The 57,671-nt window shown below is 49.4% G+C and carries 50 protein-coding genes, 1 tRNA gene and 1 rRNA gene; 23 read left to right on the top strand and 29 right to left on the bottom strand.

Annotated elements, in window-relative coordinates:
• Nucleotides 1-2 precede the first annotated feature (2 nt).
• From G441_RS0111915 to G441_RS0111890, 6 genes are all read left to right on the top strand, one after another.
• Entirely contained in the window at nt 3-2,585 is a 2,583-nt protein-coding gene (locus tag G441_RS0111915) for a TonB-dependent receptor (RefSeq protein WP_051275570.1), read from the top strand.
• A gap of 71 nt (nt 2,586-2,656) precedes the next feature.
• Nucleotides 2,657-3,856, top strand: coding sequence for a CaiB/BaiF CoA transferase family protein (locus G441_RS0111910; protein WP_026376558.1), 1,200 nt, complete (start codon nt 2,657-2,659; stop codon nt 3,854-3,856).
• Nucleotides 3,853-4,791, top strand: a complete 939-nt coding sequence (locus G441_RS0111905; RefSeq protein ID WP_026376557.1) for a hydroxymethylglutaryl-CoA lyase — start codon at nt 3,853-3,855, stop codon at nt 4,789-4,791. Before G441_RS0111910 ends, G441_RS0111905 begins: the two co-directional genes overlap by 4 nt.
• On the top strand, nt 4,788-6,851 hold the full coding sequence (locus G441_RS0111900) for a hydantoinase/oxoprolinase family protein (protein WP_026376556.1): 2,064 nt from the start codon (nt 4,788-4,790) through the stop codon (nt 6,849-6,851). Before G441_RS0111905 ends, G441_RS0111900 begins: the two co-directional genes overlap by 4 nt.
• 9 nt (nt 6,852-6,860) lie before the next feature.
• A complete protein-coding gene (locus G441_RS0111895; protein ID WP_026376555.1) occupies nt 6,861-8,729 on the top strand; it encodes a hydantoinase B/oxoprolinase family protein in 1,869 nt (622 codons plus the stop codon).
• Between the two features lie 2 nt (nt 8,730-8,731).
• Complete coding sequence (locus G441_RS0111890) at nt 8,732-9,313, top strand: isochorismatase family protein (protein WP_026376554.1); 582 nt, start codon at nt 8,732-8,734, stop codon at nt 9,311-9,313.
• A gap of 2 nt (nt 9,314-9,315) precedes the next feature.
• Here G441_RS0111890 and G441_RS0111885 read toward each other — a convergent pair whose 3' ends face one another.
• From G441_RS0111885 to G441_RS0111865, 4 genes are all read right to left on the bottom strand, one after another.
• The gene (locus tag G441_RS0111885; protein ID WP_026376553.1) at nt 9,316-12,432 is read right to left on the bottom strand and encodes an efflux RND transporter permease subunit; all 3,117 of its coding nucleotides are present in this window, start codon (nt 12,430-12,432) and stop codon (nt 9,316-9,318) included.
• Nucleotides 12,429-13,484, bottom strand: coding sequence for an efflux RND transporter periplasmic adaptor subunit (locus G441_RS18590; RefSeq protein WP_034475028.1), 1,056 nt, complete (start codon nt 13,482-13,484; stop codon nt 12,429-12,431). The genes G441_RS0111885 and G441_RS18590 overlap by 4 nt, the downstream gene beginning before the upstream one ends.
• Before the next feature lie 144 nt (nt 13,485-13,628).
• Complete coding sequence (locus G441_RS0111875; RefSeq protein ID WP_051275569.1) at nt 13,629-14,975, bottom strand: MFS transporter; 1,347 nt, start codon at nt 14,973-14,975, stop codon at nt 13,629-13,631.
• Nucleotides 14,976-15,358: 383 nt separating this feature from the next.
• Nucleotides 15,359-16,138, bottom strand: coding sequence for an amidohydrolase (locus G441_RS0111865; RefSeq protein WP_026376550.1), 780 nt, complete (start codon nt 16,136-16,138; stop codon nt 15,359-15,361).
• Between the two features lie 126 nt (nt 16,139-16,264).
• Here G441_RS0111865 and G441_RS0111860 point away from each other — a divergent pair, with 126 nt between their 5' ends.
• A complete protein-coding gene (locus tag G441_RS0111860; RefSeq protein ID WP_026376549.1) occupies nt 16,265-18,139 on the top strand; it encodes a PAS domain-containing sensor histidine kinase in 1,875 nt (624 codons plus the stop codon).
• Nucleotides 18,136-18,483, top strand: a complete 348-nt coding sequence (locus G441_RS0111855; RefSeq protein ID WP_026376548.1) for a response regulator — start codon at nt 18,136-18,138, stop codon at nt 18,481-18,483. Before G441_RS0111860 ends, G441_RS0111855 begins: the two co-directional genes overlap by 4 nt.
• Here the strand turns inward: G441_RS0111855 and G441_RS0111850 are convergent.
• The 3 genes from G441_RS0111850 to G441_RS0111835 all read right to left on the bottom strand — a co-directional run bounded on the left by G441_RS0111850 (nt 18,480) and on the right by G441_RS0111835 (nt 22,462).
• Nucleotides 18,480-19,523, bottom strand: a complete 1,044-nt coding sequence (locus G441_RS0111850) for a cysteine synthase A (protein WP_026376547.1) — start codon at nt 19,521-19,523, stop codon at nt 18,480-18,482. The two genes, G441_RS0111855 and G441_RS0111850, sit on opposite strands and share 4 nt — an antisense overlap.
• Nucleotides 19,524-19,565: 42 nt before the next feature.
• On the bottom strand, nt 19,566-22,010 hold the full coding sequence (locus G441_RS0111845) for a CehA/McbA family metallohydrolase (protein ID WP_026376546.1): 2,445 nt from the start codon (nt 22,008-22,010) through the stop codon (nt 19,566-19,568).
• Between the two features lie 375 nt (nt 22,011-22,385).
• Nucleotides 22,386-22,462: transfer RNA gene (locus G441_RS0111835), tRNA-Arg, on the bottom strand.
• A gap of 386 nt (nt 22,463-22,848) precedes the next feature.
• On the opposite strand from G441_RS0111835, the gene G441_RS0111830 reads away from it, so the two are divergent.
• On the top strand, nt 22,849-23,247 hold the full coding sequence (locus tag G441_RS0111830) for a c-type cytochrome (RefSeq protein WP_420806152.1): 399 nt from the start codon (nt 22,849-22,851) through the stop codon (nt 23,245-23,247).
• Between the two features lie 101 nt (nt 23,248-23,348).
• Complete coding sequence (locus G441_RS0111825; RefSeq protein ID WP_026376544.1) at nt 23,349-25,961, top strand: bifunctional diguanylate cyclase/phosphodiesterase; 2,613 nt, start codon at nt 23,349-23,351, stop codon at nt 25,959-25,961.
• A 5-nt stretch (nt 25,962-25,966) separates the two neighbouring features.
• On the opposite strand, the gene rep is transcribed toward G441_RS0111825, so the two are convergent.
• On the bottom strand, nt 25,967-27,979 hold the full coding sequence (gene rep / locus G441_RS0111820) for a DNA helicase Rep (RefSeq protein WP_026376543.1): 2,013 nt from the start codon (nt 27,977-27,979) through the stop codon (nt 25,967-25,969).
• Nucleotides 27,980-28,131: 152 nt separating this feature from the next.
• Between rep and ubiK the strand changes: the two genes are divergently transcribed.
• Nucleotides 28,132-28,389: a ubiquinone biosynthesis accessory factor UbiK gene (gene ubiK / locus G441_RS0111815; RefSeq protein ID WP_026376542.1), complete on the top strand. Its 258-nt coding sequence runs from the start codon at nt 28,132-28,134 to the stop codon at nt 28,387-28,389.
• 10 nt (nt 28,390-28,399) lie between these two features.
• Here the strand turns inward: ubiK and ubiA are convergent, their stop codons facing one another.
• On the bottom strand, nt 28,400-29,227 hold the full coding sequence (gene ubiA, locus G441_RS0111810; protein ID WP_034475067.1) for a 4-hydroxybenzoate octaprenyltransferase: 828 nt from the start codon (nt 29,225-29,227) through the stop codon (nt 28,400-28,402).
• Nucleotides 29,228-29,259: 32 nt separating this feature from the next.
• Entirely contained in the window at nt 29,260-29,832 is a 573-nt protein-coding gene (locus G441_RS0111805) for a chorismate--pyruvate lyase family protein (protein WP_051275567.1), read from the bottom strand.
• A gap of 232 nt (nt 29,833-30,064) precedes the next feature.
• On the opposite strand from G441_RS0111805, the gene G441_RS0111800 reads away from it, so the two are divergent.
• Nucleotides 30,065-30,457, top strand: a complete 393-nt coding sequence (locus tag G441_RS0111800; protein WP_026376539.1) for a flagellar basal body-associated protein FliL — start codon at nt 30,065-30,067, stop codon at nt 30,455-30,457.
• Here the strand turns inward: G441_RS0111800 and glpG are convergent.
• The 5 genes from glpG to G441_RS0111775 form a co-directional block, all read right to left on the bottom strand.
• Nucleotides 30,448-31,302 (bottom strand): rhomboid family intramembrane serine protease GlpG, encoded by an 855-nt coding sequence (glpG, locus tag G441_RS0111795; protein WP_026376538.1) that lies wholly within the window; start codon nt 31,300-31,302, stop codon nt 30,448-30,450. The two genes, G441_RS0111800 and glpG, sit on opposite strands and share 10 nt — an antisense overlap.
• Nucleotides 31,303-31,617: a thiosulfate sulfurtransferase GlpE gene (gene glpE, locus G441_RS0111790; protein WP_026376537.1), complete on the bottom strand. Its 315-nt coding sequence runs from the start codon at nt 31,615-31,617 to the stop codon at nt 31,303-31,305.
• Between the two features lie 16 nt (nt 31,618-31,633).
• Nucleotides 31,634-32,656, bottom strand: coding sequence for an L-threonine 3-dehydrogenase (gene tdh, locus G441_RS0111785; protein WP_026376536.1), 1,023 nt, complete (start codon nt 32,654-32,656; stop codon nt 31,634-31,636).
• Entirely contained in the window at nt 32,653-33,849 is a 1,197-nt protein-coding gene (kbl, locus tag G441_RS0111780) for a glycine C-acetyltransferase (protein ID WP_026376535.1), read from the bottom strand. Before kbl ends, tdh begins: the two co-directional genes overlap by 4 nt.
• 101 nt (nt 33,850-33,950) lie before the next feature.
• On the bottom strand, nt 33,951-34,994 hold the full coding sequence (locus G441_RS0111775; protein WP_034475021.1) for a glycosyltransferase family 9 protein: 1,044 nt from the start codon (nt 34,992-34,994) through the stop codon (nt 33,951-33,953).
• A 94-nt stretch (nt 34,995-35,088) separates the two neighbouring features.
• On the opposite strand from G441_RS0111775, the gene G441_RS0111770 reads away from it, so the two are divergent.
• Complete coding sequence (locus tag G441_RS0111770) at nt 35,089-35,802, top strand: 3-deoxy-D-manno-octulosonic acid kinase (RefSeq protein WP_051275566.1); 714 nt, start codon at nt 35,089-35,091, stop codon at nt 35,800-35,802.
• Here the strand turns inward: G441_RS0111770 and G441_RS0111765 are convergent.
• Together G441_RS0111765 and G441_RS0111760 are read right to left on the bottom strand one after the other, a co-directional pair.
• Nucleotides 35,790-36,566: a glycosyltransferase family 25 protein gene (locus G441_RS0111765; protein ID WP_156896362.1), complete on the bottom strand. Its 777-nt coding sequence runs from the start codon at nt 36,564-36,566 to the stop codon at nt 35,790-35,792. The genes G441_RS0111770 and G441_RS0111765 overlap by 13 nt on opposite strands.
• Before the next feature lie 12 nt (nt 36,567-36,578).
• Entirely contained in the window at nt 36,579-38,045 is a 1,467-nt protein-coding gene (locus G441_RS0111760) for a capsule assembly Wzi family protein (RefSeq protein ID WP_240485129.1), read from the bottom strand.
• Nucleotides 38,046-38,212: 167 nt separating this feature from the next.
• Here G441_RS0111760 and coaD point away from each other — a divergent pair, with 167 nt between their 5' ends.
• Nucleotides 38,213-38,698, top strand: coding sequence for a pantetheine-phosphate adenylyltransferase (gene coaD, locus G441_RS0111755; RefSeq protein WP_026376530.1), 486 nt, complete (start codon nt 38,213-38,215; stop codon nt 38,696-38,698).
• A gap of 3 nt (nt 38,699-38,701) precedes the next feature.
• Here coaD and mutM read toward each other — a convergent pair whose 3' ends face one another.
• The 7 genes from mutM to radC form a co-directional block, all read right to left on the bottom strand.
• Nucleotides 38,702-39,514: a bifunctional DNA-formamidopyrimidine glycosylase/DNA-(apurinic or apyrimidinic site) lyase gene (gene mutM / locus G441_RS0111750; protein WP_026376529.1), complete on the bottom strand. Its 813-nt coding sequence runs from the start codon at nt 39,512-39,514 to the stop codon at nt 38,702-38,704.
• Nucleotides 39,507-39,962, bottom strand: a complete 456-nt coding sequence (locus G441_RS0111745) for a hypothetical protein (RefSeq protein WP_026376528.1) — start codon at nt 39,960-39,962, stop codon at nt 39,507-39,509. The genes mutM and G441_RS0111745 overlap by 8 nt, the downstream gene beginning before the upstream one ends.
• Nucleotides 39,963-40,066: 104 nt before the next feature.
• Nucleotides 40,067-40,222, bottom strand: coding sequence for a 50S ribosomal protein L33 (gene rpmG / locus G441_RS0111740; RefSeq protein ID WP_026376527.1), 156 nt, complete (start codon nt 40,220-40,222; stop codon nt 40,067-40,069).
• Nucleotides 40,223-40,234: 12 nt separating this feature from the next.
• Nucleotides 40,235-40,471 (bottom strand): 50S ribosomal protein L28, encoded by a 237-nt coding sequence (gene rpmB, locus G441_RS0111735; RefSeq protein WP_026376526.1) that lies wholly within the window; start codon nt 40,469-40,471, stop codon nt 40,235-40,237.
• A 125-nt stretch (nt 40,472-40,596) separates the two neighbouring features.
• Nucleotides 40,597-41,412 (bottom strand): glycosyltransferase family 2 protein, encoded by an 816-nt coding sequence (locus tag G441_RS0111730; protein WP_026376525.1) that lies wholly within the window; start codon nt 41,410-41,412, stop codon nt 40,597-40,599.
• Between the two features lie 21 nt (nt 41,413-41,433).
• Nucleotides 41,434-42,180 carry a glycosyltransferase family 25 protein gene (locus tag G441_RS18585; RefSeq protein WP_034475017.1) on the bottom strand — a complete coding sequence of 249 codons (747 nt, stop codon included), beginning with the start codon at nt 42,178-42,180 and terminating at the stop codon, nt 41,434-41,436.
• Between the two features lie 39 nt (nt 42,181-42,219).
• Nucleotides 42,220-42,894 carry a RadC family protein gene (gene radC / locus G441_RS0111720; RefSeq protein ID WP_026376524.1) on the bottom strand — a complete coding sequence of 225 codons (675 nt, stop codon included), beginning with the start codon at nt 42,892-42,894 and terminating at the stop codon, nt 42,220-42,222.
• A 127-nt stretch (nt 42,895-43,021) separates the two neighbouring features.
• On the opposite strand from radC, the gene coaBC reads away from it, so the two are divergent.
• Nucleotides 43,022-44,224 (top strand): bifunctional phosphopantothenoylcysteine decarboxylase/phosphopantothenate--cysteine ligase CoaBC, encoded by a 1,203-nt coding sequence (gene coaBC / locus G441_RS0111715; RefSeq protein WP_026376523.1) that lies wholly within the window; start codon nt 43,022-43,024, stop codon nt 44,222-44,224.
• A 36-nt stretch (nt 44,225-44,260) separates the two neighbouring features.
• Nucleotides 44,261-44,851 carry a nucleoid occlusion factor SlmA gene (slmA, locus tag G441_RS0111710; RefSeq protein WP_026376522.1) on the top strand — a complete coding sequence of 197 codons (591 nt, stop codon included), beginning with the start codon at nt 44,261-44,263 and terminating at the stop codon, nt 44,849-44,851.
• Between the two features lie 8 nt (nt 44,852-44,859).
• On the opposite strand, the gene G441_RS0111705 is transcribed toward slmA, so the two are convergent.
• Nucleotides 44,860-46,449 carry a M28 family metallopeptidase gene (locus G441_RS0111705; RefSeq protein ID WP_240485134.1) on the bottom strand — a complete coding sequence of 530 codons (1,590 nt, stop codon included), beginning with the start codon at nt 46,447-46,449 and terminating at the stop codon, nt 44,860-44,862.
• 118 nt (nt 46,450-46,567) lie between these two features.
• Between G441_RS0111705 and G441_RS0111700 the strand changes: the two genes are divergently transcribed.
• Both G441_RS0111700 and G441_RS0111695 read left to right on the top strand, forming a co-directional pair.
• On the top strand, nt 46,568-47,197 hold the full coding sequence (locus G441_RS0111700; RefSeq protein ID WP_240485128.1) for a TetR/AcrR family transcriptional regulator: 630 nt from the start codon (nt 46,568-46,570) through the stop codon (nt 47,195-47,197).
• Between the two features lie 65 nt (nt 47,198-47,262).
• Complete coding sequence (locus tag G441_RS0111695) at nt 47,263-47,586, top strand: DUF1820 family protein (protein WP_026376519.1); 324 nt, start codon at nt 47,263-47,265, stop codon at nt 47,584-47,586.
• Nucleotides 47,587-47,617: 31 nt separating this feature from the next.
• Here G441_RS0111695 and G441_RS0111690 read toward each other — a convergent pair whose 3' ends face one another.
• Nucleotides 47,618-49,384 carry a DUF885 domain-containing protein gene (locus G441_RS0111690; RefSeq protein ID WP_026376518.1) on the bottom strand — a complete coding sequence of 589 codons (1,767 nt, stop codon included), beginning with the start codon at nt 49,382-49,384 and terminating at the stop codon, nt 47,618-47,620.
• A 161-nt stretch (nt 49,385-49,545) separates the two neighbouring features.
• Here G441_RS0111690 and G441_RS0111685 point away from each other — a divergent pair, with 161 nt between their 5' ends.
• Nucleotides 49,546-50,061 carry a hypothetical protein gene (locus tag G441_RS0111685; RefSeq protein WP_026376517.1) on the top strand — a complete coding sequence of 172 codons (516 nt, stop codon included), beginning with the start codon at nt 49,546-49,548 and terminating at the stop codon, nt 50,059-50,061.
• Here G441_RS0111685 and G441_RS0111680 read toward each other — a convergent pair whose 3' ends face one another.
• Nucleotides 50,062-50,535: an EVE domain-containing protein gene (locus tag G441_RS0111680; protein ID WP_026376516.1), complete on the bottom strand. Its 474-nt coding sequence runs from the start codon at nt 50,533-50,535 to the stop codon at nt 50,062-50,064.
• A gap of 115 nt (nt 50,536-50,650) precedes the next feature.
• Between G441_RS0111680 and imuA the strand changes: the two genes are divergently transcribed.
• The 4 genes from imuA to G441_RS0111660 all read left to right on the top strand — a co-directional run bounded on the left by imuA (nt 50,651) and on the right by G441_RS0111660 (nt 56,315).
• Complete coding sequence (gene imuA / locus G441_RS0111675; RefSeq protein WP_026376515.1) at nt 50,651-51,334, top strand: translesion DNA synthesis-associated protein ImuA; 684 nt, start codon at nt 50,651-50,653, stop codon at nt 51,332-51,334.
• The gene (locus tag G441_RS0111670) at nt 51,334-52,755 is read left to right on the top strand and encodes a Y-family DNA polymerase (protein WP_026376514.1); all 1,422 of its coding nucleotides are present in this window, start codon (nt 51,334-51,336) and stop codon (nt 52,753-52,755) included. Before imuA ends, G441_RS0111670 begins: the two co-directional genes overlap by 1 nt.
• A gap of 4 nt (nt 52,756-52,759) precedes the next feature.
• Nucleotides 52,760-55,840, top strand: a complete 3,081-nt coding sequence (locus G441_RS0111665) for an error-prone DNA polymerase (protein ID WP_026376513.1) — start codon at nt 52,760-52,762, stop codon at nt 55,838-55,840.
• Nucleotides 55,841-55,904: 64 nt separating this feature from the next.
• Entirely contained in the window at nt 55,905-56,315 is a 411-nt protein-coding gene (locus G441_RS0111660) for a hypothetical protein (RefSeq protein ID WP_026376512.1), read from the top strand.
• On the opposite strand, the gene G441_RS18580 is transcribed toward G441_RS0111660, so the two are convergent.
• Both G441_RS18580 and rrf read right to left on the bottom strand, forming a co-directional pair.
• Nucleotides 56,307-57,026 (bottom strand): substrate-binding periplasmic protein, encoded by a 720-nt coding sequence (locus tag G441_RS18580; protein ID WP_051275561.1) that lies wholly within the window; start codon nt 57,024-57,026, stop codon nt 56,307-56,309. The two genes, G441_RS0111660 and G441_RS18580, sit on opposite strands and share 9 nt — an antisense overlap.
• Before the next feature lie 428 nt (nt 57,027-57,454).
• Nucleotides 57,455-57,570: ribosomal RNA gene (gene rrf, locus G441_RS0111645) — 5S ribosomal RNA — on the bottom strand.
• Nucleotides 57,571-57,671: the final 101 nt, after the last annotated feature.

The raw sequence follows: 57,671 nt of genomic DNA, 5'->3' as shown, positions 1-57,671 counted from the left end.
CAATGAAGAGATTCGCACACAACAAACTGGCCGCCTGCATGGCTATGGCAATGGCAACGTCAGGCATGACACTCAGCAACCTTGTAATGGCGCAGGAGGCGTCTGCTGAGTTAGATGAAAATATAGAAATAATCAGTATCTCCCGTAAACGTCCTGAAAGTCTGCAGGAAGTGCCTATTGCGGTCACAGCATTGGGTGAAAGCGACATCCAGTCGGCCGGTGTTGAGCGTCCCTCTGACTTTATAAGCCTGATCCCTAACGTCAGTATTGTGGATGCTGCAAACGTGGGTGATACCCAGGTAAGCATTCGCGGTATCGTGTCCACCCGCGACGCTGAATCCACCTTTGCCTATGTCGTAGATGGTGTACTTATCACCAACCCCAACGGCTTCAATGAGGAATTGCTCGACGTTGCCCAAATAGAAGTACTTAAAGGACCTCAGGGCGCATTATATGGGCGTAACGCAGTGTCCGGCGCTATTCTGGTCACCACTAAACGTCCGTCTGACGAGTTGGAAGGCAACGTAACCGTCGGCGTAGGTAATGTGGGTCAGATGCGCGCCAATGGTGTGGTAAGTGGCGCGTTTTCAGACAACGTGCGCGGTCGCCTGACAGCCAGCTATAAGACCACCGATGGCTTCTATGGAAACGTATTCACTGGACAGGACGATGTGGTCGATTATCTTGAAGACACCACACTCAAAGGACGTTTAATGTGGGATGTAAATGAAGAACTCACCGTCGACTTCCGCGCCGGGGTGAGTGACGTGTCTGGCGGAGCCATCAACTTTAATGCCGTATTTGCGCTGCCGTCATTCGCGAATTTGTTCGGTCAGCCTAATTATTTTCTGGACGTAAACGACCATGATTTCATCTTTGCGTTTAACGTACCAGGCGAGAATGAGCAGGAAACCACCGAGCTTTCTGTTAAAGCAGACTGGGACCTCGAAGGCGTGGATGTCACAGCCATTCTGGCCTACAATGATTTGGATGAGTATCTTCTGTCCGATGGCACTAGTGCATCATTTTATGGATATGAAATTACGCCACAGTGCCAAAGCGATCGCGCGACATTAAATAACTTCCCCACCGCACTGGGCGGGGCTGGCCGTACTGACCTGTATGGCGAATTCTTTAACCCGTTTGGCATCTTTCCGCCGGGCATAGACTTTCAGGGTGTCTATGGTCCCTACACACCAACCTCGTGTGATGGCTATCAGTATCAGGAGCGCAGTCAGTCTGACTTCAGTGGTGAATTGCGCTTCACCTCAGATAACACTGACGATCCTTTACGCTGGATCGCCGGTGTATACTTTGCAGAAATCGAACGTGACGTAGTGGTTGCCTATGGCGCTGATACGGGTCAGGGTTTTCTGCGTCAGCCCTATGTGTCCCCAACCGGTCCGAATCCTACTGACCTGCTATTCAATGATACCTTTGATACGTCAGTACTTTCTGCATTTGGGCAGATTGAGTATGACCTGACTGACCAGTGGGAGCTATCGATTGCACTGCGTTATGACTATGAAGACCGTGAAGTCAGTAATAACGTACCCAATGTTACGGCTTCAGGGTTGAACGTAAATACATACGTTAACGGCGTTGTAGGCCCAATCAATCCGGCGTTTAATGTCACGCCAAATGGCATTCCTGATCGTTCTCGTTCATTCACACAGTTCCAGCCCAAAGTGACCCTGAGCTACGCGTCAGAGCATGATATTAACTACTATGCCAGCTACGGCGTCGGTTTCAGAAGCGGCGGCTTTAACTCCATCGGTACCGAGGCGACGCTGAACTTCTGGTTCAATCGTACCGGTGCTGGCACGCCTGGCGATGCGGTTAATGCCCAGCTAATCGTGCCTGATGAGTACGAGAAAGAAGTCACCACCAACCTTGAGCTTGGCGCCAAAGGCAAGTTCATGGACAACCGCCTGCGAATCAATGCTGCCGTATTCCAGACCGAGGTTGAAGACAATCAGTTCTTCGAATTCTTTGCTGGCCCGTTCGGCTTACTCCGTGCAGTGACCACCATTGACGAGTTGGATATTCGCGGGCTGGAAGTTGATTTCAGCGCCGACGTGACTGACGACGTCAAGCTCGTTGGTGGCATTGGCCTGCTCGACAGCGAAATTAAGGAAAACCGCAATCGTCCGCTCACCGTTGGTAACAGTGCACCTCAGGCACCGGATGAAACCTTTACACTGGGTGTAATGTGGAACTATTCGCTAACCGAAGATGTGATCATGACCAGTCGTCTTGACTGGCAACACGTGGGTGAAACCTTCTTCCATACCTTACAAGGCGAGCAAACACCGACTATCTGGGACTTCTTCGGCACCCTGGGTGGTGGCGTTCCACCCGGTCCACACCCTCAGGACTTCAGCCGCGCCAGCCGTGACGCGTATAACACGGTTAACCTTCGCGTCACCTTTGATGCAGAGGACTGGGCGTTGTCATTGTGGGGCCGCAATATCTTTGATGAAGAATACCTGCAGGAAGTCATACCGGCACCGGAGTTTGGTGGTTCGTTCATTCATCCATCAGCCCGAGATGCCTATGGCATTGACTTCACCTATCGCTTCTAACGCGTAAGCAATTGACATTTAAGTTGTAACGGGAGCCGTGTGGCTCCCGTCATTAGCGGAGTAAACGTCTGATGAACAAGCCTCTGGCTGGTATCCGCGTGATTGATTTGACCCATATGTTGTCAGGACCGTATTGCGGCATGATTCTGGCAGATTTGGGTGCGGAAACAATTAAGGTTGAGCCTCTGCAGGGTGAAGGTACCCGCAAGCTGCTGGCAACAGACCCGGCTAATTCCCTAAATGGGTTTGGCGCCTACTTTATTACCTTAAACCGTAATAAAGAGAGCATCTGTATTGATCTCAAGAGCGAACATGGCCTTGAGGTTTTCTATGACCTGGTGAAACAGGCTGATGTTGTCGTTAACAACTTCGGTGCTGGCGTCCCGGCTCGCCTGAAAATCGATTACGAACATTTAAAAGCAGTAAATCCCAGAATCATTACCTGCTCAATCACAGGGTTTGGCAATGATGGTCCCAATTTCAAGCGTCCTGCCTTTGATCAGGTTGCACAGGCCACCGGCGGTGGGATGTCTATCACCGGTACGGATCCCGAACACCCGGTTCGGGCAGGCATTCCCATAGGGGATTTAGGTGGAGGGATGTTCGCCGTGATGGGCATACAGGCCGCCCTTCTGGAACGTGAAAAAAGTGGTCAAGGACAGGATGTGGACGTGTCCATGCTCGACTGTCAAATTTCATTACTTAACTACATGGCCACCATGTATTTCCTGAGCGGTCAGGACCCTTTCCCTATTGGCAACTCACACTTTGTGCATGTGCCCTATAACACCTTCAAAACGTCTGACGGGTTTATTGTTATTGCGGTCATCACGGATAATTTCTGGCAAAACCTCAAGCAGGTAGTCAACGAGCCTGAGTTTGAAAAAGAAAAGTATGATGGCCAACCAGGTCGCTGGGAAGACCGCGATTTTATCAACGCCAAACTTAACGAAATCCTGTCCACCAACACATCGGCATACTGGATAGCGCAGCTTGAAGCAAAGCGTATTCCCTGTGCACCGGTCAACAAATTTTCACAGGCTCTGTCTGATGAACAGGTTCTGCATCGTAATATGGTGGTGGATTTGCACCATCCTGACGGCAGCAAGACCAAAGGACCGGGTAACCCGATTAAGTTCTCTCGCTCTAATGAAGAGAGCTTTACCGCCGCACCTTTACTCGGCCAACACACGGAAAAAGTGCTGCATGGCACCTTGGGTTACAGCCGCGAGCAAATAGAACAGCTTCGTCAGCAGGGTGTGATCCGATGACACACCCTGACACCATTATCATCAATGATGTTGGCCCACGAGATGGTCTGCAAAACCAGCCGAAAATTCTGACCGTTGATGAACGGACTCAGTTGATACAGGCGCTTATCGAAGCAGGAGTACCCGCCATTGAAGTCGGTGCATTCGTTTCTCCTAAGGCGGTTCCTGCGATGGCGGGCGCCGCAGAACTTTTTGCCAATGTAAACAACTCCGACACCGACTTCTCTGCACTCATCCCAAATGCAAAAGGCTTTGAACTGGGTGTGGCCGCTGGTGTGCCTACTCTGTCACTGGTCGTGGCCACGTCCAATACCATGAACGAAAAGAACATTCGCATGACAAATGCACAGGCATTGGATGTGTGTAGAACAGTTATTGCAATGTCACAGGACACAGCCGCAACTGTGCAGGTCTACGTTGCCACGGCGTTTGAATGTCCCTTTGAAGGGATCATCGCCGCACAGCAAACCATTGACATGTGCAACACCCTGTTTGACATGGGGGCCAATGCAATTGTGGTGGCGGATACTATTGGTGCGGCAAACCCCAAACAGGTATCTGCACTGATGAGCGAGCTGGTGAGTCAGCACAGTACAGATAAACTCTCGTGTCATTTCCATGATACCCGTGCAATGGGTCTGGCCGACGTATACGCCGCTATCGAAGCCGGCATTCGCCGCTTTGACGCATCAATTGCCGGCTTAGGGGGCTGTCCTTTTGCACCCGGTGCCAGTGGCAATGTTGCCACTGAAGATGTGGTTATGCTGGCTGAACAAATGGGCTTTCACACTGGCATCGATATGCCTGCCCTGCTACGTGCGTCAGACCTGGCAATTCAACTCACCGGTAGCGCCCGCGGCGGCAATGCGCGAGCGTGGCTAGATAGAAAATTCCAACATAATAATCATTCGACGTCTCAGGGGAGCAAACCATGAGTTACCGATTAGGCGTGGACGTAGGCGGCACATTTACCGACCTGCTTCTTATCAACGAACAAACTGGCGAAACCTTTACCGCTAAAGTGCCCTCAACACCGGGCGACTCATCTGTTGGCGTGTTAAATGGTATCGCCAGAATATGCGAAGAATCCGGCGTAGACGCCGCGCACATCAACAGGGTGATGCACGGCACCACGGTGGCCACCAATGCAGTATTGACTGGCAAAGGGGCAAAAGTCGGTCTGGTGACCACCGCCGGATATCAACAGGTGCTGCAGGTTGCCCGCTCTTTCTGCCCCGGTGGTTTAGGTGGTTGGGTCAGCTATGTGAAAAAGCCGCTGCTAGCGCCGCTGGAGCTGACTATTGAGGCAGACGAAAGAATGGATGCCAAAGGTCAACCTGTTAAAGCGCTGGACGAAGACAAACTACGAGACGACCTTAAAGCGCTGCACGCCAAAGGCGAAGTGGAAGCGCTGACTATCTGCTTTATCAATGCTTACCTTAATGGTGAACATGAGGTACGTGCAAAGCAGATCGCACAGGAAATCTTTACCGATATGCCGATTTCCATTTCGAGCGAAGTGGTGCCTGAGATGCAGGAATATGAGCGCACAGAGACTACAGTCATCAACAGCTATGTGCGTCCTGAAGTGGCTCGCTACGTCAATAACCTGAATGCCGCGCTCGAAGAGAAGATGGGCGACAATCTACATCTTTCTATTCTTCGCTCTGATGGTGGCCTGGCCTCTGCGCGCTCCGCCGCTGACAATCCGGTGAACCTGTTAATGTCGGGACCTGCTGGCGGTGTAACCGGTGCAGTTCACTTCTGTTCGCGCGCCGGTTTTGACAATATTCTTACCTTTGATATGGGTGGTACGTCGACGGATGTCGCGCTTATTCAGAACGGTAAACCTCGGGTTAGACGGGAAACTCGGGTTGGGGATGTTACGGTTCGCGCGCCGTCCGTAGACGTTCGTACAGTTGGCGCTGGCGGCGGTTCGCTGGCTTTTGTACCGGAACTGACCAAAGCGCTCAGAGTTGGCCCTGAGTCGGCGGGCGCAGTGCCCGGCCCGGCCGCATACATGAAAGGCGGTGAAGAGCCTACTGTATGTGATGCCAATGTTGTACTCGGTTACCTGCCATCAGACGTGCAGCTCGGTGGCGCCATGGCCATCAATAAAGACGCCGCCGTAAAAGCCGTCAAGAAAGTTGCCGATGCAATGGGTCTCAGCGTAGAAGAAGCCGCCGAGGGCATTATCAAAATCGTTAATGAAGCCATGTTTGGAGCCCTGCGTCTGGTGTCAGTCGAACAGGGTTTTGACCCTCGTCAGTTCGCGCTGGTTGGTTTCGGCGGTGCCGGCCCACTGCATGCCAATGCGCTGGGTATACTCACTCAGTCATGGCCTACGATCATTCCACCTGGTCCGGGCGTATTGTGTGCCTATGGTGACGCAACGACATTGGTGCGTGACGAGGCCTCGTTGTCGTATGTGAAACTGGTTAAAAACACCAGTAAGGAAGAACTCAGCCAGGCACTTACCGAGCTTAAGGAGAAGGCCACAGCCACATTGAATGCCGACGGTATCAGTAAGGATATGCAGTCGGTGACCTACCAGGCTGACGTGCGTTATACCGGACAGGCGTTCCAGCTATCTATCGAGTTCACTGAACAGGAACTACAGGAACAGGGACTTGACCTGCTGGTGAAGCAGTTCGACGAAGAGCACACCCAATTGTTCACTTTTGCACTTGAGGAAGGACATGAGATTGTCATGATCCGTGCTGTAGCGCTCGCCCAGGCAGGCGAACTTGAAGTGACCGGTGTTGAACAACGAAGCCACTCACTGGATGAGTGCAAGATCCACGACACGCAGTTCTATTATGAAGGCTGCTATCACGATGCCATCATTTATGACCGCAATAAATTGCATGACAAGCTGGTAGTGCCCGGTCCTGCAATTGTATCTGAGATGGACTCGACAACCGTTGTATTACCTGGCTATGAAGCAACGGTCGATAGTGTAGGTAACCTGTTGATTAACCCGGCGGCGCAGTAGGAGAGCATCATGAGAGAAAAAATTATAGAAACCAATTCAGCCGCGTTCTCGCGCATTGATGTTGATACCGTCACTGTAGATATCATTGAAAATGCACTGCGCAACGCCCGTGAAGAAATGGATGCGGTGCTGTTTCGCACGGCGATGAGCCCCGGCATTCGTGAACAAGGTGACTGCTTTCCTATGATTGCTAACCGCGACGGCAAAATGGTCGTTGGCCAGTTTGGTTCATTTATTCACGGCTTTATGCAGGCTTATGAAGGCGAAGTTGAGGAAGGCGATATTCTGATGACCAACGACCCGTATATGTGTAATGCGGCGGTCTCTCACCTACCCGACTGGATTGTACTGGTACCTATCTTTAAAGATGGCAGGCATATAGCGTGGTCAGCCATGTTTGGGCATATGTCCGATAACGGAGGTATGGTGCCCGGTTCAATTCCTATTAAAGCCACCAGCATCTATCAGGAAGGGATCCGTATTCCGCCTACCAAGCTGTATAAGAAAGGCGAGCTGCAGTCAGATATTCTTGAGCTTATCCTGCACAATGTGCGCACTCCCCAATGGAACCGATTCGATTTAAACGCTCTGGTTGCAGCTTGCAATACTGCGGCTAAGCGTTGTAAAGAGATTGCTGAACGCTTCGGTGATGACATTTTTTACTCAACCATGGAAATCATGCTTGAGCGCAACAAGATTGCCATGTCTGCAATCATTAACATGCTGGTACCGGAAGAGCCGCGAAGCTTTGAAGATTATGTGTGCGATGACGGCATGGGCATGGGGCCATACAAAATAAAATGTAAGATGTGGCGAGAGGGTGAAAAAGCGATTTTTGATTTTGATGGCACAGACCCACAGGCACAAAGTTCGATCAATTTCTATCTCAATGAAGAAATGTTCAAAATGTTCTTCGGCTCGTTCACTATTAATCTGGTCGACCCACAGATCCTGTTCAATGATGGCTTCTATGATTTGGTTGAAGTACGCATTCCGAAAGGAAGCCTACTGAAGCCAAACTTCCCTGCCGCACTATCAGGACGTACCCACGCATTGGGACGTATTTTCGATGTTATGGGTGGTTTACTGGGTCAGGGCGCGCCGGAAGCGATGAACGCCGCGGGCTTCTCAGACTCTCCGCACCTGTTTTACTCCGGCTATGATGACAATGGCGAGTGGTTCCAGCTTTTCCAGATTGGTTTTGGTGGCATACCCGGTCGTCCTGTTGGTGACGGGCCCGATGGTCACTCTCTATGGCCTGGCTTTACCAATGTACCGAATGAGTTTATCGAAGCGTATTTTCCGCTTAGGGTTGAACAATATCGCACCATACCGGATTCCGGCGGCGCAGGTTTGCACCGCGGCGGTAATGGCCTGTCCGTGGCGTATCGGTTCTTATGTGATGGCCATATTGCTATCCACGATGAGCGCTGGCTGACCTACCCGTGGGGAGTGAACGGTGGCGAGCCAGGCAGACGTTCCACCAAACGTCTGGTTCGAACCGACGGCAGCGAACAGATTCTACCGGCCAAGTGTGATGATATTGAAGTCCGCGCTGGTGATCTGCTGTACTTTGATACCTGGGGTGGCGGCGGATGGGGCGACCCGTACCAGCGTGATCCTCAGTTAGTATTGGCAGATGTGCATCGTGATCTCGTTTCCATTGAAGGAGCGAAACGCTACGGTGTGGTCATCACAGAGGATTTGACTGTCGACGAGGCAGCTACTCAGGCATTACGCAAGACGTTGTCTGAACAACGTGGTGACACGCAATTGTTCAATAAGGGCGGCAGCATGGATGAAATCAAGGCCAGATGTCTTGAGGAAACAGGGCTTGAACCACCTGTTGCGCCTAAGTTCAGACAAGCCAGAGCCTGACGATGGACCTGAATACCGGTGATATCGGCCTGGGTCAGCGCCCCGCGTTGATCCTGGTCGATCTCAGTGTGGGTTTCACGTCCCCCTCCAGTCCTCTTGGAGGCGTATTCGACGAGACCGTCAGTGCCAACCAATCACTACTGAAGTGGTTCAGGAAACAGGGTTTTCCAGTATTTTTTACCACCGTGATATATGACAACCCACAGCAGGCTAGCGTATTCAGGCAGCGCCTGCCGGATCTCAATATTCTTGAAAGAGACAGTAAATGGGTCAATATCGATCGTCGTGTTGCCCCAATAGACGGTGAGCAGATCATTGAAAAATGCTGGGCCAGTGCATTCTTTGCCACGGACCTTGCTGACAAGCTCAAAGCATGTCAGGCAGATTCACTGGTCATTTCAGGGTTGACCACATCTGGATGTGTCAGAGCTACCGCTGTTGATGGCTTACAACACAATTATCCGGTTGTGGTTGTACGAGAAGCGTGTGGTGACCGTAACCTCATGGCACATCACGCCAACTTGCATGACATCAACGCCAAGTATGGCAAAGTGGTATCACTGGATAGCATAGTGGGCAGCTGACGTCAGTGTGACGTCAGCTCATTTTGTGCCTGTTCAAGCTCGTTTTCCAGACGTTTCGCTTCGTCTGCACGAGGCTTGGTGAAGCGCGCCAGGAAGTAATACAACACAGGCGTCAGAAACAGTGTAAAGACTACCGCGATGCCTAAGCCACCAAATACTACCCAGCCTATTGCATTACGCGCTTCAGCGCCGGCACCGGTTGAGAGTATCAGCGGCAGGCCACCTAAAATGGTAGACATCAGCGTCATCATGATGGGACGTAAGCGGACATGTCCCGCCTTTATAATGGCGTCACGTACGCTTTCACCCTGATCTCTGAGCTGGTCGGCAAATTCCACCAGAAGGATGGAGTTCTTCGCTAACAGACCGATCAACATGACCAATCCGATCTGTGAATACACATTCACCGACGTACCGGTCAGATATAGCGCGAAAATGGCAGCCGCAATACCGAAAGGCACGGTCAGCATAACTACCACTGCGCTGTTTACACTTTCAAACTGTGCCGCTAACACAAGAAGCACAATGACGAATGCCAGTATGTAAGTCAGGGCGACTTGTTTTGAGGTCTCTTCAAAGGTTTGCGCTTCGCCAAGGAATACCAGGCCGATACCGGCCGGCAGCGTTTCCTCTGCCAACGCACGCAACTGTTCTACCGCCGACTCAAGCGTGATAGTGTCTGGCAGCTCCATATCAATTTCGATAGCGCGACGCTGTGCGACGCGCTCAAGTTCGGCAGCCACCCCCTCTTCGGTCAGATAAGCAATAGATGACAGCGGCACCAGATTTCCACTACGTGACTGCACATACAAATTAGTCAGATCTGAAGGGTTACCGGTGTTACGGGTATTAGACTGCAAAATGATGGGAACCGCCTGATCGCCTACGTTGAGGTCAGCAATATCATCACCCTGAATTGCTGCTCTCAGAGTGCGGCTGATGTCGTCAAAGGGTACGCCCAGTTCTTCAGCCCGACGTCTGTCGATATTCACGCGTAGCTGTGGCTGCGTCGGTTGATAAGAAATACGCGGACGGCCCAATTCAGGGATGTTGTCTTCAACCGCCTGACTGAAGGCCAATGCCGCCTGATAGATGTCTTCATAGTTGGCACCGGTAAGTGCTATTTCCATACCGCCACCCTGGCCACGCAAATTCAGACTGTTTCCGCCAAATGCGCGCCCCGGTGCGCCCGGAATATCACTCAGCTCAGGACGTAGCTTGTCGATAATCTCCTGCTGACTGTATTCACGATCATCCCAATGTGTGAGCGGCACGCGAATAAACACGATATTCGGATCCCAGCGCCCTACGATGGTATAGATACTGTCGATGGTGCCATCTTCGACGTAAGGCATCAGCTTTGACTCCATCGCTTCGGCCTGACGATCCATAAACTCGATACCCACGCCATCAGGACCCCGCGCAAACACTCGTACAGAGCCGCGATCTTCAGGTGGTAATAATTCATTATCCAGATTCTGATACACACTAAATGCGGCAACGGCTGCACCAATACTGAGCGCTAATACCAGCCATGCATATTTCAATGACCACTTGAGCGCCTTATCGTATCCTGCAAGCATGGCCATACCAAAACGACCAAACGTGGCGCTAAACAGCCCGCCTTGTTTATTTTTGAGGGGCAGTCTAGCGGTGAGAGCAGGCACTAGTGACAGTGCCACAAACGATGAAATGATCACCGCTCCGGCCAGTACCCCGCCAAATTCTCGGAATAGACGACCGGCAGTAGATGGCAGAAAGGCAATGGGTACGAAGACAGCAACCAACACTGCGGTGGTAGCGACTACTGCAAAAAATACTTCACGTGTTCCGACAACCGCGGCAGCCCTTGCGCCCAGTCCCATAGCTCGACGACGCTGAATGTTTTCCGATACCACGATAGCATCGTCAACAATGAGTCCTGTCGCAAGCACCAATGCAAGCAGCGTCAGGATATTGATAGAAAATCCCAGCATCCATACCACGGCGAGTGCGCCTGTTAGCGATACTGGGATAGAAAACGCCGGTACGATCGTTGCGCGACCTGAGCCGATAAACAGCCATAATGTAGCGATGACCAGCAGAATAGTCAGTCCTAGCGAGACAACAACTTCTTGAACGGAATCGCGAATAAACTCAGCATCGTCAGAGGTGACCGTAATCTCCATATCTGTGAACCGCTTCTTGAGATTCTCCACCATAGCCAGAATCTGGTCAGATATTTCAATGGTGTTTGACTTAGCCTGGCGGATCACACCCAGACCTATAACCGGAACGCCATTTAGCCTAACATAACTATTAGCGTCATCCGGCCCAAAGTACACACTTGCCACGTCTCCGATACGAGTGTCACCGCGTATCACAATATCGGACACTTCTTCAGCTGTGACGGAGGTAGCATCAGCCCGCACAATAAGCTGCTGGTCGCTGGAACGTAGACTGCCCGCCGGGACGTCAAAAGGTGCAAGGCGCAGTGCATCCGCCACATCTGACATGGATAACCCGAAGCTGGTCAATCTTAGCGGATCGACGGTAACCCGAAGTACGCGCTGACGTTCACCATCAAGCCTGACATCAGCAACGCCAGGAATACTCAAAAACAGAGGCGCAAGGTCAGTTTCCACCCGCTCGGTAAGGGATTCTAAATCCAGCGTCGGACTGGATACAGCAAGATTGACCACAGACTGCGCGTCGTTATCCGCCTTAACGATGGATAGCCTTTCTACCTCATCAGGCAGCTGCCGCTGCACACGACTGACAGATTCTCGAGTATCATTGGCGGCATCTTCAAGATCGATGCCGGGACGAAATTCAACGCGAATACGAGAGTAACCTTCTTCGCTCTGCGCATTGATGGACTTCACTCCACTCACCCGTGCAACGGCGCCCTCAAGACGACTAGTCACTTCGGCATCAACGGTTTCAGGGGAACCGCCTGGATAGTTGGCAGACACGGTCACAATGGGCCGGTCGACATCTGGCAGTTCACGCACTTCTACGCCGTTAAGCGCAGCGAAACCGGCGATAACAATCAGCAGATTAAGGACAATAATCAGGACCGGACGCCGAATACTCAGCGACGGAAGGTCACTCAGGTGCAGCAGTTCGGTCGGCTTCATCCGGCGACTCCTTCAATCGCGTTAGCGCGAGCAACGCTAGTCTCTTGCGCTGATACCGCCTGTCCTTCGCGCAGACGTTGCACACCCTCGGAAATGAGTGATTCACCTTCTTGCAAATCGCCTGACACCAGAATTCGACCACGCAGACGCTGTTTAATTTCTACCGGAATGCGCACAGCTTTGCCGTCCTCGGCCTTCCATACGTAGGCGCCACCCGCTCCCCATGACATGGCTGCCTCGGGAATTGCTGCATAGCGATTGCCACGCACTTTTAAGCTGACCCTGAAACTCATACCCGGACGATAACGGTCGTCACTGTTGTCTAACACGGCACGGGCTCGCAGTGTACGGTCTTGTTCATTGATTCTTGAGTCGACTTCAGCAATCTTAGCGTCAAGCTCAAGAGTTCGATTTGACCATGGCTGTAGCGTCACGTCTGGGTTGTTCAACAGCACATTGAGGGCGGCTTCAGGCGCTCTGAAATTAACAAACAACTCGTCTCGTGCGTCGATTGTAGTGATGGCTGTTTGCAAGTTGATTCGGTCGCCTACTTCCACGTCGGTGAGCCCCATCACCCCCGAAAAGGGTGCGACAACCTGCCTGTCTTCAAGATCGGCGCGCGCTTCATCCAGCGCCACTTTGGCAAGATCTCTGACGGTTTTGGCATCGTCTAAGTCGCTTTGTGCTACCGCCCCTTGCTGCTGACTTTCCAGTAAACGGCGAACATTGCGCTCGGCATCCGCCAGACTGATTTCAGCACGTTCTACCGCCACTTTCTGACGTCTGGCATCCAACTCAACCAGCACGTCACCTTTCTCTACCATTTGACCTGGTTCAAAATTGACCGCCGTCACTCGATCAGCTGCTGCAGGGAATAATATGACCGAGCGTACGGCTTCCGCTGTACCGACGGCCTCGATATTATTTTCTTCGTACTCAAATACTATCGGTTCAACCAGCACCAGTGCAGGTCGGCTATTACCTCCCCAGGACTGCGCTAGCAGAGGCGTGGTAATGAGCAAAAATATAAGTGTGACGGCGTTCTTCCACATAAATACTCGCTGATATCCTTTAACTGTGGTGAGAATTGTACGTTGGCGACTCGTAGCTTGATCATAGTTATACCGTCACTGAACGCAAAAAATTTGCACTTCAGCGACTCCGATGGCTGCAAGAGAGCTGTCAGCAGACCTAAATTACTGATGACTGCCGCGAGACATCGACAGCAATGTCGCAATCACAACCATAACCAGTGATATCGTCAGAGCGACGGAGATAGTATGCATGATCTCAGCACTGTATTTCGCACTCAGGGCAGTATCGCCAAGATCAAGTTGCAATAGAAGGTTGATCAAACTTATACCAAACAGATTACCGATGGTGCGAGCGAGATTCATGCTGGCAGATGCTACGCCCATTTCCCGAGCGTCCACCGCACCCATGATGGCGCTGTTGTTAGGCGTTGAAAACAGACCAAAGCCTGTACCGACCAGGGCTAGTGTAAGGATGATAAACACCGTGGTTGACGTAACGTCAATAAAATTAAGTCCAATAAAGCCGCAAAGCACCGCAATACAACCTGCTGTCGCTACGATTCTTGATTGAAACCGATCTGCCAGATGACCGGCGAACGGTGCGATGACCGCCATACATAGGGCCTGCACCAGCAACACATTGCCTGCCTGTGAGGGACTAAAACCTTTTACATATTGCAGGTAGAGACTGAGTAAAAAGACAATGGCAAAATTACTCGCGTACATAAAAAACGCCGTTGCCAACGACAAACTGAACATCCGGTTTTCAGAGAATAGCTTAGTGCGGATCAAAGGCTGTTGCTGACGTTGCTGATGCATGACGAACAGCGACAACAGCCCAACTGCACCGACAAGACAAGCAATGCCAGTAGCATGTGGCAGGTTCGCCAGACCATAAACCAGACTGGCAGCAAACAAAACAAACAGTGCAGAGCCTGACCAGTCAAACGTGGTTTGCTGTTCGCTTTTCCATTCTCCTTTGAGCTTAACCAGCATGAATGCCAGTAACACCAGGACAAACGGAATTTGGAAATAAAATACGGCGCGCCAGCCAAACGCATCAGTGAGATACCCGCCTGCAGCCGGCGCTGCAGTAAGCCCGACATATACACAGGACGCGACCAGGCCTAATGCTTTGCCGCGTTTTTTGGCAGAGGTAACAGACGTCACAATGGCGATGCCGGTACCAAAAATCATCGCCCCGGCAACGCCCTGAACGAAGCGCCATACCAGAACGTGATTAATGTCATTGCTCAACCCACAAAACAGCGCGGCGACTGCATTTACCAATAATCCCAGCGCGTACATTCTTTTTCTGCCATACATATCGGCCAGCTTGCCCACCGGCAGCATAAACGCCACGCTGCCCAACATGTAAAGCGTAGGTAGCCAACCTACCTGACTGGCAGTGGCCTGCAGATCGTCAGCAAGCGCAGGTATGGCAACGTTCACTGCTGCCAGACCCAAAGGCGCAATTAGATAGCCGCTACATACCGCAATTAGCGCGATAAGAGAGGTTGTGTCGCGTTGAGAGATAGTGAAGCCTCCAGATTATGAGTGCGAGATAAATACTCATTCAACGTTGATAAAGATTGAATAACTGTGTGTGAAATTAAACGCCGCTCTTCAAGTTTCTCGTCTTTGGTACAGTATTTTGGCTCTAGCTAACTTGCTAACGTAGTCGCTTTTATCGGTATAAATATGAAACTACTCCTAATTAGCATGGCGATAACACTACTGCTACGTTACTTAACGTTCGCGTTTTTGGGTTTAGAATTCGCTAGCGCTTTTTCCGCAACTACATGGCCTGACAGGCTGTTCAACCTCTCGGTGTCGATCTGCATGTTCGGATGCGTTTATCTTACTATCAAGCAATTATTGAAACTCTTTGGTTAATCGATACCGGTAATTTTGAATTCATCCCGGTCTTTCAGATAAGGCAGTTTCTGACGCACATCCGCAACATCTGACAATCTCAATTCTGCGTAAATCAACTTATCCGGTTGATCACCAGCATTTGCTATCACCTCTCCCATTGGCGAAATGACCTGGCTATGTCCGACATATTCCCAATCGTTACCATCTTCACCAACCCGATTTACACCGATGACGTAGCTCTGGTTCTCAATCGCACGGGCTTTAAGTAACGTATCCCAGTGGTGAATGCGATACTTTGGCCAGCTTGCAACGTTTATTATAACGTCGTAATCGTCCTGGTTTCTGGCCAATACCGGAAAGCGCAGGTCATAACACACCTGCGGCAAAATACGCAGACCTCTTAGTGTAAAGATGCGTCGGGCTGAACCGGGTGTTAATGCTTGTTGCTCCTGACCGAACAAATGGACCTTATCGTAGTGGACAAGCTCCTGAGACGCGGACATGGCAATAAACCGATTCATAATCTTGCCATTGTCACTCACTTTTACCGAACCGCACACTACCGCTTTCTTGCTAGCCGCGAGACGCTGCATCCAGGCCTTGGCTTGATGGCCACCCTCGTCCGAATGGTCTGACGATGTATCAAAACCGGTAGTGAACATTTCAGGCAATACGATTAAATCGACAGTCGCAGAATCTTCTAATAGCGCTTCTATACGACGCATATTTGATTGTGGCTGCAGCCACTCTGGTGACATTTGCAGGCATGCCACACGAAGCATTGGTGATGTCATGTCACTTTATCGATTGAATTTTTGTGCAGCGCATTATGAGTGTCTATAGTCTAAAAGTCATATATAACTTATCGGCCACATTGGCTAACACCCACTCGCGGCACCGGTTAAGTAAGGGAGGTTGCTGTGAGTGAAAAGAAGTTGCAGGCGCTCGGCCTGCAGCCCATCGCGATTGATATACTACAGCGCTGCAATGATTTTTTTGGCGTTGCGACCTCTGAGGGGCAAGCTGTATTCGTCAATCACGCTGGCAGACGTATTTTCGGACTGGAAATTGGCGTCGACCTGTCACACCTCACAATGCTTGATTTTATATCCCGACAAGACCATGACACGTTTATAAAGGAAGTAGTAGAGCAATCTCACTATGTAGATAAAGTCCACAAACAGCTGCACGTCCGTAATTTTGCTAGCGATGAAATTTTTCTGATGGAATTCAGCTTTTTTATCCAACGGGATCAAAACGGCGAGCCGTTTTGCTACATGGCGTTCGGCAAAGATATGCACAGTAGCTATGAAGCCAGCGAGCTACTCAATAATATTCAGAATAATCTCAAGATAGGAGGCTGGCAGATTGATGTCATTACCGATGACGTTATCTGGTCTGAACAGGTTTATAAAATACATAAAGTGCCCTACGGCACTCCGGTCACAAAAGAACAAGGGCTGAAATTTTACATTCCTGATGACAGGCCGCGTATCGAGCATTTCATAAATCAGTGCCTAGTGTATGGAACCTCATGGGACGATGAATTTCAAATTGTGAATTCGGCGGATGAGTCGCTGTGGATTAGGGTTGCTGGTAACGCGGTATACAACGAACGCGGCGAGGTCGCCAAAATTCGTGGCACAGTGCAGGATATTACTGAGCAGAAGAGTCTGGAGTTAGTCACTCGTGAAACGAGTGTCGAGCTTGACATGTTTAAGGCTGTAATTGATAACTCGCAGGATTTTATTGGCATCGCCAACAACAATAATGAGCCGGTTTATCTGAACCCGGCTGGCCGAAAGATGATTGGCATGGCGCAGGATGCGGATATTACTCAAATCAGTATCCCTGATTGCTACCCTGAACATCTACGTGAGACCGTCGTACGTGACATTCTGTCGACGTTGGAGCGTGGTGAAACCTATGCAGGCGAAACAGTATTCAGAAACCTCCAGACTGAAGAAGAAGTCCCTGTGTTTGATACCCACTTTGTAGTACGTGATACATCGTCGGGAGAGAAAATCGGCATTGCCACCATCACCCGCGATATATCTGAACAAATCAGAATGCGACAAGACCTGAAACAACAAAACGATAAACTTATTCATGCGTCCAGAATGGCGTCTTTAGGCAAACTCTCTGCCAGCATCGCCCATGAAATCAATAATCCGCTTACGGTCATTGCCGGCAACGCTCAGATTATTGGCAAGCATCACCAAAACGATAAAAAGACCGTAAAACACGTTGAAAAGATTGAAAAATCCACAGCCAGAATCGCCACCATCGTGCGAGGACTGCGTAAGTTTTCAAGAAGCAACCATGGAATATCTACACGAAACATTAATGTAAATAGCCTCGTGCGTGAAAGCATTGAATTGGTCGAAAGTAACGCAAAACGCCACCAGCACGGGATTGACGTTATCACCTCTGAAGATCCTATCATGTGCAAATGTGATGAAATTCAGATCCAGCAGGTGCTGGTTAACCTGTTAGTCAATTCTATTGATGCCAACAAGCACAATTCCCAATCATGGACCAAGGTGTTTATCAGGAGTAACAATCTTAACTGCACAATTACGGTCCAGGATTCCGGCAAAGGGATCGAGCAGCATGTACTTGACAGTATTTTTGACCCATTCTTTACTACCAAGGAAGTGGGCGATGGCACGGGGCTGGGATTAAGTATTTCGGCCGGGATCATCGCTGAGCATAATGGCTCGCTCGTCTATACTTTGCTCGATGAGCATACTAGCTTTGTTCTGACGCTTCCTAAAAGGCAACGTAAATCATGACCTGTGATGTGGTATTTATTGATGACGAACCGGATCTGTGCGAACTGTACAGCGAGTTTTTTTCATCAGAAAACATCAATGTGCATACGTTCACCGAACCAATGGAAGCCTTGAACTTCCTATCCGATAGAGAGATAGCGTGCTGCTTCATTGACTATCGCATGCCCGGCATCAACGGTATTGATTTACGCGCGCGTATCGGCAATCACATTGACTGTTACCTAATTACCGGTGAATTGGACTTAGGCTGCCCCGAGCACTTTGCCGGCCTGCTGACTAAACCTATCAATTTTGTGCAGCTGCAACAGCTATTGGAAGATATTGCCAGCAAGCATCAAAGTTAGCCCAGCGTGAGATAGTCCGGGCCCTGTGACGATTGGTAGCGCTTGAAGAGCTGAACCATGGTTTGGGCTTTTTCATCGATACCACAATCGGCAAGAAATTCCGGATTATACAGCTTGGAATAAGAGCGTTCTCCCAGGTCACAGGAGAAAGTCACAATACGCTTACCAACGCCCATTTTGGCCGCCGCAAATACCGCTCCACATACGTTTAGTGCAGAGCTGCTGCCCAGCACAATACCGTCATTGTCGCGCACAAATCGGGACAGAGTGACCAAATCCTGGTCGGGCAAATTCACTGCATGATCAAGCTTTGCGCGTTTAAAATTTTCTACCAGACGCATAATGCCAATGCCCTCGGTGAATGAGCTTCCAGAAGACTTATATTCGCCACTTTTAAGATACTGGTAGATCCCTGAGCCATCAGGATCAACCAGCCAGTTTTTAATATCGGGATTCTGCTGTTTCAGATAAGCAGAATTACCTGCTACCGTTCCCCCGGTGCCGCAGACGGAGACAAACGCGTCAATTTTACCCTGAGTCTGCTGCCAGATTTCCGGACCTGTGCCTTCGAAATGGGCATAGAAATTACTTAGATTTTCAAATTGGTTGGCCCACCAGTAGCTTTCGTTCTCTTCGCCTAGTCTTCGTGCAGTGTGATAGAAATGATTGGGGTCTTTGAACGGACATGGCTTCACCAGTTTTAACGTGGCACCGTGCAACGTGATCATCTTTTCTTTTTCCGGTGTCTGACCGCTAGGCATGACCGTCAGCATGTCATACCCCAGCGCCTTGGCGACCAGCGCCAATCCAATACCGGTGTTACCCGCGGTACCCTCTACGATTGTCATACCCGGTGTTAAATGGCCTGCATCAATAGCATCCTGCACCATCCTCAATGCCGCACGATCTTTAATCGAGCCGCCCGGATTCTGATGCTCGCATTTAATAAAGATGTCGCAGCCGGTCAGCTCTGATAACGACGCAATGCGTAAAAGATCGGTATTGCCAATTTGCTGGGCCTGATTTTGGTATACACGCATAGGAGAGAAAGCCACCCGTCGATTCAACTTATGGACACAATTCTACATGAATTTGAGGCGTTCTCGAGCCTCGGCAAAGCGACCGTATAATGCCGGCATGTCTCGGTCGCCGTAGGCTGATTTTGCGCGTTGCTCAGCAGCATCAATCGCCATTAACAAGTCTTTTGCGGCGGCTTTTCTGGATGAAGGCTCGGTGCTGCCGATGTTTTCAATCCAGATTGGTGAGGTATGCACAAACGGCCTGGCATGCATGCTTGGCCAGCTATCAGCGCGCTGTTCGGCAGCGTACGCTCTGGCAGCAATCCAGCCGCCGGGAGGCAAAGAAATAGTGCCCGCGTAGTGTTTTGTAGTTGCTGCCTGGATACCGTCTAAACGCTGCACAACCTTGCCATTAACAATCAGTTCGACATATTCCAATGCAGCCGTCGAGCTTAGTGTTATTGCATAGTCATGCGTGCCACTCTCTATCACACCTCCAGGCGTCACGTTGTCAGCAACAGAGAGCTCCAGCATTGGGCCAGTAGTAAGCACACTTCGTCCAGCCAAGGCGGCCGATACCAATGCCTCATCAGTACGCTGCTCTGCGGGGACTCGCACATAGGTACGCCCCGTGCCCACTGCGGGCGTGCGATGAAAGTCAATCCAGGTATCCGTGCCAGACATGGCGACCACTGGCTGACCGATATTTAACAGACGATACCAAACTTCTGCCGTACCTAAAGGACTCGTCCAGGCGCAGACCAGTTCTATCCCCATGCGCTCTTCAAGCACGCCATCCGACACCAACTCAAGCGGAATGCCACTCACTGGTGACTGGGCGAACGGATCGCCATCACCTGCTACCGGGTGCACGTAGGTAGCAAACGCACCAACATTTTTTGCGTAGTCAAACACTCTGGCATTGGTCAGATTCGGATCGCCCAATACGGGATTAGTCGGCCCAAAAAACCATGGTGTAAAAGGTGTATTTACATTGATAAGGCCTACATGACCATGAAAATGTGAACGTACCTCTTGTCCTTGCATGACAGTAAATTCATTTTCACTGGTGTGCTGACCAATCAGCTTTTCGTCAATGCGTCTCTCCCAGCGGTTCCAGGATTGCGGCGCCAACAGGTTCAAATCTTCACCTCGCATTTGCAACAGGGCATCTTGGTGGGTCGCTCTGTGATGACCATCACCGTTGAGATGAACATGAAAATCGGCGGACATGTACCCTGCTGTCTTTGCGTCCCAAATTGGCGTAAAAGTCAAAGACAGCGAACTGCTTTGCGATTCCTTTACTGTGACTTGTCTAGACATTACTGGCGTGAACGGTCCTTGCACTGCCTCAATAAAATACTGACCCACAGGCAGGGTTAAAGTAGCCTCACCGTCCACGTAAAAATATGTGCGTCCGGTTTGCGGATCGACAAAAGTCGCACCAACGGGGTTTGCCACAGGATGCCCCTGCTCGTCAGCAATTGACACTCTGGCAGCACCGGTATTTTTGTCGCTGCTTTCTACTCTGACTTTTAATGTGCCTGTGCTACTACCATAGTCCCACTTATCTACATTAATGGCCTCAGCTGTACCACCATAGGTAGCAATGCGCATGAGTTGAAACTGGCGACCCTCCGTCAAGATGACATAGTAGATACTGTCCCCATCGGCACTAAAGGCGGGCGTTAATGCAAATGCATGGCCATTGGTGAGTCTGTTCTTTACCCTAGGGTCGTTAATATCCATCGTCCACAGATGATAGTCGTTATCGATCGGTGCACTGAAAACCAGTAAGTCGCGACTTGGGTGTACGTCGCTCGTGAGATGATAAGTCAGAGTCTGGGCGTGAATGATATCGTCTTGCCCGGCTAACATATCTCTTAGTCGAAGCGTTCGATGCGCGCCACTACCGTGCAGGTAAATGAAAGCACTACGATCATGCAATTGACGAACATTACGTTCAACCTGCCTGAGCTCAGTAACTTGCTGTTTTTGTCCGCTACCGAGATGCCATTGAAACAGATCCAACGAGCCTGTTTCACCACTACTGTAAAAAAGATGCTGACCGTTGTGACTAAACTCAGGGTCGATATCAATGGCGGGGCTATTTATGAGTTGCTCTTCACCAGACTCAAGCGCTTTTATTACCACTGATGTATCGTGACCAAAGTCTCTGACAAACGCCAAATAGCGACCATCTGGTGACCATCGTGGACGGGAGTCGACACCTCGCGATGAGGTTAGCCTGGTTGCCACACCAGAACTGACGTCCAGCAGCCATATCCAGCCTTTTGAGGCAATGGCGATATGCTTGCCGTCAGGAGACGGGGCAGGATCGGTAATACCGTGGGCAAGAATCGGTAGCTCGTGCTGTTCAAGATATACGTGATGCCCAAAATCATCGAGTTTGGGATAATGGTTAACCCACTGCGCCAAAGCTGAACACGTAAATAAAAGTGCAATGACAGACAGCCCATTTGCGGTGAAAGCGGAGAAATAGCGCATAAGTACCTGCGTAGTAAAAAACAGTGTCAGAGCATTAACAATAGAAACAAGTGATTTTTAATACAAGGAAGGTGGTTGCGGCGCAAATGCGAAGGCGCACCCGATAGGGCGCAGCAGGTTCACGGCAAAGCATTGCTTTGTTCTGAATGTGTTACCTATCCATTCGGAATAAAGTGTTACCTATGTATCAGGTATACACCAAAGTCACGTATGGCGCACCCGATAGGATTGTTCGCATCATCCTGATACTCACCGCTTCGCGGCCTGCCTGCGGCAGTCCCAAAATGTTCCCGACATTTTGGTCGAACCTCAATAGCTTCTCATCCATAAGGTGCTAAACGCAAAAACCGACCCAAAAGGTCGGTTTTGCATTTATGGCGCACCCGATAGGATTCGAACCTATGACCTTTGCCTCCGGAGGGCAACGCTCTATCCAGCTGAGCTACGGGTGCGGACTTTAATAACTTGTTCTGACCCGTCCATGGTGGGTCGTTCCAAACCAGGCTGACGAATTATGTGTCTGGTAAACACGTCCATGATGCATTTCCCCCAGCTCGTACCTCCTGTACTCGCGTGCTTCGCTCGATTAGTGATGTTAAATCACTAATCGTCCCCTACGGAGACCGCTCATTACCCAGCTGAGCTACGGGTGCTTGTAAAGCGGCGCTAATGATACGCAGCTGATGTAATCGCTTCAACTGGTTTTAGCGTATAAAAATATGTGTTTTGCGTTGATTGCGGGCTGATTTCTTCTTATCGAACTAAAAGTTGTTCATATGTGATTTCCCGTTATAATCGAACGCTGTTAAGAATTAATCAAATCGCTTTGGAGATGAGTGTGATTCGTAAAGTATTACTTGGTGTTGTCGCTTGTGCGTTAACCGTTTTCGCTGTACAGGCGCAAGAAATGACTGAGGAAGCGATCAAAGAGCGTATTAAACCGACTGGGTCAGTACATATTGCAGGCGCTCAGGCGGCACCTGCTGCCGGTGGACCTCGTTCAGGTGAAGAAATCTATAACCAGGCATGCGTAGCGTGTCACGGTGTGGGTGTGCTGGGTGCACCAAAATTACAAGTTGCAGCTGACTGGCAGCCTCGTTTGGATGAAAAGGGTTTTGATACTGTTTGGCAAAATGCTATTAACGGTATTGGCGGCATGCCTCCCATGGGGACCTGTGGTAACTGCTCAAATGACGATATCAAAGCTGCGATTGAATACATGATTGAGGGAATTTAATTACCCAATTTTGCACGCAAACTGGCCACTGAAGCAGTGGCCATTTTTATGTTTATCACGTATGTTTAACGTTTGACCGTTAAACCTTGCATTGGCAGATTATGACGTCCCACAAGTCAACTGGTGAGCTTTCCGAACAGGAACTTCGCGAACTCATTCCCCAGTTGCAGCAGATGACAGATAAATACAAACACGCTGTTGCTATGCAAAAAGCGCTGTTTGATATTTCAGAGCTGGCCAGTTCGGTCAGTGAATTATCACGTCTGTACCCCGCAATCCACGACATCGTGGGACGCTTTATGAACGCCCAGAACTTTTTTGTCGCGTTCTATGAACGTGACAAAGAGCTGGTTGATTTCGTCTACTTTGTGGATGAATTTGACGAACAGACGGTAACCCAAATTCCCGCATCCAAACTGATGGATGGCATCACCGGGCATATCCTTAGAAGCGGTAAACATCTGGTTTTTACCAAAGAGAATCAGCAAGAACTGCTGACCAAACACAAAATCAAAGCTTTTGGTGAGTTACCTGTAGATCTTATTGGCGTGCCTCTGAAAAGAGGCTCCCAGGTTATCGGCGCCATGGTGGTGCAGAGTTATGACGACGCGGTTCGCTACTCACCAGACGATCTCGAGCTGCTGCTGTTCGTGTCGCAGCACATTATCAACACTGTCGACAGGGTAAAGAGTCGGGAGCTAACCGAACGCACTATTCGCGAGCGTACCAAACAACTACGCCAAATGAATGATGAGCTACAGGAAGAGATTCTGGAGCGTCAGCGCATCGAATCTCTGCAGCAAGCGTTGTTTGAGATTTCTGAGCTATCGGCCGGCTTTGAAGGCAACATGCTGCAGTTTTATGGCAGCCTCCACGACATCATCGCGCGTCTATTAAGCGCACCAAACTGTTACATTGCCACACTTGACGAAAAAGGTGAGAAACTCGAGTTTCCCTACTTCAGTGATGAAAATAAGGATTCTCAGGAAAGTCGTCCCCTCGGCCTGGGTCTGACCGAATATGTACTGCGTACCGGCAGAGCCGAACTGGTCAACCCGTCTCGCGTTGTTGAACTGGCCGAAGCGGGCGAACTGGACGTGTCAACCGCCCAGCGAATGCTTGACAGTTCTAACTCTTGGCTCGGTTCACCGCTGGTCGTTGATGGTGAAATCTCAGGCGTTATTGCCATTCAGACCTACGGTAAGCACGCCAAATATACACAGCGTGACCTGGAATTATTGCGCTTTGTATCACACCACATTGCCGTGGCGATGGAGCGTAAACGTTCAGCCGACTCGATACAGGAATACAACCAGATACTGACGGAAAAAGTGCAGGAGCGCACAGAAGAGCTACACCAGACCAATGAGTTCCTGAAAAAACAGATCAACGAACGTAAACAAATTGAATTAAAGCTGCTTCATGATGCGCATCACGACGGTCTGACTGACTTGCCCAACCGCACCATGTTTAACAGCCGTCTTGAACTGGCGATAGCGAACAAAAAGCGCTACAAGGAAAATAACTTCGCAGTGCTGTTTATTGACCTCGACCGCTTTAAGCTGATTAACGACACGCTCGGCCATTTGGCCGGAGACCAGTTCCTGATTGAAGTTGCCAGACGCATCCAGAACTGTATTCGCGGACACGACTTGCTCGCGCGTCTCGGCGGTGACGAATTCGTTATCCTGCTAGACAACTTCGAGAGCGACGAAGATGTCGAAGAGGTGGCATCACGTATCATTGAATCTATTTCTTTGCCCTTTGAATTGGAAGGCAAAGAAATGTATTCGGGTGCCAGTATCGGTATTGCCTATATTGAAAGCGGATATCAATCAGCAGACGAAATCATTCGAGACGCTGACGCAGCCATGTATCAGGCCAAAGCCATGGGCCGTGGCCGCTACGTGATGTTCGATAAGAGTATGCGCGATCGCTTGCTTGAAGAGTTGGCGCTTGAAAATGAGTTCCGCCGCACGCTACGTGAAGAAGAATTCGAGTGCTATCTGCAACCCGCATTCAGCTTTGCCGATAAGCAGGTAATATTCCACGAGTGTTATGTTCGCTGGCAACATCCAACGCTGGGTAAAGTGAAGCGCGAACAGTTCTGGCACGTTGCAGAGCATAGTGGTTTAACGCTCGAACTGGATATGTTCATGCTCGGCAAAGCGTGTGACATTCTGAAGCTATGGCAAGAGGGTGAGGAACGTCACCACAAGGTGGCGGTGAATTTATCTATCAACCATATCATGCAACCCTCACTGGTTAACCAGCTGGTTGATTACATCAAGAACAGCGGCATTGATCCGAAAATGCTGGCATTTGAGTTTGATGAAAATGACCTGAACAGACGATCACAGTTCCTGTTACCCGCGATTAAAAAGCTAAAACGCGTTGGTGTCACACTGGTGCTGGATAATTTTGGTAGCGGTTTGGCGTCATTGAGTTATTTATTCGCTTACCCGTTTGATTTCGTCAAAATCGACCATCGATTCGTTAAGTCTATTCCGCGCTCACAGCGTAACATCAAGCTTATTCAGTCAGTGATGTTGATTTCAGAACATCTGAACTACAAGTTGATTGCAGACGGTGTCGAAAGTCGTCAGCAAATGGCAGCACTGGAAGAGATTGGCTGTCGTTTCGGACAAGGCAGGTATCTTGCTGAGTCTGTGCCGTTCAATACAGTCATCGAAAAATCAAGACAAACTGCGTAATCATCTTATTTATTCAGGAGGTTGCGTAAATTACTGATGCTCTGCTGACCTTTTTGTTGCCTGACTTCCGGACTGTCTTTCACTTTTTTATCCTGCCACACGACATCATCCTGAGGTAATTCAAACAAAAAACGGCTGGGTTCAGGAGCGATAAGTTCTCCATACTGACGGCGCTCTCTGGCCAGAGTAAACGTGAGTTCCTGCTGTGCTCTGGTGATCCCGACATACCCTAAGCGTCGTTCTTCTTCGATATTGTCTTCATCAATGCTGCTCTGGTGAGGTAATAATCCTTCTTCCATTCCCACCATAAACACAAACGGAAACTCCAGTCCTTTTGACGCATGTAGCGTCATGAGCTGCACCTGATCGGCATCATCAGCCTCCTCGCCGCGCTCCATCATATCGCGCAAAATAAGTCTGTTAACGACTTCCTGAAGGGTCATAGGTGCATCGAGCTCATTACCCTCCAGCATATCCGTCACCCAGCCAAACAGCGTACTGATGTTCGACATCGCCATTTCCGCCGCTTTCGGGCTGGGACTGGTTTCATATAGCCATTCTTCATAGCCGGATGCTTTAATCAGTTCACGGATACAAGCGGCCGCGTCCCCTCTTATAGCGCGGTCTGACAATTCGACTATCCAGCGAGAGAACTGCTGTACAGATTGCAGTGCCTTACCAGTGAGCACTGATGCCAGTCCTTGGTGACAGGCCGCTTCAAAAATACTGACATGCAGATGATTAGCAAAATTACCCAGTTTTTCTAATGTGGCTCTGCCAATCCCGCGAGTTGGCGTATTGATAATGCGAAGCAACGCGTTATCGTCGTCCTGATTCACCAATAAGCGTAGATAGGCCATGATGTCTTTGACTTCCGTACGGCCAAAAAACGACATCCCACCGCTGATGCGATAGGGAATACGGTTGCGCATCAATACCTTTTCAAATACGCGGGACTGATGATTGCCCCGGTACAAAATGGCGTAATCGCGAAAATCAGTGTTGCGCATAAACTTGTGCGCAATCAGTTCGGATACCACGCGCTCGGCTTCATCCTCTTCATTTTTGGTAACCAGCACTTTCAGCGGCTCACCGTAATCCAGTTCAGAGAAAAGGCGCTTATCAAACACATGGGGGTTGTTCTGAATGAGGATGTTTGCGCTGTGCAGTATCCGGCCTGAAGAACGATAGTTCTGTTCGAGCTTTATTACGTTTAGACGTGGAAAATCCTTTTGCAGCAACGCCAGATTCTGTGGTTTAGCGCCGCGCCATGAATAAATGGACTGATCGTCATCCCCTACCACGGTAAATCGTGCCCTTTCCCCGACTAACAATCTTACCAATTCGTACTGGCTGGTATTGGTATCCTGATATTCATCAACCAACAAGTACTGAATTCTGCTTTGCCACTTCTCGCGAAGGTGTTGCTGCTCTTTGAATAGTAGAGTGGGCATTAAGATCAGATCATCGAAATCCAGGGCGTTATAGGCTCGCAGATGATTCTGGTAACGCTGGTAAAATTGCGCAAATTCATTTTCGCCCTGTGACGACGCGCTAGCCAGTAGCTGCTCAGGCAGCAGCAAGTCATTCTTCCAGTTTGAAATGCAGTTCTGCAGAATAGCCAACTGCTCTTTGTCTCCGCCAAGTTCATCATCGGTCAGATCTTTTAACAGCTGCATGGTGTCCTTATCATCAAACAAGCTAAAACCCGGCTTGATGCCCAGCGATTTGGTTTCTGCTTTGATGATATTCAGACCTAATGTGTGAAAGGTCGACACCTTCAGCCCCCGCGCCTCTTTCTTTCCAAGCGTTTGCGCGACGCGTTCTTTCATTTCCCGCGCGGCTTTGTTGGTAAACGTCACCGCAGCGATATAGCGGGCAGGAATATCACACTGACGCACCAGATAAGCAATTTTGTTGGTAATAACGCGAGTTTTGCCACTGCCTGCGCCAGCCAGCACCAGACAGGGACCGGATATGTACTCAACGGCTTGTTGTTGGCCAGGATTTAGCTTCATACAAACACACTACGGCAAAGAAGGAGCGAAAGTGTAGTGAATTTAGTCGTCACAGGCCAATAGTCTTTGTACCTGTGCGTCGGCTTACAATGTTACACTCACATTATCACGTTTATTGAATACAGGCTGCCACGCGGAACAGGAGGTGCCAGATGCTAGATCCTAAAAAACTTGAAGACATCGCCAAACAAATTTCTAACGCTGTACCACCCGGTGTGAAAAGTATGGCTGGTGAGGCAGAGCAGCGCATTAAACAGGTGCTGCAGTCACAACTATCCAAGCTGGATTTTGTCAGTCGTGAAGAATTCGACGTGCAAAGCCAGGTACTGATCCGAACCCGCGAGAAGCTTGAAGCCATGGAAGCGCGAATCGCTGAACTGGAAAAACAGCACTCGGGTGGTAACGCTTAATTCGGGTGGTTCAGGCAATTATTAGATAGTGTCCGCTCAGCCCTAAAGCAATGACCAGTCCGACGTAGTGATTGTTCAGAAACGCATGAAAACAGGCCTGCCTATCTCTGTCACGTGTTGACCAAAGCTGTTGGATAAACAGGCCTACGCAAACCAGCAAAGACATCCAGTAAGGCCAGGAAAGGGCTAATTGATGTCCCACCAGTATCAACAGTGCCAGCATCACACACTGCAGCGCGGCGATAATCAGTAAGTCATGTTTGCCAAATAAAATCGCCGTCGACTTTACTCCAATCTCAATATCGTCGTCCCTATCTACCATTGCGTAGAAGGTGTCATACGCAACCGTCCAGCTTAGGTTTGCTGCATAGACAATCCATGCCCACCACGGCACCTGCTGCTGAATGGCCATAAAGGCCATAGGGATCCCCCAACCGAAGGCGGCGCCTAGCACGACCTGAGGCAGATGCGTGTAGCGCTTCATAAACGGATAGCTACTGGCCAGCATCAGTGCACCCAATGACAGTAAGATAGTGTGCACATTGAGTTGTAATACCAGCACTAAGGCGATGGCAATCAATGCTGCGAACAATCCCAGCGCTTCACGTTCCGTTACTTCTCCGGACACAAGCGGACGTGCTGAAGTACGCTTCACCGCGCCGTCAACATGTCGGTCTGCATAATCGTTTATCACACACCCGGCAGAGCGCATAACGACCACACCGGCAACAAAAACGAAAAGGATATGCCATTCCGGCAGCCCCTGAGCAGCAATCAGTAATGCCCATACCGTCGGCCACAGCAAAAGATATATACCAATGGGTTTATCGGCTCTCATTAAACGCCAGTACGACAGTAGTTTACCTTGCGTCACGACTTCATCCTTTCATTTTTAACGCCACGATATGCTGGTGCATCGGGCAAAAAAGTTTCCGCCACCAACATCACATGGTCGGCATAATGAAAACACGAACGACGTCCCCACAGATACATATCTTTTGGCTCAATAAGGGGGGCAAGTTTATCTGGCGCCAGCGCATAGCTGAGCTGAAACTCGCTGCGTGAAAACCGTTTATCGTTAAAAATGACTTTACCTAAAGGCTGCTGACCTAATTGCGATAACTCGCCATCTACCAGAGCCTGACAAATTACCGAGCGGGCGTATACCCAGGGCTGGCCGTCACCACACAGGATCACTTCCCGTATGACCCAGTTTCCGCCAAGCGGCTTATCGGGTAGCACGTCGCGCTCACAATCTGTGGGTTGGGCTGGATGCTGACCAAGTAGTATGAGATCAAACCGTCTGCACATACTTTGCAAGCGCTCGGTCAACGATCCGGTATCCAGCAACCAGTTTCTTAAGTATGGTTCGGGCACAGACACGTGCTGCGCGTCTTGCCACGCAGACGATGGGCCAACAGGGAAATCAGGTATCGATTGCAATGTGATTCTTTTATTTTGCTGTACTTGGCGATGCCCTGACGGACAGTTTTTTATAAGTATTGAGTATATCAGCCGATAAGCTTAGTTGGCGACCCTGCAAGCCAGAGATCTTATTTACCACACAGCCGGTATAACCTCTTTGCCATTGCAGCAGGTTATACTAAAGTGACAGTGTGTGTCGTGCAGGGCACTGATACAATCAAATAAGCTTATGAACAATGTAATGGAATCAATGAAAGTACTGCGATTTTTGGCGTTATCACTGCTACTGGCCACCCCAGGACTGTCTGCGCAATCTACTGTTGCCTACTTTGGGCTAGAGCCAGATATCGTCACCAATTATTTAAGCTCGGACGCTCGCAGACTGGGTTATGTCCGGGTCACCATTGAGCTAATGCTGGACAGCCCTGAAAACCTCGAAGCAGCAGAACATCACTCGCCGCTGCTACGCGCCACCATTATCGACATCTTTGGCCGCCAGCCTGAAGAACGCATAAAATCATTAACCGGCCGGGAAGATATCCGTAGAACGACATTGGACGCGTTGCGCGAGCTTATGCGCAAAGAAACGGGCTCGGAAATGGTGCGCGATGTGATATTTACTAAGTATTTATATCAAGGCTGAGGCGTCGCCTTAAGCCGACTCATTACCCAAGCGAAGGCACAGCCGGAAATCAGTCCTAAGGTATGGGCGGTATTTGCCATGTTCACCCACAGCACATCTGCATACCCCAGCACCAGCCAAATTAGCATAAAGCCGATCAGGTGACGGGGTAAAGACAATCCCCACGACGGACGTAGCACGCCAATCCACCATACGAACCCGAACACCGCATACACAACACCAGATAGACCACCAAAATTGGGCCCACTGGTCATCAGCTGCCCGAGGTTAGCGGCAAGCGATGATAGTAAAAACAGAATAATCAGACTCGATGAGCCAAACACCCGCTCGATATCCTTGCCCAGTATCCACCACCACAGCAGATTGAAAACAATATGTGTGGCTGAGAAGTGAATAAAATCAGGGCCTATCAGTCTCCACCACTGATGGTTAACAGCCAGCACATCAAGTGACTGCATGCCAAGCGCGGCAAATACCTCTCTGAAAAAGCCCAGCAACAAAAGCACATATACTGAGATACATAGCAGCATGATGAGACTGGTAAACGGTGCCTGTTTCAACACCTGCAAAACAGGCGTCTTGGGCCCCGAGCTGTCATCGCTCAACTTAACAGACTGCCCTTGCGACCACGCTGTTTGCTGATATTTCTGGTCTTCCGGGTTAGCGATAAACTCTTCAACGATACCCTTGGCCGCCGCCTCGTCATTATCGTCCAAAATGACCACCGTGTGCGGGTGTTCACCGGAGAAACGTTGATATTCAGATTGAATAGACTGGCTGTTCAGATAATCCACTAGCAGTCTGGCCGGAGACTCAATACTGAACGCAACAACGGGTTTACTCACTCAATCTCCCGTTGAGAAATCAGCATTCTGGCGCCAGGCCTCAAAACCACCATCCAGATTAAACACATTCTCGTAGCCTTGCTGGACTAGAAACTGGGCAGCCTGCTGGCTACTGATACCGTGATAGCAACAGACAATGACGGGCGTCTGTTTGGACGTCTGCTGCATAAATGCCGGCAGACTGTCGTTATTCAGATGAAAAGCACCTTCAATATGACCGGCCGCAAAGGTCTGCGGGTCGCGAATATCAACCACCACAGGCTCTCCCGTATTGATGTACGAGTGTGCTTCCTGCACTGACAGGTGCTTAAACATAAATGAACGTCCTCAGTTACCAATCAAGAATGACTTTGCCAGACTGTCCCGACGCCATCGCGTCGAAGCCCTGCTGAAAGTCATCCACAGAAAATTTGTGCGTAATGACAGGCGATATGTCCAGACCAGCCTGAATCAAACTGGCCATTTTGTACCAGGTCTCAAACATCTCGCGACCGTATATGCCTTTAATCGTCAGGCCTTTGAAAATAACCTGATTCCAGTCAATCGCCACATCGCTGGGCGGAATACCCAACATAGCAACTTTACCGCCGTTATTCATTTTTTCTAACATATCGCGCAGCGCACTGGGTACACCGGACATTTCCAGGCCCACATCAAATCCTTCTGTCATGCCCAGCTCATCCATCACTTCACCCAGATCCTGCTGTTGAACGTTGACGGCGCGACTTGCTCCCATGCGCAATGCAAGCTCAAGACGATATGGATTCACATCGGTAATCACCACGTGTCTGGCACCGACGAAGCGCGCCACTGCAGCAGCCATAATACCAATGGGTCCGGCACCCGTGATCAGTACGTCTTCGCCGACCAGGTCAAACGACAGGGCCGTGTGTACCGCATTGCCGAAAGGGTCGAAAATTGATGCAAGCTCGTCTGAAATGTTGTCCGGGATTTTGAATGCATTAAATGCGGGTATCGCCAGATATTCTGCGAATGCACCTGAACGGTTAACCCCAACGCCCGATGTGTTGCGGCAAAGATGACGGCGACCGGCGCGACAGTTACGGCAATGGCCACAGGTAATATGACCTTCACCGGAGACGCGGTCGCCGACTTTAAATCCGCGCACTTCCTGGCCCATATCAACGACTTCACCCACATATTCATGACCGACGATCATCGGCACAGGAATGGTTTGCTGCGACCAGTCATCCCACTGATAAATGTGCATATCCGTACCGCAGATCGCCGTTTTGCGAATTTTGATCAATAAGTCATTATGGCCCACTTCCGGCTTCGGATTATCGGCCATCCAGATGCCTTTCTCTGGATACAGTTTGGCTAGCGATTTCATGCAATCACTCCCATTTCTTTGCCCACCTCAATAAAGGCATCGATAGCGCGGTCAATTTGCTCGATTGAGTGCGCAGCCGACATCTGCGTTCTTATCCTGGCCTGTCCTTTTGGCACCACCGGAAACGAGAAGCCGATCACATAAATACCACGAGCCAGTAGCTTATCTGCCATATCGCTGGCCAGTTTGGCATCACCCAGCATCACTGGAATGATAGCGTGATCTTTACCCGCTAAAGTAAAGCCCGCCGCTTCCATACGGGTGCGAAAATGGTTGGCATTACGTTTTAGCTGGGCGCGCAATTCGTGGCCGTCACGCAGCATATCGAAGACTTCCAGCGACGCATTGACAATCGGTGGAGCGACAGAGTTTGAGAACAGATAGGGGCGTGAACGCTGACGCAGCCACTCAACGACCTGCTTTTTACCCGAGGTGTAACCACCCGACGCACCGCCAAGTGCTTTACCCAGGGTACCGGTAATAATGTCGACGCGGCCCATCACATCACAATATTCGTGACTGCCTCGTCCATTTTCGCCGATAAATCCGGTGGCATGACAATCATCCACCATCACCATAGCGTCATATTTATCTGCCAGGTCGCAGATACCTTTCAGGTTGGCAATGATGCCATCCATTGAAAACACGCCGTCGGTAGCGATGACCTTGTATCTTGCTCCGTCGGCTACCGCCTTTTGCAGTTCCTGCTCCAGTGCGTGCATGTCATTATTCGCGTAGCGATAGCGTCTTGCTTTACTCAGCCTGACTCCATCAATGATACTGGCATGATTAAGCGCATCTGAAATAATGGCGTCTTCCGGGCCTAAAATGGTCTCGAACAGACCGCCGTTGGCATCAAAGCATGAAGGATAAAGAATGGTGTCTTCGGTGCCCAGAAAGTCGCTGATTTTTTGCTCCAGCTGCTTATGAATGTCCTGGGTCCCACAAATAAACCGAACAGACGCTACGCCGAATCCATGCTCATCGAGCCCGCGTTTGGCAGCCTCTATCAGTCGAGGATGATTAGCCAGCCCAAGGTAATTATTGGCACAGAAGTTTAAAACATGTTCGCCACCAGCGACCGTAATATCAGCCTGCTGCTGAGATGTGATCACACGCTCCTGCTTGTACAAGCCGTCTTCACGTAGAGTGTCTAACTGTTGTTGTAAGAACGCGTCAAAGGGTAAAGTCATGCGCTACACCTGTTCAGTCGAAAAGGCCGATATTCTAAGGGATCCGGCATGGCTTGGTACAGTAGTGTATGTGGATAATGCTGACCCGTGTAATTAATTGCTTACGCCTGGGTCAATATCACGTCAACCTGCTCAATAACGTGGTCAACCTCAATCCTTTCCATCAATGTTTGTCCCTTGGCACGCGTTCCCCAAGGCAGAACATGCCAGGTTTTACCGGTTTGCTCTTCAATCACCTGATCATATACGGAAACCACGTGAGACAGGTCGTTATACGGGCCCGTACGTCGCGGATTACTGTGTGCATACAGGCCAATGACGGGTGTGGATACTGTACTTGCCATATGTGCAGGTCCCGTGTCGGGAGCAATAACTAGCGACGCCTGCTGAAGCACAGCAAGAAGTTGTTTAAGGCTGGTTTGGCCAACCATATCTGTACACTCTTGATTAGTGTGCTTAAGGATGTCATCCGCTAATTGGCGTTCAGCAGGTGCGGGGCCGCCACAGATCACCACTTGATATCCTAATGATTGAATGTGGGTTGCCACGGCAGCATACCTTTCAGGTAGCCAGTTTCGCTCTGCTTTACTGGCCGCGGGGCATATTGCGACGAATTTCCCCAGCTCTGCCAGATGCTGATGAGCCCACTCAACGTCTTGCTCGGTCAGCCCCATGTCCCACTGCAGTGGCTGCTCTGGCACCCCAATGGCGTCAGCAAAATCCATAAAGCCCTCTAAGACATGAGCGTGGTTATGCGCGGCGACTCTGCGGTTGGCGAACAGCCAGTGAAGCTCCTTGCTGCGCGCCCAGTCAAAGCCCATTCTTATCTTGGCGGGGATCTGACGACTTGCCAGATTGGCGCGAAAAGCAACCTGCATTAAAAATAAGACATCAAACATCCTGCCCTTAAAGGCATTCTTCAGGTCTTTAAACGCTTCTCTGCCTCGGGATTTGTCGAAAATCACAAACTCGATTTCAGGAATATCCTTGACCAATTGGTACTCGATTTTGCCGATCACCCAGGTAATACGAATATGTGGTGCCTGTTGACGGATCCTGGTCACCATCGCAACCGCGTGACATACGTCACCAATAGCAGACAATCTGAGGATACACAGGCGTTCAATGTTTTGTAGGTTTGGCATGAGCAGTCATTGAGAGTTGAACGGGCAGGAAGATGGAATCTGCCGTTAATTTGATTACAATCTAACGGTTTATACAAGGGCTTCAGTTTATTTAATGTCATCAACCGCAGCGTTGCCAGCAGGCCACCACATTATCGTTCATCCCGATCTCCAGGAGCCTGTCACACCACAGTGGTTTATGCCTGAGCACTGGCAACAGCTCAATGCTGTGCATGGCAGTGCGACGGGTCGAGGCGCAGCATTATTCATACAATATAACGGCATAGAGATGGTCCTGCGCCATTACCGGAGAGGCGGCCTAATAGGTAAATTGATTCATGTTCATTATCTGTACACCGGTCTGCCTGGCACCCGAGCGTGGCAGGAATTCACGCTGCTCATGTACATGCGCAAACACGGTCTTGCCGTACCAGAGCCGATTGCTGCGCAGGTGATCAGACACGGATTGACCTATCGCGCTGACCTCATCACCCGTCGAATCGAAGACGCTAAAGATGTGTTTACCCTGCTACTTGACACCACATTGTCCGAAAGGAACTGGCAAGACATAGGCAATACAATTAGAGCCATGCATGATTTACAGGTGTACCACCATGATTTGAATATTCATAACATCATGTGTGATAAGCACAACAAGGTCTGGCTAATTGATTTTGATAAGTGCGCCATCCGTAGTGGGCACGCCTGGAAGCAAAAAAACCTGGATCGATTACTGCGTTCTTTACGCAAAGAACAGGGTAAACACTCTGCATTTCAGTTTAGTGAACAAGACTGGCAACAGCTGCTTGTCGGCTATCAACGCACCTGAATCGATGACTCTTCGGCAAGTTCTGACAGAGTGAAAAACTGTCGCTTAGGCGCAAAGGCTTTGTAGTCATGGTCAATGCGATAAGCGTTGAATACTCTATCCGCCTGTAACACCACCGGCGTCTGGAAATTGATGAAGGCTTTGGCCGTATCCAAAGTCAGCGCGTAAGCGTGAGTGCCAATGATTTTGCCAATGCGATAAAAGTCATCTGAATAATCACGCATGATCATCTCATCCAATAACACATCATGCATATTCTGCCAGTTGGATATATGCAGCTTTTTATACAACCGATACAACGCTACCTGTAGGCTGGATTTGAGACCGGGGCGCTTTTCATCACGATATCCAAGCATCAATAGTTGCCAGTCTTCAGGCAGCTGCTCCATCAACTCACTAAACCTTGCCAGTTCCTGCTCTACCGGCAAGACATCGTCCTCGAAAATCATGACTCGTTGATAGCCATTTTCTACCATATCCTGCCACATGTTTCTGTGAGACAGGGCGCAGGCAATCTCGCCCAACATCATCGAACGGTGTGTGCGCTTTAACTGCCGATGCCGGGTATCGTCGTACACGCCTTCATCAATGACCTGTTGCATCGACATATTGCGCTTATCGGTGCCGTAGAAGAATGTGAAGTCCAGTCCCTGCAAGGCCTGTTTTACGCTTTGTTGACGGTCAGTCGCGTCTTTGAGTGTTAACACGTAAGCATGGTCAAAATAGCGGTTTAACTGGTCGTATCCGGATTGCAGCACTGTCATATCAGTATTCACTCATCGGTCGTTTAGCAGGTAGCGAATGTGGGTATACAGCAGGTAATCTGTATCGTCTTGCTGGTAAGTAAAATCACGCTGCTCAATATGGCCGCCTATTCTAAGCATCCAATCGCCCCATTGCGATTGATAAAAACCGCCTAGTTGATAGGTGCGCTCGCTGACATCATCAGTCAGTACCGGGCTGGGTCGCTGCCCATCTTCATTCAGCTTCAGATGTCGGGCGGTCAACTGCATGACATCACCATTGCTAAAATGTTTGTTGTAACCAAGTGTCAGCGCTGTTGCATCGCTGTCAAAAGTACTGCCGATGGCTCTTCCCTGATAACGGTAGCCAGACGTATAGGTGCCATGTTCATAGTAGCAATTGGTGACCGTTGAGCTTGCCGATGCACAGGCAATGTTCGTGTCACTGTGTTCAATGTAAAGTTTGCCGCCCCACAGGTAGGTTGACGCGCCTATTAGATTGGCATTATCGGTTGGACGATAAAAGTCTACCGCATCCTCGCCAATTCGCTGTGCATAGAGGGATAGCGGGCGGCTGAACACATCAAACGTGTATTTGATGTCAAATCCCGCCAGATGATTGCCTTTTTTGGTATCCAACGCCTCATCACACTGTGCACTGCCGTCGGCACAAATAGCCCGGAATGTCACGACATCCCAAAAGTCACTAAAACTATTACCCTGCCCTTCACCACCCCACATCGCGGCCCAGGATGCACCTATTTCCAATCTTTTAATGGGCGTGAAGGTGAATCGTGTTGACCATAATCTGGGGTTTGCTACATCTCGTTCAGACTCCAGACGGCCCATTTGAGCGGTAAAATACCAGGGGCCTAACCATGCCAGCCAGGGGTGCTCTGACGCTGTTGCTGTGGAGCGCGACAACGCAATACTGGGGATCGGACGGGCATTATTCGACAGAATAAGACTGCTTGACATTGCAGGTCCCCACCACTGGTCCATGGCTCCCAGGCGTATATTCCAATCACCAAACTGATAAGCGAGATAGCTTTGGTCAACGTTGTTGGCGCCGCCACTGTCGTGATTCACGGAGATGTGTGCCGACCACCTGCCACTGATAATGTCTGAGGTAACATTGAGGCGAGCACTGACTTCCTGGTTGCTGTCGAAATCCTGCATTCTGCTTTTATCAGTGGCAGCATAGAAATTCATGGTCGTGCGCCATTGCTGTTCATTCTGCACCGCCAGATAGTAACGTAGCCGCCGCAGAGAAACTTGTGCTGCTGGCGATAATTGCTGCATATCCGCCTGCTGTAACTGGTTACCGATACCTTTCCAGGGCACGGGAAAGGTCATACTGGCGACATCCAGTACGCCATAATCAACTAAGGTTTGCAGATCGTAGTGAAGCTGCGGCTCGGTAGTTCCGATCCACGGTGACGCCCAGCCTGTAGAAGCTGTCGACATCAAAAATAAACAGGCGAAAATGCGACTACGCAACAGATGGTCCTTTGCTCACGGTGCCTTAAACGGCGCCTATCCTACCCTACTATAACGCTGATGCAATACACAGACGAGGTTTGCGTTTATCTGGCATCGCCCCCGTTGCATCGACACGCTATAACCGTTAGTGTTCAGCTATCCGAGCACATGCCAACGTAACGAGTATGTACACTAAAGCAATTTATCCAGGCACATTTGACCCCATTACTAACGGTCACTCCGATTTAATTGAGCGTGCCGCGAAGATGTTTTCGCATGTCACCGTTGCGATAGCGGCCAATCCAAGTAAGAAGCCGCTGTTTACCCTGGATGAACGGGTGAAAATGATTCAGCAAACCACCGCATCACTGGACAATGTAGACGTTGTTGGCTTCACCGGCCTACTGGCTGATTTTGCCGACCAGCAGCAAGCTACGATTTTGATCCGTGGCCTGCGTGCGGTATCCGACTTTGAATATGAGTTTCAGCTCGCCAATATGAACAGGCGTCTGAACCCCAAATTGGAAAGTGTGTTTCTCACTCCCGCCGAGGAAAACTCGTTTATCTCGTCTACGCTGGTCAAAGAGGTTGCTCTGCATCGTGGTAATGTAAGTGACTTCTGTCACCCTATCGTACAGCAGGCGCTCAAAGAGCGGCTGCACGGAAAGTAACATTCAACGCTGACAATTGGTGCAGTAAAACGTATTACGCTGTCCTATCATGGCCGAGCGCAGCGAATTACCGCAGCGCTCACAAGGCTTGCCATCACGCCCGTAAACCCTTAGATGCTGGGCAAAGTAGCCGGGGTTACCATCTGCCTTAGTAAAGTCTTTAAGTGTCGTACCGCCCTGCTCTATCGCTTTCGCCAGTACCTGCTTAATATGCCCGCCAAGCTCTATATACCTGCGCCGACTGACTCTCCCTGCCGCACGCCGAGGATCGATACCTGCCAGAAATAGCGACTCATTTGCATATATATTACCGACACCCACCACCACATGGTTATCCATAATAAAGTTTTTTACTGCGACCGATTTACCACGCGACAGTGTATACAGATGCTCACCATCAAACCCATCGGTGAGCGGTTCAGGCCCTAATCGCTGTAATAGTTCAATAGGTTCAGATTGCGGCGGTTGCCACAAACAGGCGCCAAACCGTCTGGGGTCGTTAAAACGCAAGCACTGACCACTATCCAGCACGATGTCCAGATGGTCGTGCTTCTGCAGTGGGTGAGCCGCATCAACCACACGCAGTTTACCACTCATGCCAAGGTGCAGGATGATACTGCCTGCCGCGGTATCGATAAGCAGGTACTTGGCACGGCGACGAATATCCGTAATGGTCTGCTGCTGTGCGCTAAGTACGTCATCAGGCACCGGCCAGCGAAGCATCGGCTGCCTTATAATAATTCGCTCAATGCGACGATGAATGAGATGAGGCAAGATCCCCAGGCGACTTACTTCAACTTCAGGTAGTTCAGGCATTGATTAAACGTTCCAATCCTGGCGACAACAGTCGGTACCAGCTTTGTTGATATCGAAGCAGTACATCACTCTGCTGCGGATAAAACTCAAACACGCGTCCCTGAGATTCACCGGCTAACCAGATGATTACCACCTGTGGTGAGCGTTGATTCAATTCGGGCTGACTATCTACCTGTTCGACAACAGCGGACTGCCAGGCTTGCACTAATGCAGCCAGATCTGACTCATGTTCACTTACAGGCGTTTGGCGCCAGCCCTGACCAATACGCTCTACACTACTGCCATCCAGCTCTATCGTCATGACTAAAGCGTCGTCCGGCAATAGTGGCCGAGGCTGATACTCTGCAGACGAATCTGACTTAAAAATGTCGGATAAATTGAACAATACAATCATCACCAGCATGGCAAAGATGATGACGTTATTCCATGCTCGCTGAGACAGGCGCATAGGCGTTCTCGAAAATCAACGTACGGTGATCATAGCACCATAAGTCAAACGCAAAAAACCCGACATAAAAGCCGGGTTTTTCTGGAGACAAAAACAAGTAGTATTTACTTGATTTTTGCTTCCTTGAACATCACATGCTTGCGCACTTTAGGATCAAATTTTTTGATCTCCATTTTGCCAGGCATATTACGCTTGTTCTTGTCAGTGGTGTAATAGTAACCAGTACCCGCTGACGACACTAATTTGATTTTGTCACGCATTGCTCTGTTCCTTTACACTTTTTCGCCGCGGGCACGCATATCGGCTAATACCGAATCAATGCCTTTCTTGTCGATGATGCGCATACCTTTAGTAGACAGACGCAGTTTTACAAAACGGTTTTCGCTCTCAACCCAGAAACGGTGGGTTTGCAGATTCGGCAGAAAACGACGACGCGTCGCGTTGCGCGCGTGCGAGCGGTTATTACCTACCGCAGGTCGCTTGCCAGTAACTTGACATACTCTAGACATCGTATTTGTCTCCAAACAACTTTATTTAGCTAAAACCGGCAAATCGATCGCGGGTCAGCTATGCTACAGATAAGAGGGCGCATGTTATACAGCAAATCACGGTGCGATTCAATCATTGTTTGAATTTAAATCGCTTTTTCTATGCCGTGAAGGGTTCGGGTAACACGATGCTTCTTTGTATAATCGCGAATTGCGCGGTTTTTATCGCGCATTTCCTGAGTAACGTAGCCGCGAGCGTGGTCTAAATGTACACAAATGGCAGAGTAACGAATTTGCTTGGATTTGATCCCGGCGTTGAACATTCGTTCGCCCAGTTCCCGGTCTTCACCACCATATTGCATGCGTTCATCAAAACCATTGGCAGCAAAAATATCTGAGCGCCAGCCAGACGCATTGTGGCCATTCCAGGTCGCTTTGGTTGGCGTCAGCCAATTGAGCAACTTCGCCTTGTTTCCCGATGCAGTCAGCTTCATTGTTTTATGACTGCGTTTCAATCCATGCGCCACCAGCCAGTCGACATCAAATGCCTGACCTGAGGCAATGTGTTCTTTAGTAATTGCCTTGCTGGTATCCATGGGTAACTTGAAATATCCCCCGGACAGAAAAAAACCGGGCTGTGCATTTTGCACATGTACGTTTAAAAAATCATTGCGCGGTATACAGTCACCATCTGTAAAGACAATATACTCTCCTGTACTTTCCAGCAGCGCTTTATTCAAAATGCGAGTCTTCTGAAAACCTTCATCAGGTTGCCAGACATGCTTAACCTGCATATCAGATTGCTCACAAAACGCCTGTATACGCTCCCGGGTCTCATCGGTCGACCCATCATCAGCAATAATCACCTCGAAATCTCGATACTGCTGATAATGAAACCCCCACAGGGTTTTCTCCATCCAGTCGGGAGAATTATAGGTTGAGAAGATCACTGATAATTTCATGGTCAATTTCCTGCCATTGCGTTATCGCACCAAAGCGCGAAGTCTGCGTGCATTGTGTCTGCGATTTTGCGCTAAAAATACGCATTGTTGCCAAACTTTCTGCCATCGCCTGGTCGGTTGAGACCGACGATTTTGAGTTGCATCAATATCACTGCGCACCGATGCACTGGGTCTGAATGGATAGGGTTTAAGACCGAACACTTCGATATCTTTTTCCCACCAATATTGCAGGTCCAGATCAATAGGCCGAAAGAATCGCTCACTGTTATCAAGCAGCTTTCGAGCGCCTGCCAGACTCACCGCCTGAGCACAGGTCCTGGCCGGCACCTTATTATAGATGAGTACTCGTTTTTCACTCGGAGGCCAATGCCAGATGGCTCGTCGCTTTTCAGGATACTCAGCCAGCTTTATATAGTCCCATGCCACGTCAAGTTGGCCAATGACGTTACCAACCTGTTCAATATTGCCTTGCAGCTCGATATCATCTTCCAGAATGACAGCATAGGGCAGTTGCTCATCAACAATCGTCTGCCAAGCCTTACGGTGGCTCAAATAACACCCCACTTCACCGCGCGACAAATCGCGATAAAATCGTCCTGCATTGGCCTCGCTATCATAGTGCTTTTGCAGCTCGCTTTCGCTGAGAAGCTCCCCGTCTACCGCTTCGATACGCCTGATAGCGTGAGATTGCAATTGCTTCTGGCATTCGGCAAACCGATGTACCGAGCGTGCCAGATTTATTACAAAGATGGGGGGAGCTGCTTGCAACGGTGACCTCAAACGTCTTTCATCATTCGCCGGCCAGATTCACAGCCAGCCGCGTTGTGCGAATGATACCGTGGATTGCGCACCAATCACAAAGTGATCGAGCACAGAAATGTCCAGCAGAGACATGGCATCAATAATTCTTTTGGTGATATGGCGATCTGCCTGACTTGGTTCGGCAATACCGGAAGGGTGATTGTGTGCAATGATCACGGCGGCGGCATTATCATCAAGAGCTTGTCTGACTAACACTCTGGGGTACACAGCAGCACAATCAATACTGCCTCTGAACATATCCCGAACATGCAACAAACGGTGCTGACTATCCAGAGACAACATCACAAAGACTTCATTATGCTCATCACGCAGATGCTGTGATAAAAAATGAGCGACATCATCTGCGCTGTTAAGCGCCTTTGGCTCGTCAAGCTGCTCTGCCGCCATTCGCCGGGCTAACTCAAACGTCGCCCTGAGCTGCGCCACTTTGACCGGGCCAATACCTGACAGCTCAAATAGTTGTTTGTTTGATGCGCGCTGCAAATGACGCAGTGAACCAAACAGCGTCATTAATTGCATCGCGAGGGATAAGCAGTTTTGCGTTTTGGTGCCTGTCCGCAGAATGATAGCCAGCAATTCCGCATTTGATAATATTGCAGCGCCATGGGCCAGCAGCTTTTCCCTTGGTTGCTCTTTCGTCGGCCAGTGAGTGATGTTCATTTGCTGGGCGCTCCTTTTCCGAAAACCTGACCGTCCTGGCACAGGCAATAAGTACTACTGGAAAGTTTCCCCCTTTCCAGCTCATAATAATAGGCTTATTCATTGTTCATCGGCTAGTACAGTTTTTATGGGCCTTTGCGGAAAAAACATTCTATTGGGTGTGACGGGCGGCATCGCCGCATACAAAACCCCTGACTTGGTGCGCAAACTTACGGCGAAAGGCGCCAATGTGCGTGTCGTATTAACCGAGTCTGCGCGAGAGTTTGTTAGCGCATTAGCACTGCAAGCCGTTTCCGGTCATCCGGTCAGTGATGATCTGCTGGATAAAGACGCCGAGGCTGCAATGGGACACATTGAGCTGGCGCGATGGGCTGACGAACTGCTGGTTGCCCCGGCAACGGCCAATTTCATGGCTAAACTGGCGCATGGCCTGGCTGACGACTTACTGAGCACATTGTGCCTTGCTACCACTGCGCCCATCACCCTGGCACCAGCCATGAATCAGCAAATGTGGGCTGCATCGGCAACGCAAGATAATCTCAACGTTTTACTTAGCCGAGGCGTCAACACCCTTGGCCCTGCTGCAGGTGAGCAGGCCTGCGGTGATATCGGGCCCGGCAGAATGCTGGAGCCCGAGGAAATCGCCGAATCGCTCGACAACCAAGGCGCACGCCCCTTACAAGGCGTTCGCATGACCATCACAGCTGGTCCCACTCGCGAGTCTCTCGACCCTGTTCGTTATCTGACCAACCATAGCTCAGGAAAAATGGGGTTTGCCCTCGCAGCGCAAGCCGCAAAGCTGGGTGCAGAGGTCACGCTCATTGCCGGCCCCGTTGCGTTGAACACGCCTTACAACGTTACCCGTATTGATGTGCAGAGTGCACAGGACATGCTGAATGCCAGCCTAGCCAACGTAATAGACACAGATATATTCATTGGTTGTGCGGCCGTTGCAGATTATCGTCCTCAGCAGGTCGCTGACCAGAAAATCAAGAAGACAGAAGATAAGTTAACACTTACTTTTATTAAAAACCCTGATATTCTTAACGAAGTATCGTCGCATGAGCAGAGACCTTTCTGCGTTGGATTTGCTGCTGAAACACAGGATGTAGCGAGGTACGCGCGGGACAAGATGGCTCGTAAGCGACTTGATATGATTGCTGCCAACGATGTGTCCCAGGCAGAGATTGGCTTTAACGCAGACAATAATTCGCTGCATGTTTTCTGGCCCGAGGGTGAACATGTCATTCCTACGGCCGATAAACAATCTGTCGCCCACGCATTATTATTGCTCATTAATGAACGTTATCAGCAGCGTAAAGGCCCTTAACATTTAACTCGAACAGATAAAAAAGGATAGCGATACATGCCCGCCACAAAAAGAACCAACAGACGCGCGCAAATTCTGCAAGCTCTCGCCAGCATGTTGGAGACCAACCCAGGTCAACGCATTACCACGGCCAAACTGGCTGAGCAGGTAGGTGTGTCTGAAGCGGCTTTGTATCGTCATTTTCCCAGCAAAGCGAGAATGTTTGAGGGCTTAATTGCGTTTATCGAAGAAACCCTTTTCTCTCGCATTACGAAAATCATTAATGAAGAGAAAGATACGGCAACACGCTGTCAGATGATCCTGCATTTGATTTTAGGGTTTGCAGAAAAAAACCCTGGCATCACCCGTATACTCAACGGTGATGCACTGATGGGTGAACAGGAACGACTGAGAGAGCGGATTGCCAAACTATACGATCGCCTCGAAACGCAGCTTAAGCAGATACTCAGAGAAAGGAAGCTGAGAGAAGGAAAAACACTCCCAGCTGAGGAAGGGTTAATTGCCAATATGCTTATCTGCTATGCCGATGGCAGAATCAACCTGTTCATTCGCAGCGAATTCACACGCCGCCCCACTGAACAGTTCAGTGAGCAGTGGCGTGTTTTCAAAAGTCGCTTTTTTGACTGAAGCTGGATTTATTTAGCAAACGTCTCGCCAAAAAAATCACCCTCATTCCATTGCGAACGCTCGCTTTGATCAGCAAGTGTTCGACCGATTTCAAAATTCACCTGGGTAAATTTCTCAGCGGCCCGCCAGTTAAATGGCAGATCAAACTGGTCGGAAGGTTTGTGATAATGGGTGCTGATAAACTCGCCAAATACCTTGCTGCCATCCACTTCCGGGTCGGCGGATTGTAAACCAGGCACTAAAAACACGGCAGGAATGCCCTGCTTCACAAACGCATAGTGGTCCGAGCGTGTAAACAGCGCCTGCTGTGGCCAAGGGTCCGGACTCAGAGAAATGTCATATCTGGCTGCCGCCTGCTCTACTGACTTTTTCATATCACTATGACTGGCACCGAATGCAATAACATCAGCAAACTCATAGGTCAGAATTGGCATATCAAGGTTTACGTTTGCAACCATACTGCCTTCAGGCACGGTGGGATTGCGCGCAAAATAGTCTGCGCCAAGCAGGCCTTTTTCCTCGCCCGTTACTGCCACAAACAGCAGTGAGCGTTTTGGTGCTTGAGGTAACTGGCTGAACATGCGCGCCGTTTCCAACATCACAGATGTACCGGATGCATTGTCCATCGCGCCGTTATTGATATTGTCCTGCTTCACCGTTTTGGCCAGTCCAATATGGTCTGAGTGTGCCGAATACACCACATATTCATCTTTCAATACAGGATCTGAGCCAGGCAAAATACCTACCACGTTTGGGCTTTGTATCGATTTGTGCTCTGACTTTCTGTGCAATGTCACGCTGACAGGTAAATCAAAACCGCTCGGCACTCTACCCTGCTCTAACATCTGATAGATGTCCTGTAGCGGCACCGGCGATGTCTTAAACAGGCGCTCTGCTGCATGCAGACTCAAGTAAGCACCGCCTTTCAGCTGCGGATAGACACTGGCAGGTGTACCATCCTCTTGCAGCCAGCGGACGCGTGGCGTGTGCAAGTAATTAAGCAGGTTCTGATAAGGACGCACTTTTTCATTACTCGGCGTGGTGATGGTGATCACACCGATAGCCCCGCGCTCCACTGCATATTTCTGCTTCTGCGAGCCAGAGGCGAAATGTGCACCTTCTTCACTGGGGAAACTGGCGGGCTTACCAGCCAGATTCACAACAATTTTTCCGGTTACGTCCACGTCGGCGTAGTCATCATGCTGCAGTTCCGGGGCAACAATGCCATAACCTACGAAAACAAGCGGTGCAGTAACGTTATCTTCTGTACGCACCACGCCCGGCCCCATCGTAAAGTCTTTTGGATAGGACAGTGAAATACGCTCATCACCGGACAAAATGTCTAACCTTGGCGATGCCTGATCAAGAAACGCCTGACGGAACTTCACCCGTTGAAAATAGCTGCCATTGTCGCCTGCAGGCACAAGACCGTACTTTTTCATTTCTGCCGCGATATACAATGAGGCGAATTCATGCCCAATTGAACCGGTTTCTCTACCCTCCAATAAATCATGTGAAAGAAACCAGAGATGAGATTGTATCTGCGCGATATCAGGCTGTACGTGATTATCGGCACTAACGTAAGGCACATGTGCCATGCCCAACAGTAAAATGGTTAATAATATCCGTGGTAAAGGCGCTTTTTTCATCTGCAACTAACTACTTCAGAGTTTTAGAAGGGTCGCAATTTACGGGTTGTCGCAAAGAATTTCCAGCTTGACACGACGAGTTGCATCGCTACGCTATAAAGAACATCAATTCTCGAGCAATCCCATGCCTCGCAAAGCCCTGTACGATCTCAACGACGTTCTGAATGAAGCGATTGATGTATTTCTGGAACATGGCTATCACGGCGCCATTATGGATGAAATCATCGCACGTACAGATTTCAATCGACGGGGCTTTTACATTGAATTTGGTAGCAAGCAACGCTTTTTATACAAGGTGTTGGAGCATTACCAGAACAACCAACTAGCGAACGTCATGGTACCGCTCGAACATAATCGCGGACTGGATTCCATTACTGAATTTTTTGATGCATACGTAGAGCACGTTAAAGGGCGCGGTTGCCTGCTTATCAATTGTATTACCGAACTTGGCCATGACGATGCCACCATCCGTGATATTGGTCGACACTATCTTGACAGACTTCAAATTGACTTTATTGGTTGCCTTGAAAAAGCCCAGCAAAGCGGTCAGATTCATGCTCACGTCAACATTGAGTCAGCAGCCTTGCAGCTTACCAGCTACGTACAAGGCTTTGCGGTGAATGCCATTCTAGCCGCCGAGACCGATGAAATGCATATTGCGACTCGCTCGTTACTGGCACCTTTATCATCTCGTTAGTATTGAATTCTTTGTCCGCAACCCCAACTTTCCGAGCATAATCCAATTTGTTTTGTCAGCCAGGTATGAGCAATAAAAAACCACTTTATCGGGTTCAGTTCGTTAGCAATGGTGAACGCTACGAAGTCTATGTACATGAGGTTAGTCAGGGTGGCCTGTTTGGCTTTGTTGAAATAGGCGATTTCGTTTGGAATACACATACCGCACTGGTCGTTGATCCGAGCCATGAAAAGCTAAAATCTGAATTTGCTGATGTCACCCGCACCTATGTGCCGATGCACAATGTACTGCGTATAGATGAAGTCAAAAAAGAAGGCACGGCCAAAATCTCCGAATTATCGGACAAGGTGACCGCGTTCCCCGGACCTATCTATACACCTAAAAAGTGATGCGATGAGCGAGTGCTCTCGCTCATCAACTTCAGTCTTTGGTCGCCTCGCGAATATAGCGATTCACACTGTCATCCAGCATGTGCAATGTTACTGCACCATTAGACAACACTAAGTCGTGAAAGGCCTTAATATCAAACTGCTCGCCCAATGCTTTCTCTGCTCTATTGCGCAGCTCCCATATTTTAATTTCTCCCATTTTGTAGCTCAGTGCCTGACCAGGCCAGGAAATATAGCGATCCACCTCAGCACGCACATTAGCCAGACTCAGCATCGAGTTATCAGAGAGATAATCCAGACCTTGCTGACGGGTCCAGCCCATTGCATGTATTCCCGTATCAATCACCAGCCTGCAAGCGCGCCACATCTCATAACTTAGCCGACCAAAATGTTCATAGGGTGAGTCATAGACGCCCATTTCAACCCCTAATTTTTCGGTATACAGCCCCCACCCTTCACCGAACGCACTCAAATACAATTTGCGTCTGAATGGCGCCACGCCTTCAAGCTCTTGCGATAAGGCATTTTGAAAATGATGGCCAGGTACCGATTCATGTAACGTTAGTGCGGTGAGTTCATATAGAGGACGCTGATCAAGCTGGTAGGTATTCAACACATAAGTACCGGCAGAATCACCACCTATCGGGGCGGGCCAATACGCTGCTGTTGTGTAATTCGGCGCAATGGAGTCTGGCACCGGCTGAATGGAATAGGGCAAACGCGGCAGCTTACCAAAGAATCGCGGTAGTTCAGCGTCGATACGGTTGGCAATAAATGTCGCATGCATCAGCAGCTCTTTGGCCGTTTTGGCGTAAAACTGAGGGTCGCTGCGCAGAAACTGCTGAAATTCAGTAAAGGAGCCGGTGAACTCTACCTCTTTCATCAAATCAAGCATTTCGGCCTTTATACGAGCGACTTCCGTCAGGCCAATCTGATGAATTTGTTCGGCGCTGTAGTCTGTCGTGGTGACATACCACTTAATCTGGCTGGCGTAGTAATCTTTGCCGCCAGGTGCGTCAACTATCCCAACAGACTCTCTGGTATTAGGAATATATTGCTGTTGTAAAAAGTCTCTGAGCGCCGCGAATGCTGGCGTGACATGCTGCTCAATGGCCTGCTTAACCTGCTGCAAATATCGGTTGCGCTGTGACTCTGGCAGGTTAGTAATGTATTTTTCAGCGGTGCTGTATAAACGACTCTCTGTCGGGTTGTCATATACCTGCCGGGCAATGACGGGCGCAATGCCCTGCATGACAATTTTTGGCTGCGTCAGGCCAGTATCGAGTCCTTTTTGTAGCCATGCGGTATGTTGCTTAAAGTAGGTAGGCAAGGCACGCATTCTGGCCAGATAATTGTCAAAATCTTGCACCGACTTTAGTGGCATTTGCTCAATCCCACGCACGGCACTGCTGGTAAAATCGGTAAACGTATTCATGTTGATGCGGCTATGACCGTTGTCGATGCCAGTAATCCGGTCCTCAAGTATCCACTTCAACAGTCCTAGATTAATTTGTTCATTCTGGCTTAGCTTATCCTGCTCAATAGCATTGGCGCGGGTGAGCAGAGCAGCTTGCTGTTCACGGTATTTTTGCTGCTGCACGTCGCTGACGTCAGGAAGCAGATGGTTGTAGTCATGTACGCCGTTAGATGTGGCGAACAGAGGATTGTTGCGCATGCGCAGCTGCCATTCATCATCAATCAGCTGTTGCAGTGTTTGCTGAGGAGAGGCATGCGTGAGTGTCACCATCAGGGCACACAAGAGAATACACGTTTTTCGCAGCATGTTGTTGATACTCATATGGATTTCATTAATGAATTTGGATGCGAAAAGATAACACAGTGTTTGTCAGCATAGCGAAAAAACACCGACATTGATTTGCGCCTTAGGATGATTAAACTAGCTAAGGTTATTGTGCATCGTGCATGGTCAACGTTTAACATCACAATTGAGGCATCGCCATGGCCGCTGTAGGCATAATCGGTATTCTGGTTCTGGTTCTTATTTATTTCGTCGTACGTTCCCAGTCGCTGCAAAAGCAGGTGATGCAGTATCGTAACGAGCTTAAACGCTCTAGCAGTGATGCCAAGTTTGCCATGTCGACACTGGTGTTATTATCCGGTGAGCTGCAACGTGTCTATGTTGATAACCTACAGGCAGCGCAAAAACACGGATTATTGAGTCAGGATGATTTCAATAAAAGCCAGTTTATTCTGAATCATATTGAGTATGTTGTACTGCAGTGCTGCGAACATCGCGCGACGATTGAAGAAGCGCTGACTAAAGCGCTCGAACGCAGTGAATATACGATGAAAGATATTAATCAGTATATCGCTAAGCAGCCCTCTGAAATCCGCGTGCCATGGTGCAAGAACACCCTAGGCGGTTTCATTACAGCGTGCCAGCGCCTGAGTGCAGGCAAAGTCATCAAAAAAGCCGAAGCAACGGCGGAGGAGCCTGAACAGGCTCAGTCATAATCAAGGGTTACGTGCCTGCAATGCAGAAAGCAATATTGCCGTATCGTGTTGACTCACCGGCATGATTGACAGCCTGTGCCCTTTCTTCACGACGCCAAGATCAAGAATATCGGGCATCGCTTTAATATCACTCAGGGTGAGCATTCGCTCATATTTTCGTAGTAGTTTGATGTCCACCATATACCAGCGAGGGTTTGACGGGTCGGACTTGGGATCAAAGTAGGCGGATTCCGGGTCAAATTGAGTGTGATCTGCATAGCCTTCTTTCACCACTTCAGCTAAACCGACAATGCCAACATGCTTGCAGCTTGAGTGATAGAAAAATACCCGATCACCGCGTTTGACTTCATCTCGTAAAAAGTTACGTGCCTGATAATTACGAATGCCATCCCAATGTTCACATTGATCTGGACGACTAGCCAGGTCGTCGATGCTGAATGCATCGGGTTCAGATTTAAATAGCCAATAGCGCATGGCAATGCCTTTACAGAGCAGTGAAACATAGGGTCAGATCTTATCGATAGATCTCCTCTCTTGCATCATCAAAAAGATATAATATACTGTACATATATACAGTATTATTTTGCTTATGAACTCACTGCTTAGCTATCTGAAAAATAAACAGCTTGTCTGGCATGGCTCTCATCAGTGCGCCGCGATGCCGGATACCTCCCGTAGTGGTTATCCGGAACTTGATAACGCGCTACATGGGGGGCTGCCTGAGCAGGGGGTTATTGACATATGTAGTATAACTGGCATCGGCGAGTGTCGATTATTGCTGCCTCATATCGCCCATCAACAGCAGCAACACAAACGTCTGCTGACATTTATCGCGCCCCCTTACCGCATTAATGCAGAGCTGTTGCTGGCTCAGGGTATTGACCTTAAGCAGACGCTGATGATTTACCCTGATAGCCCGGAGCATGCGCTATGGGCGGCGGAGCAATGTCTGGCCAGCGGCAGTTGTTGTACCGTCATGTTATGGCACCAGGCGCTGACAATCCATCAGGTGAAACGTCTACAGTTGGCCGCCAGAAAGGGAGAATCCTTACAGATATTGTTCCGCCCCGAACAGCAGCAGCAATCGCTGCCCGTCACCCTTGGCTTACAGCTACAGCCTCACAGTAATGGCCTGAATGCCAGGATAAGTAAGCAGAAAGGTGGCTGGCCGGGAGAGTTTTTTAGCATCAATATGCGCACTCGTTGGCCCTGGCTATATCAGCGCCCACAGCCTGACAACCTGCTGCATTTCCCACGCTCACGAGCCAGCTAATGTCACCAATCTGGCTATACTTGCACTTTCCGAATTTGCAGTTAAATACCCTATTTTCTGGCAACACAGGTAGTCATGAAACGCTACCTGTTGTGGTACTGGATGCAAAGAAAAATCAGGTCTGTCAGCGTAACGGCAGCGCCAGGAAGTTAGGCATTCAATGTGGTATGGGACTGGCAACAGCCAGCTCTCTGAGTCAGCAATTACAGGTTGTCAGTTATTGTCGGGAGGTCGAAGAAAGTCAGCTTAACGTCATTGCTGAAACACTTTATCAGCTCACATCAGATATCTGCTTTTTCCAACCTGACGGTCTCGCTCTGCGCATTCATAACATGCTTAATCTGTATGGCGGGTTACAACCCTATTGGAACATGCTCCGCGAGCACTTGACCAGACTACACATCGAGTATCAGGCAAGCACCGCGTGGTCCCCCCTAGCCGCTCGGGTCATGGCTCGCAACCAGATAAATACGATCAGTGACCAGCGAGACAACATCAAAACCGCACTGGGTCAATGCACGATTGATTCGCTGGATATACACAATAAAGATAAGCAGAAGCTCAAACGCGTAGGGCTGCATACGGTCGCCGATATTGTCGCGCTGCCACTAAAAGATATCGCCCGGCGCTTTGATAGTTATCTGGTAACGTATCTGGGTCGTCTGAAAGGGGAATTGCATCACCCTCTACCGTTTTTTCATCCTCCAGAATATTTTTACCGCTATCTTGAGCTGTTATATGAAATTGAAAAAACCGATACCTTGATACCACCAGTCAAGCGTTTGCTCAACGAGCTGGAGTCATTTCTTAAAATACGGAATCACACAACATCAGAGCTGACGCTCACGCTTTATCAGCGCGATCATACACCTCTGGAAGTAACATTGGGGTCCGCGCAGTGTGAGTATCGCGCACAAAGCTGGCTGAAACTGCTTTCCCTCAAGTTTGAATCTGTCACGCTGACAGCCCCGGTATATGCCATCAGTATCAGAGTGGATAAGCTACAGGAGCTCAACCCTGTCAGACAGGATATGTTTGCTGGCAAGCAGGCACAGATATCCACGCTACAACTACGCGCCATATTGGAGGCCAAACTTGGTGCAAGCGCAGTGCAGCAGCTTTGCTATGTGTCTGAACACCGTCCTGAATACAGTCAGAAACAGGTCCCGCTTAGCGACACTGATGTAGATGCGGCAAGCGTCGATATCCTACCCGATCGGCCAGGTTTTTTACTTAGCGAGCCTTTGCCATTGCAAGAAAAAGTGACCGTCATTCGAGGACCAGAGCGTATCTCTACGGGATGGTGGGACAATCAACAGGCGGTACGCGACTACTTTATCGCACGTAATCAGTTTGGTCAGTTGTTATGGATTTTCCGCACGCCGCATAATTACTGGTATCAACACGGTCTGTTCTGTTGAACGTATGGCATACGCTGAGCTGTTTTGCCAATCCAACTTTTCTTTTCTGGTTGGCGCTTCCCATCCACAGGAGCTTGTTCGCCAGGCAGACTTCCTTGGCTATGATGCCATTGCGATCACTGACGAGTGCAGCGTAGCCGGCGTAGTACGTGCGTATACCGAAATAAAGCGGCACCACCTCGGCATCAAGCTGATCGTCGGCAGTCTGTTTCGTCTGCAGGGACTGGAACTTATTTTGTTATGTCCACATCGGCAGGCATACGCGGAACTATGCAGGATCATTACCAATGCGCGACGCCGAAGCGCTAAAGGCCACTACAAATTAACACGCTGGGATCTAAAGACGGTCAAGCACTGCCTGGCCATTTGGCTACCCAGTGGCAAGGCCGATATTGATGATGAGTGGTCCAGACTGCTCATCAAACATTACCCGGACAGAGTATGGATTGGCTGCCGCCGCTACCTGAGCGCCAGTGAACCTGAGTATCTGCAACATTGTGAATCCTTATCCGCAACTTACCAGCTGCCAATTTGCGCGGTGGGTGGCGTATTGATGCATGTTGCTCAGCGCCAGTCTTTACAACATGTTTTACATGCTATCCGTGAACATACGCAGGTCAGTAAGCTCGGCAAGCAGGCCCTATCTAACTGTGAACGTGCCCTGCGCCCGCTGAGTAAACTCACCAAACTGTTCCCGGCTAGCTGGCGCAAGCAGACAACCGCCATTGCTGCACAATGCCAGTTCTGCATGAGCGAACTGCAATACGAATATCCTGCTGAGTTGGTACCACAGAATAAAACACCTCAACAGCACCTACGAGACCTGGTTGAAAAAGGGGTAGAGATACGCTTTCCGGAGGGGATAAGCAAAGACATCAGAGCCATTATCGAAAAGGAACTGACGCTGATTGCCGAACAACGCTATGAGTATTTTTTTCTGACCATTCATGACATCGTTCAATTTGCCAAGTCAAGACATATCCTCTATCAGGGGCGGGGTTCAGCAGCGAACTCTGTGGTGTGTTACTGCCTTGAAATTACCGCCGTCGACCCCCGACAAATCAACGTATTGTTCGAACGCTTTATTTCCAAAGAGCGTAACGAACCTCCGGACATCGACGTAGACTTCGAGCATGAACGGCGCGAGGAAGTCATTCAGTATATTTATCAAAAGTATGGCCGTGAACGCACCGCACTCGCCGCGACCGTCATCACCTATCGTTTCAAAAGCGCACTGCGCGAGGTAGGCAAGGCGCTGGGCATTAATGAGACGCAGCTGGATTACTTCATCAAGAACGTCAACAGACGCGATCGCGGATTAGACTGGCAATCTCAGTTGACCGAGCTTGGCGTAGACCCTGAATCTCACTACGGCCAGCAACTGATCTCACTGGTCAATGAAATCATGGGCTTTCCTCGCCATTTATCACAGCATGTTGGTGGATTTGTGATATCGGCCGGTCCGTTGTATCAGTTGGTGCCGGTAGAAAATGCCAGTATGCCGGAACGCAGCGTCATTCAGTGGGACAAAGACGACCTTGAGTCATTGGGGCTGCTGAAAGTCGATGTCCTGGCACTGGGCATGCTTACCGCTATTCGTAAAGCATTTCAGCTGGTTGAACAACACTATGGCAAAACGCTGTCCATCGCGGGTATCACCAAAATGAAAGATGACCCTGAGGTCTATCGGATGATCCAGCAGGCAGATACCGTTGGCGTATTTCAGATTGAGTCTCGTGCACAAATGAGCATGTTGCCCAGACTCAAGCCTAAAACCTATTACGATCTAGTCGTGCAGATAGCGATTGTCAGACCTGGACCGATTCAAGGAGATATGGTGCACCCTTACCTGTTAAGGCGTGAAGGTAAAGAGGCCGTCACTTATCCCTCAAAGGACGTGGAAACCGTGCTGAGTCGCACTATGGGGGTTCCCATCTTTCAGGAGCAGGTCATTCAGCTCGCTATGGTGGCGGCAGGGTTTAGTGGTGGCGAAGCGGATCAGCTAAGACGCGCTATGGCAAGCTGGAAAAAAAACGGTGAATTGCTGCAATTTAAAAGCAAACTGGTCAATGGCATGTTGGAGCGTGGTTATCAAAAATCTTTTGCCGAACAGATTTTCCAGCAGATACTTGGCTTCGGAGAATACGGTTTTCCTGAATCACATTCAGCGTCGTTTGCAGTACTTGCTTATGTCTCATCCTGGCTTAAGTACTATTATCCTCAGGCGTTTTATACCGCACTACTGAACAGTTGGCCAATGGGGTTCTATTCCCCTTCTCAGTTGGTACAGGACGCTCGACGGCATGGTATTCCCGTTCTGCCAGTATGCGTAAATCAATCACAATACGATCATGTGATGCAGCCTGTGGCGCAGCAACAACACTTTGCCATTCGGCTCGGATTGCGACTCGTTAAGGGGTTAAGCGTACAAGCCGCAGAAAAACTTGTTACATCACGTGATCCTGTCACTAGTTTTACTTCAATGGCGGATATTAATGCCCTGGGACTGAATATCGGGCAAATGGAAGCACTGGCAAGTGCTGATGCGCTACATAGTATTCAATCAAACCGCTATCAGGCTCGTTGGTCTTTAATGGATACGCTACCGTCATTACCGCTGTTTGATAATGCTGACTCGGAGCATGACTATCCGCTTAGGCCATCGGACATGGATAATTTGTTGGAAGACTATGCAACATTGGGCTTAACGATTGGCCGACATCCAATTGCTTTACTTAAGGATGCGAAGCTTCTTGATGCTTTTACGTCAGCGAGTGAACTCATTCAATGCTCACATAAATCGCTGGTGACAGTCGTAGGAGTAGTAACGGGACGACAAGCACCAGGCACAGCATCCGGTGTAACATTTATTACCCTTGAAGATCATACCGGCAATATCAATGTCATCGTTTGGCAAGCAACGGCTCGCAGCCAAAAACAAGCTTATCTGAAATCGAAGATCATGAAAGTTAAAGGAATTGTGGAAAGAGGAGACGGAGGCGTAATACACGTGATCGCAGGGAAACTTTTTGATGAGAGTCATTTACTCAACGAGTTACATACGTCATCAAGAGAATTTCATTGATACAGCACTCTCGTATTTAAAACTGAATTTGGTAGTCTTAAGCAAAAAAGAATCGTGATAGTTCATGGACGCCAATCAAAACTTATTATTGGAAGCAAGCTCACCCTTTCTTGAAGACACCTCTGAGCTTTTTAAATGGCAATGGGACGAACGCTACCCAGCAATCTTGTGTCAATACTCTTCAGATAAACATCCTCAGATTTTGGTAAAACTCGAATCACTTCTGCCGTACTACTGGGACTCTAAAACCATATTCCAGGCACCTGAGACGATAGTAAGTACGACTGGGAAATTTGCTGTACTCGAAAAGGGACAACGCCTTTATGCCAAAAGTGATTCGGAAGAACGTCAACTCATTGCACTGGTTTGGCCATGGGGACATGGTGCAACTGTATCAATCAGACTTTTATTTTCTAACCCTGAATATGGGAAAGTAAAACGTTCATTATTTGATCGCTTATTTGCATCATTCTGATAAGAAAGCGTGGCTTCGCAATTCAAGGAAGGTGTCTAACGATAACGCATCTGCAACACTGTTTAACCGCTGTAATAATTGCTCTTGGTGCGGTGAAACATTACTCACTGCATAAAATGTAGGAACAGATTGAAGCGTTTTAACGGAATACTTTTCAGGGAACTCGTCTAGTAAAAACTTAACCGGAGACTCATAAGAAAGTAAATACTCACTTCTACCTCGGGCGAACATTCTTATCGCATCAGTACTAGTTGGAAGATCAATAAATTGATAGCCATCAGACGCTAACTTGCCGCGAGTCCCATTGTAATCAAAACCTCTTATTGCGGATACGCTGCCAGCATCCTGTTTATCTTTATGACCATATAAATTTGTGACTAAAAAACGGTAGGGGATATTCGTAAACTTAACTTTATCTTGTAGAGCATCCGTAGTTTTAATATTGATCGTCAGATCAACAACACCTTGCTCTAGGAGCCTGTAAATACGAGCGGGCGGCGCACAAACTACATCAACATTAAAGTTTTTCAGTACCAGCTTTGAGATATCGATGACTTCGCCCAAACATTTCCCGGTTTCAGAGTCGACAACTACTTCCGGGGGGAATACAAGTAAGCCAAGTGTGACTACGGGCTTTTCATCGGCATGTGCCAATGGAAAAGCGCCTAACACAGCAGCAAAAAAAACGAAGAACCTAAAAAACCTAGACAATTACGACTCCAACATTGACCTAAGTAATGAGTGTAGACAGCAACCTGCGCAACACAATAGCGTAATAATAGGAAAATTACTGATAACCTGGCAACTTGAAATAACAGTAGAGTTGCCCGCCAAGCGCATGCGGGCATGACGGGCTTTTTCTCATAACGGTATCGCAGGTCCCTTCTCACATGGGGGTGAAGATCGGTGCTTCGAAGAAGCATGAGGAGTGCCAGTGGCACGCCGAAAGCGATGAACGCGAGGCCGTGGATGGCCGAGCTGGAACCAGGCACCATGGAGGGTTTGAAAAAGTGAAGTTACGTAGTGCACTTCTTGTTTTTTCTATCCATGGGTTTGGTTTGGCATGAGGGTAGCAACGTAAGTTGCTAACCAAAAACAAAAAACCCAGCTTTCGCTGGGTTCTTTGTTTTCGAATGGGAGCCTGACGGTGTGCTACTCTCACATGGGGAAACCCCACACTACCATCGCCGCTAACACGTTTCACTTCTGAGTTCGGAATGGAGTCAGGTGGTACCGTGTCGCTATTGCCGTCAGGCATAAACTGGTTTAACTATTTGGAATTCTGATATCAGCTCAATCGTCTAGAGTATCCACTCTATCGTCTTATTAGCTTGTCATGTTGCTCATGCAACGCCA

The sequence above is a fragment of the Aestuariibacter salexigens DSM 15300 genome (assembly GCF_000429145.1).
Classification (GTDB): domain Bacteria; phylum Pseudomonadota; class Gammaproteobacteria; order Enterobacterales; family Alteromonadaceae; genus Aestuariibacter; species Aestuariibacter salexigens.
The sequence above is the reverse complement of the archived record's forward strand: the minus strand, read 5'-3'. Positions and strand labels throughout refer to the sequence as shown.

Coding starts and splice junctions, on each gene's coding strand:
- coaD (WP_026376530.1), top strand. CDS start 38,213: ATGTACACTAAAGCAATTTATCCAGGCACATTTGACCCCATTACTAAC.
- G441_RS0111890 (WP_026376554.1), top strand. CDS start 8,732: ATGGACCTGAATACCGGTGATATCGGCCTGGGTCAGCGCCCCGCGTTG.
- radC (WP_026376524.1), bottom strand. CDS start 42,894: ATGAACATCACTCACTGGCCGACGAAAGAGCAACCAAGGGAAAAGCTG.
- G441_RS0111670 (WP_026376514.1), top strand. CDS start 51,334: ATGTCACCAATCTGGCTATACTTGCACTTTCCGAATTTGCAGTTAAAT.
- ubiK (WP_026376542.1), top strand. CDS start 28,132: ATGCTAGATCCTAAAAAACTTGAAGACATCGCCAAACAAATTTCTAAC.
- imuA (WP_026376515.1), top strand. CDS start 50,651: ATGAACTCACTGCTTAGCTATCTGAAAAATAAACAGCTTGTCTGGCAT.
- mutM (WP_026376529.1), bottom strand. CDS start 39,514: ATGCCTGAACTACCTGAAGTTGAAGTAAGTCGCCTGGGGATCTTGCCT.
- G441_RS0111665 (WP_026376513.1), top strand. CDS start 52,760: ATGGCATACGCTGAGCTGTTTTGCCAATCCAACTTTTCTTTTCTGGTT.
- G441_RS0111850 (WP_026376547.1), bottom strand. CDS start 19,523: ATGCGTGTATACCAAAATCAGGCCCAGCAAATTGGCAATACCGATCTT.
- G441_RS0111885 (WP_026376553.1), bottom strand. CDS start 12,432: ATGAAGCCGACCGAACTGCTGCACCTGAGTGACCTTCCGTCGCTGAGT.
- G441_RS0111765 (WP_156896362.1), bottom strand. CDS start 36,566: ATGACAGTGCTGCAATCCGGATACGACCAGTTAAACCGCTATTTTGAC.
- G441_RS0111660 (WP_026376512.1), top strand. CDS start 55,905: ATGGACGCCAATCAAAACTTATTATTGGAAGCAAGCTCACCCTTTCTT.
- G441_RS18590 (WP_034475028.1), bottom strand. CDS start 13,484: ATGTGGAAGAACGCCGTCACACTTATATTTTTGCTCATTACCACGCCT.
- tdh (WP_026376536.1), bottom strand. CDS start 32,656: ATGAAATCGCTAGCCAAACTGTATCCAGAGAAAGGCATCTGGATGGCC.
- glpE (WP_026376537.1), bottom strand. CDS start 31,617: ATGTTTAAGCACCTGTCAGTGCAGGAAGCACACTCGTACATCAATACG.
- coaBC (WP_026376523.1), top strand. CDS start 43,022: ATGGGCCTTTGCGGAAAAAACATTCTATTGGGTGTGACGGGCGGCATC.
- kbl (WP_026376535.1), bottom strand. CDS start 33,849: ATGACTTTACCCTTTGACGCGTTCTTACAACAACAGTTAGACACTCTA.
- G441_RS0111690 (WP_026376518.1), bottom strand. CDS start 49,384: ATGAGTATCAACAACATGCTGCGAAAAACGTGTATTCTCTTGTGTGCC.
- G441_RS0111775 (WP_034475021.1), bottom strand. CDS start 34,994: ATGCCAAACCTACAAAACATTGAACGCCTGTGTATCCTCAGATTGTCT.
- G441_RS0111895 (WP_026376555.1), top strand. CDS start 6,861: ATGAGAGAAAAAATTATAGAAACCAATTCAGCCGCGTTCTCGCGCATT.
- slmA (WP_026376522.1), top strand. CDS start 44,261: ATGCCCGCCACAAAAAGAACCAACAGACGCGCGCAAATTCTGCAAGCT.
- G441_RS0111770 (WP_051275566.1), top strand. CDS start 35,089: ATGTCATCAACCGCAGCGTTGCCAGCAGGCCACCACATTATCGTTCAT.
- G441_RS0111915 (WP_051275570.1), top strand. CDS start 3: ATGAAGAGATTCGCACACAACAAACTGGCCGCCTGCATGGCTATGGCA.
- G441_RS0111825 (WP_026376544.1), top strand. CDS start 23,349: ATGACGTCCCACAAGTCAACTGGTGAGCTTTCCGAACAGGAACTTCGC.
- G441_RS0111865 (WP_026376550.1), bottom strand. CDS start 16,138: ATGACATCACCAATGCTTCGTGTGGCATGCCTGCAAATGTCACCAGAG.
- G441_RS0111695 (WP_026376519.1), top strand. CDS start 47,263: ATGAGCAATAAAAAACCACTTTATCGGGTTCAGTTCGTTAGCAATGGT.
- rep (WP_026376543.1), bottom strand. CDS start 27,979: ATGAAGCTAAATCCTGGCCAACAACAAGCCGTTGAGTACATATCCGGT.
- G441_RS0111855 (WP_026376548.1), top strand. CDS start 18,136: ATGACCTGTGATGTGGTATTTATTGATGACGAACCGGATCTGTGCGAA.
- G441_RS0111730 (WP_026376525.1), bottom strand. CDS start 41,412: ATGAAATTATCAGTGATCTTCTCAACCTATAATTCTCCCGACTGGATG.
- G441_RS0111845 (WP_026376546.1), bottom strand. CDS start 22,010: ATGCGCTATTTCTCCGCTTTCACCGCAAATGGGCTGTCTGTCATTGCA.
- G441_RS0111900 (WP_026376556.1), top strand. CDS start 4,788: ATGAGTTACCGATTAGGCGTGGACGTAGGCGGCACATTTACCGACCTG.
- G441_RS0111745 (WP_026376528.1), bottom strand. CDS start 39,962: ATGCGCCTGTCTCAGCGAGCATGGAATAACGTCATCATCTTTGCCATG.
- rpmG (WP_026376527.1), bottom strand. CDS start 40,222: ATGCGTGACAAAATCAAATTAGTGTCGTCAGCGGGTACTGGTTACTAT.
- ubiA (WP_034475067.1), bottom strand. CDS start 29,227: ATGAGAGCCGATAAACCCATTGGTATATATCTTTTGCTGTGGCCGACG.
- G441_RS0111705 (WP_240485134.1), bottom strand. CDS start 46,449: ATGGCACATGTGCCTTACGTTAGTGCCGATAATCACGTACAGCCTGAT.
- G441_RS0111800 (WP_026376539.1), top strand. CDS start 30,065: ATGAAAGTACTGCGATTTTTGGCGTTATCACTGCTACTGGCCACCCCA.
- G441_RS0111680 (WP_026376516.1), bottom strand. CDS start 50,535: ATGCGCTATTGGCTATTTAAATCTGAACCCGATGCATTCAGCATCGAC.
- G441_RS0111685 (WP_026376517.1), top strand. CDS start 49,546: ATGGCCGCTGTAGGCATAATCGGTATTCTGGTTCTGGTTCTTATTTAT.
- rpmB (WP_026376526.1), bottom strand. CDS start 40,471: ATGTCTAGAGTATGTCAAGTTACTGGCAAGCGACCTGCGGTAGGTAAT.
- G441_RS0111910 (WP_026376558.1), top strand. CDS start 2,657: ATGAACAAGCCTCTGGCTGGTATCCGCGTGATTGATTTGACCCATATG.
- G441_RS0111905 (WP_026376557.1), top strand. CDS start 3,853: ATGACACACCCTGACACCATTATCATCAATGATGTTGGCCCACGAGAT.